The sequence below is a fragment of the Bartonella sp. AU15XJBT genome (genome assembly GCF_028618615.1).
GTDB lineage: Bacteria > Pseudomonadota > Alphaproteobacteria > Rhizobiales > Rhizobiaceae > Bartonella.
This window is the reverse complement of record NZ_JAQITG010000003.1, coordinates 57,672-115,342: the sequence shown is the minus strand read 5'-3', so window position 1 is coordinate 115,342 and position 57,671 is coordinate 57,672. Positions and strand designations below refer to the sequence as shown.

Sequence of the window (57,671 nt, the reverse complement as noted above, 5' to 3'; positions counted from 1 at the left end):
TGCGATCATATGAGCCACACGCCGCCAACGTTCTGTCGCGGTATAAAAACGCCGTCCTTTCAATTGTCGCTGTCCAAAAACATCCCATAAACGGAAATCAACCCTCAAACGTCCGTCGATTTCTCTCATGACTTGCCCCGTCACCAAACCCTGCGCTTTTATTTTCTGCCACGAAGAAAAATGCGGTTGTTTATTCGGATTAGAAATTTTTTCAAAAAAATTTTCCTTGTCAAGCGGTAAAAAAAGCCCCGACCGTTCAAGATCGGCTGTCACCACAGCCGTTATTTTAGATCCAATCGAATCATTGGAAATAAAATCTGTAATTGCAATGGGAATAGGGTTAAAATCAGCGCTTGAAATCGTGCCTTTCAACTGCGCATAAACTGATGAAAGACTTGAAAGCCACAAACCACAAGTGACTATAAACCACGTAAAAACTTTATGTCTCATTATAGTCATCATGGAATGTGTCCTTTCGTTAAGCGATTTTTCTCATTTATCATCTTATTTCTTGGAGGGGATCAACATTAAAGTCAAACCCCTGCCCCCACAGGTCATATTGATCACGGGGAAGATCTGCATAAGGTTGACATGAAAAGACAGCCGTATACACCTGCCTGATCATAATCGCTTGCTGACTCTCAAGACCGCTTATAGGATCAATGATAGGATCGCCCACAACCATCCCTTCACGGTCTAAGTAAAATCGCAACCGCACGACGGGACGGTTTTTTAAATCGCCACCAAGCGCCACAAGTTTAAGCTTCTGTTGAATACATCCCCCTGCAATATTGACCAATGTTTGTGCCATTTTTGTGGTATCATTGATATTTTTTCGTGCACCTAAAGCTTCTGGTGTATGGGAACGTTTTGCTCCCCCTCCTTGTGAGCGCGCACGATTGAGCAAATTATTTTCTTCCATGGCTAAAATATCTTCAATGGTTTGTTTCTCTTGATTTTTCTTGTTAAGCTTTGGCGCCTTTTGATTGAATGCACCCTCTTTCTTTATTGGAAATTCTTCGTCAAATTTTGGTTTAAACTGCGGAAGAAGAGGTTTTTCTGGAAGTGCAATTTTGGGCGCTTGCTGTACAACCGGCTCTGCTGGGACCTTTTGTACCGTTGGAGCCAATTCTTTTAACGATATCATCTCTTCACTTTTGTAAGCAGGCTTAAGGATAAGCTTGGAGGCATCTTCTGGTGCTTTTAAAGGCGCCTCAGGCGCAATCTTTTGCGCATCTTCCACTGCTTCCAAAGGCACCTCAGGCGCAATCTTTTGCGCATCTTCCACTGCTTCCAAAGGCGCCTCAGGCGCAATCTTCTGCGCATCTTCTGGTGCTTTCAAAGGCATCTCAGGCGCAACCTTGGGGTCGTCCTCCGCTGCTTTCAAAGGCATCTCAGGCGCAAGCTTTTGCGCATCTTCTAGCACTTTTGAAATCTCTTCTGTTTTTGCTTCTAATAATTCTGGTTCTGTAAGTTTGGATATTTCTGACGGATTGCTTGGCAGCAACGGTGTTGTCTCAACGGAGCGCGGCTTTTCCTTTGGTTGAAAAGGTGCCAGACTATCTCGTTCTCCCTCTCCAATATGGCGTGCATCTTCTTTCTCTTGGGGTTTAGTGGTTGGTTTAACAGCAGGAATTGCATGGAGTGGCGCTTTCACGGAGCCTTGTTGAGAGGAAAACTCTTCCATCAAAGGCGCAAGAGTAATGGGAATTGCTTCCAATGGTTGTGGTAAAGAAACAGAGTTCATAAACTGAACAACGCCCCAACTGAGAAAAATAACATGGACCACAAGGGATAACACCAAGCCTCGTTTCATGCTATGATAGGAGTCTTTGTTCATTCTTTATGCCTTAATTGATACCTTATATTTTTTCACTTTTAATCACGCTGCACTCTTTTAAAACATTTAAAAAACAATTGGTTATGGACAACTTTATTGTTTGTTATTTATTGTGCGAGACTTGCTAGTGCCACTTGAGAAAAACCTGCCTTTTGAATATCTGCAAGCAGTTTTAAGACTTGTTGATATTCAACAGTTTTAGCAACCCGCACAAAAATCCGTTGATCTTTTTGTGTTGCGTCTGCTTCCAGAAGAGCTTTAAGCTGTGCAATCAACGCTTGTGATGTTTCATAATAATCTTGATGAATGGCAAAGCGCCCTTGCGCGTCAAGTGAAACCGTAAGGGGCGTTTTTTGCGCGCGGACTAGCCCCGCTTGACTGCGTGGCAAATCCAAAGGAACACCGTTCACCAAAAGAGGAGCTGAGACCATAAAAATAATGAGCAACACCAGCATCACATCCACAAAAGGGGTAATATTGATCTCACTCATCAGTTGGCTTCGTGAATGATGCCGCCTACGTGTATTTTTTCGAGAAGAAGAAGCAACAGAAATTCCCATGGCTAAGCTCCTTTTTATAAAGGGGAATGTGATGTGCGTGTTTCATCAATACGCCGCGAGACAATTGTTGAAAACTCATCAGCAAAATTTTCTATTTGTGCAATGATGCGCGCACTTTCATGGGTTAACTTATTATAGGCAATAACGGCTGGAATTGCTGCAAACAAACCAATCGCCGTTGCCAAAAGTGCTTCTGCAATCCCTGGCGCGACAATGGCAAGAGACGTGTTTTGAGAAGCTGAAATAGAAAGAAAAGACTCCATAATCCCAATCACTGTTCCAAAAAGACCGATAAAGGGTCCCGCAGATCCCAGTGTCGCAAGAAAACTTAACTTTGATTCTATTTTTTCACTTTCACGTCCCAGTGTTAGATCCATTGCCTTATCAATTCTGCTCTGCAAACTGATCGAAGTATGGGTCCCTTTTTCAAGAGATTTTTTCCATTCAGCCATTGCTGCCATAAAAACAGCAGATATGCTATTGGTACGGTAACTTTTACAGGCGACATAAAGATCCTCTAGCGCTTTGCCAGACCAAAATGTCCGTTCAAATTGCTTGATTTCACGCCGTATTCTCCGGTACGTAAAAATTTTATCAAAAATAATGGCCCAACTCCAGACGGAAGCAAGCAGTAACAAAACCATAACAACTTTAACGACGAGACTTGCTTGCATAAACAAATGCAACATTCCCATTGTTTCCGGATTCGTTAGTTCTACATGCGGCATAATTCTTGTCCCTCTAAATGAAAGGTGCATTCCTTAAAATTTTATAAAACAGATTGTTTTATAGTTTCTAAATTTAAGTAAAAAACTTTAGTGTCACATAAATCCATGCGCTAAAACAAGACCTGTTTCTTAAATTTCTTTAAAAAGTGATCACGAGAAGCATCCCTCAATACACCTCACCCCTATTTCCCAACGACATAAACCCCTCCCCGTCCATAAATAATATAAAGCATGATATCAAATCTGCTATGCGTCCCCATCTTTACGTGTATGAAAAGAACGCTAAACCATCATGTGGCGTTCCAAGCTCAAAATGTTGCAATAAGTCTTGGCTCTTGAAAAGCTTTATAAAAGGCAATTTTATGCCTTTCTCAATCCTCGTTTCCCCTCATGCACCAACCCCGTCTGTGACAAGAAAAAAATGTAACAGATCAGAAAATGATTTTGATGAATTCACAAAAGAGCTTGAAAAGAGAAAATCTTACAAGCCTTCTGTGAAAATGACAACGCAATGAATGATCATGATCAATCAATAGGGGGCATCATGAAAGATGATGCATTACCTTAGGCTATTGTTTCTCTCATTTTTCCTTAAGTTTAATAAGGTTACACCCCAAGTATACACAAAAAAAACCAAAAATAAACCACCATAAAATGCCTCACCCAATGTCGCTCATTTAATGCCTCCCCAGGTAAATCTCCTATAATCTCGTATCAGTCTCCTATAATCTCATTGTGCTGTAGCCCCTTTCAATGCGCATTATGTCTCTGGCACCATGGGATAACTTCAAAGCCTCCCTAACGTGAAAAAAGCCTTTTCACTCTTTCTCCTTCATGAAAACCGCCCCATTCACTCTCTTCGCTCACTTGCAATATTGAGCCATTATAACATTGAAGAGTATCTATTTAAATTTTTACAGATTTTTCAAGTGCTTATACATTACTCTCTTATGAAAATGTAAGCGGATAGTTTTCATTATTTCAATAGGGAAAAGATTTGAAATGAGAAAATTTTACGACACGCAAAGTTTTCATTCAAGCTGAATAACGTTATATTATCTTTATAAATAAAACTGTTGTATCTTCAATGCACAACCCTTTTAACTCAGCATTTTTGCAAAAAGCTCTTTGGGTAAACGTCGTGGTTTTGCATCCTCATTAATCAGAGCAATTTCAACTTTCGCTGTTACCAGCGTGATCTCCTCATACACAATAGATTGTTCCATAAAAAAGCGTGCTCCTTGGATATGATCAACACGTGTTTTAACGACTAAAAGATTATCAATTTTGGCTGGTCGCAAAAAACTAATTTCCATATGGCGCACAACAAAAAACAGTTTTTCCCCTTCAACCCCTGCTGCTAACATCTTATTATTAAAACCGGTATCCCGTAAAAACTCTGAACGTCCCCGTTCAAAAAATTCCAGATAACGCGCATGATAAACCACACCAGAAAAATCTGTATCAGCCACATAAACACGCACCTGAAAATTATGAAAAGCATTTGTATGATTGCTCTTGAAAGGCATTACTTTTGTCATTGACTTCATGTCCCATAAAGTTATTTAAGATAGAAAATTGTTTATCAATCAAAAGATTCAACACATTTTTGTGTTGAAGTTGTGAAAAGCCAAAGCACAAAATCCTTTATCGTTCCAAATCTTTTCAGCCAAAACACACGGACAAGCAGAACACCTCTGATCCTTATAAGCGTTTGCGATAAACTATCTGCACAATTTTTTTAAAAAAATGCCTCAGTCATCTTCCCCATCCCATAAAGTTGTCTGAAATGATGCATTATCTTGAGCATCAGAAAGTTGAGTACGCTTTTGTATAGATGTTGAAGCAGGCGCAGAAAGTCCTAAATGGCTCCAAGCCTTTTCAGTGAGAATACGACCACGAGCCGTTCTCTGAATAAAGCCTTGTTGGAGAAGATAGGGCTCAACAATATCTTCAATAGCATCGCGTGGTTCTGATAAAGCAGCAGCAATGGTTTCAATTCCCACCGGTCCCCCTAAAAAAGTTTGTGCAATCAGGAGTAAATAACGACGATCCAGTGGATCAAGCCCCAGATGATCCACCTCAAGGCGTGAAAGCGCTTCGTCAGCGATTTTTTGATCAATTTGTTTTGCTTGTTTCACCAAAGCAAAATCACAAACGCGCCGTAAAAGCCGTCCGGCAATGCGCGGGGTTCCCCGTGCTCGGCGTGCAATTTCATGCGCACCATCATCACTGATCTTGACAGCAAAAAGCCGCGCATTACGCTGCACAATATATTCTAATTCTTCTATCGTATAAAAATTAAGACGAATGGGGATGCCAAAACGGTCTCTCAGCGGTGTTGTCAAAAGCCCCAACCGTGTGGTTGCCGCCACCAAAGTAAATTTAGCCAGATCAATTTTAACCGAGCGTGCAGCCGGACCTTCTCCAATGATCAAATCGAGTTGATAATCTTCCATCGCTGGATAAAGAATTTCTTCAATCGCCGGATTTAAGCGATGAATTTCATCAATAAACAAGACATCGCGTTCTTCAAGATTGGTCAAGAGAGCAGCCAAATCTCCTGCTTTAGCAATGACCGGACCTGAAGTAGAGCGAAAATTAACACCTAATTCTTTTGCCATAATCTGTGAGAGCGTTGTTTTTCCCAGTCCTGGTGGTCCTACAAACAAAACATGATCCAACGCTTCTTGCCGCCTTTTTGCGGCTTCAATAAATATTTTTAAATTCGCCCGTGCCGCCTCTTGACCAATAAAGTCATCAAGAACTTGTGGTCTTAAGGAACGATCCGGATCGTTGGGAAGAGGTGCGGGACCCAGAAGGCGTTGATCTTCATCTTTATGCATTGTTACCTTTTATTTAAGTAGGAGAAGAAAGCAATTTGAGACTATGGCGGATCAGCAGGGCAGAAGACACAGACTCCCCCTCAAGAGCGTTCATCGCAAGAGCAAGAGCACGGGCGGCTTGCTCCCGTTCAAAGCCTAGCTTCATCAATGCGGAAAGCGCATCATGGGCTGGTTGATGAGTTATCTCGCGCTGAGGAATCGAAACAGTCTTGACCGCTTGTTCAAAGGGGAGTGTTTTACTTTTCAACTCACTCACAATTCTTTCACTGACTTTTTTACCAACGCCCGGCGCGCGACTAATCATCGCCACATCGTTTAGGGCAATAGCTTGTGCAAGTTCATCTGGCGATAAAGTCCCCAAGATTGCTAAAGCAACCTTTGCTCCTACGCCTGGAACATTTTGGAGCATACAAAACCACTCCTGTTCAGCTCTTGTCGCAAAACCAAAAAGGCGGATTGCCTCTTCGCGAACATGCGTTTCAATAAAGAGACTTAAAGTCTCCCCAACAGAAGGCAAAGAAGGACGCAACCGATTTGAGATAAAAACGACATACCCCACACCATGAACATCAAGAACGATATAATCTTCAAAGATATGTTCAAGCGTGCCCTTTAACTTTCCAATCATATCGCCACCCTTGCCTGATAAGATTGATCAATTCTCTTACGATGCATGCTATGACAAAGAGCAAGAGCAAGGGCATCCGCCGCATCATTGCTATCAAATTCAGCCCGTGGGAGGAGAACCTTTACCATCATATGAATTTGTTCTTTAGCACCATGCCCGACACCAATAACCGATTTTTTCACTTTGTTGGGTGCATATTCAAAAACAGGAAGATTTGCTTGCGCAGGAACCAGCAGTGCAATCGCACGCGCCTGCCCAAGTTTTAGCGTTGCTGTAGCATCTTTGTTGACAAACACATGTTCCACCGCCGCTTCATGGGGCATAAATTGATGCACAACCTCTGAAAGACCTTTATGGATCTGATAGAGTCTAGAAGCCAGATCACACTGTACATCAGAAGAAACCGTCCCTGCAGCGACAAACTGAAGACGATTGCCCGCAAGATCGATAACGCCCCATCCAGTATACCGTAGTCCGGGATCAATGCCTATAATACGAATCGTCTCTGCCATAAGCGCTAGTTTATACACGTTTCCCCCTTTTGAATAAAGGCTTAAAGCCGCAAAGAAAGCAGCAGCAAAGGGCAAAACCAGTAAAAAGAAGGGCATATGTTATGAATTTATACAGTATAACACACGAACAAACAGCAACTTTATGAGACACAAATGCCATCAAACAAAACCATTCTCACCTTACAAGAAAGCAAAAGGAACCCATAAAAATTCCCCTTCGATATACTCACTCCCTTCTATCTGATCTTCAATGTCATAACGATTAAACCACCACAAGCAAACAAAGAGAGGGGTTGTCTTTGGATATATAAATGTAAAGATGCTCCTCTATGAACGGTATAGACTTCACGGGATCTTTTTACATTATACTCCCCATGATATGGACGTGAACAAACATTGCGAGGTATTTTTTACATACCCCTCACAACACAAGAGCATTATAGGGAGAGTATTGCATGAGCAACACGGGGCCCATAAAGCCCCCCATAATCCCCCGTAGAGCTTTTTAAGACAATTTATTTTGTGATTTTAGATGTTTTATTTTCCGTGAAGAGAGCCCCTCCTATTAAAACTGAGAGAACTCAAAAACGAAAACCCCAAAAATGAAAACAATGCATCATGATCATGAGAAAACGCATTGATTGACAAGAATACCCTAGCATTCTTTATGTTGAATGACAGCCCCAAATATCGAAAGTTTCTCTCATTCCCAACCTATTTTTATGTTGTATCTATCAAAACCATTCCCTTGCACATCATAAGCGGAAGAGCCATGTGGCATGGAACTTTACAAGAGGGCATGCTTCTTATGAACCATCTCAAATATAAAGCTCTGTCACAACATGAGAGGTTAGCAAAATGAATGATGGGGCTTTACTCTTTTATGAAGCGTAAAAATAGAAGAGCACAATAGCTTTTAGACACTTTATGGGAAATTTTATACATTTCATGGAGGAATTTACCGTTATGCCATTCACGGACGACCGTCACGAAAGGGAGGTGTGACGCGCCTTCAGAGATATTTCTTTAAAGCAAGCGCGCAGATTAGCAACACAAATATATTCCGTTTGGGGTGTTTATTATAACACACATTTTCCAGCAATTTTATGAGGAATAAATTATAGAGCTTTCCCTCCTCCCCACCTCTCAAAGGACGAAGATTCCTACCAGCGTTATCTTATAAAAAACAACGACTCTCGATAGCTTCTTACTGTTGACCACTTATGTGCCCCCCTTCATAAGCACTAAGGATAAGCCCTGCTCTCAACACATACGTACTGTAATTTTAAATACTGAATACATCACAGCTATGTGCCTTATATCTCTGCCTTAAACGAGAGTATTTTACGATAGAATAGGATAATCGATGTCCAAGAGCTTGGCTAATATCCGGCATAGCCTGATCATTCTCATAGCTAAAATAAAATCACACAATATCAAAAGAAAGCGTTCCAGCAACAATAAACTGAAGCCGACCACAGCCCATACTCCACACCATAATTCGAAATCAATGCCCCCTCTTTGTCATAAACTCAAGATATTTTTCCACACTCAAAGAGAAGCTAAACAGAAAAAACTCTCCAGATTAATTTTAGTCACGACAACGAATATACCGCTCAAAATATCACAAAAAAAAGCCAAGAAAATATCCCTAAACGCCCAAAGGCTGTTTTCAGCAATTCGATTTGTTTTCCCACTGGATTTTCATCACCCAAGATACGAGCCGCCTCTTACTTTTCAAAGCACATAAACAACAGCCGCATATCCTAAACAAAAAACATAGCGCCTCTCAAACGAAGCGAATAGGCTAAAACCCAAGGAAATATGCTCTAAGAACGCCCAAAGGCTGTTTTCAGCAATTCGATTTGTTTTCCCACTGGATTTTCATCTTCTAAAGTACAGGAAGCAGCCGTCTCCCATCCTGCGCGCATATACTTGATGCGTGCTTCCAAACGCAGTGAATGAGCAACAAATTGGCGGAAAATTTCTGGTAGGTCGTTCCAATAAGGGGTTTCAAGTTCTAAGGTTGGTGTTTGAAGGGAGACTTTTACGATTTCTTTTTTTATTTGTTCTGGTGACATTTCCCCTTCACGCTCTGCCCGAAGAAGAAGGAGTTGAGAGGCAATTTGCATAAGTCGTGTACTTAAATACATCGCCTCTTTTGCATAGATTGCAGAAATTTCTGCCGAAAGGGAACGTGCTACTAATTTCCCTTCTGAATCAATATACGCTGCGGTTTTTTCAATCAGCGCCATTGTTTCTTCATAGAGACGATTAAAAGCATTTTCAAAAGCATTATGCTCAATCATGATAATAGGTTCATCATAGGGACATTTATGTACACTCACGCTTTTATACTCCAAGTATCAGCACAAAACCACACCACTCAACGAACAGAGTAATAAAAAGTTTCTTTGTGTTGCTGTATAGAATGCTTTTTTTTAAAATTGACTACCTCTTTTAAATTTTTTGCGCAATGCGCTTTTTATACTAAGGTTAACGCCACCAAACAAACCCCATGGGAGCGTTTTTCTTATAAACGGATCAGTTTCCTTGAAAAGGCCCCCTGCAAAGACCGCCGTTTTTCACAATAATAAGCCACTCCAAATTGCAGCGCAATCCCCGTTATCATTAAGAGGCTATCGGAAAAAAACGTTCCTGTCATCACTGTTTTTACAATTTGTCCAAACATCGCAAAAATGGTTCCCGTTACAAAGACCGGTAAACTATGTTTTCCTAAGATTGCTAAAGGATGCTGCTCTGAAACATAAAACCATTTATTGACACGCGGTAAGCATAGAATGAGAAAGGATAATGCAAGAACATGGAGCAAACGTGGCAAGCTTAAAAAGGTTTTATTAAAGTTGATCAACGCACAAGACCAACCGAGCCCTCCCAAAACGCCCCACCAATTTAAGCGCACCCATAACAGCGCCAACAAGAGATACGCTGCCGCACAAACCAGCCAAAAAGACTGAAAAGCGATTGTTTTACCTTGTTTGAGTGCTAAAGTGCTGGTCAAGCCTATAACAAATAAGAACTGCCAAGAAAGAGGATTCAAAAACCATTTTCCCTCTATAGGATAAGAAGGGGGAGCAATTTTATAAAATCCGCAAGTAAGATAGAGTATAAACGAACCCCAAAGCAGCCACTTTGTCTGTTTACAACTCAAATAAAGGATAAAAGGCGCAAAAAACATCAAAACGATATAAAGCGGCAGAATATTATTATAGCCTAATTGATGCCCCAAGCTTAAAGTGCTTAAAAATGCGATAACAGGCTCTGTAAAAAAGAGCCCCACATTGTTCATTGATAACAGCTTTTCTGTTTGCCATAAGAAAAAAGCCCCTAAAAACAGGCTGAATGTGACAAAAGTGGTCAAAAGATACGCCCCATAGAGCTGAAAAGCTCTCTGCCAATATTTTCGGATAATAAAAGTAAAAGGCTTCTGCTGTAACCGCCCATGAAAACTTAACCCCAGCGAAATTCCTGAAAGCAAAACAAAAATCTCTGCAGAATCGGAAAAACCAAAATTTTTATGGGTTATATGCTCATAGAGAGTCCCGGGAATATGGTTGATGAAAATCGTCAATAAGGCTAAAGAACGAAAAACATCAATGCGTGTATCACGACGAAAAGGCTGCCTATTATGATCAACAACAGCTTGGTATTTCATAAATGGACTCCCACACGTCACAAAGCCCCTAAGTCACATAAAAAAAGTCGTTACGCTCATCACAAATAAGATAGGATGAAACTTTAACTTTTAAGAGTCAAGTTTCTTTTTAAGTGTTATTTTTTTAAGGTAAAAGGATGAAAAACACCCATACATGTATGACGACGAAAAGGTTGTATCGTATGCTTAACAACAGCTTGGTATTTCAAACATCTTGCTATTTCATCAAAGCACTCCCACACCTCTCCCCTTGAAATCATGGGAAAATAGTGGTTACCCTCATCGCAAACAAGCATCAATAGGATGAAGCTTTAATTTTTGAGCATCATTTTTTTCTAAGAAACAGGGATATAGCATGACACAACAAAAAAATAAACCGATTGAATCCCCTCTTTTTCCTCAATTGGTTTTAACCCTCAATGTTCGACGCAACACCCCGCACAGTTTTTTGCGTCCCATTTTGCAAACAAAATCCTTTGCATGCGTCATTCTTTACGATTCTGAAAAGCAAAAAGATGATGGCTCTTTTTTACAGCAACAAGCACAAATTTACGCAGAAGATATTCAAAACAATGGCGCCGCTCTTCTCATCACTGATGACAGCCGCATTGCGGGACGCATAAAGGCTGATGGTTTGCACATAGAAGATGATTTTAACGCTCTTGAAAGCTTTAAAAATCAGCAAAAGGAACAAAAAATCTTAGGCTTTGGCAATCTACGCAATCGTCATAGCGCCATGCTTGCAGCAGAAACAGGTGTTGACTATCTTCTGTTTGGCAAATTAGGAGCTGATAAAAAACCCCATGCGCACCCCCGTAATCTCCAATTGGCAGCGTGGTGGGCAGAGATTATGGAAACCCCTGCCATTATCCAAGTAGGAAGCGATTTCGCAACCTTTGATGAAGCCTTAAAAACTGGATGTGAATTTGTCGCTGTAGAAGAAGTTATTTTGGGGAACGACAATCCTTTAATATTGCTTAAAACAATGCAAGAAAAATGTGAAAACACCCCCTTGTAATGTGGGAGGGGAATTCATAAATTAAGTGTTAATAAAAATCCAAACACCCGCCACTATATTACTTATATAGAATACACAATAACAGATTAAAGGGGAGAAAAATGTGTTTTTCTTTCCGCAATTCTATCAAATGAGATGAAAAAGCTTGCGCTTTTTTTACATAATATATAGAGAAGAATCATCAAAACTTTCTAGTTCAATGTCTTATAAAAAGAAGCCATTATGATTGGGGAAACTCATCATTGTTGATATTGGTTAATGCATACCAACAACGAATGATGGAAATATGCAGGGGACATAAAAAATGAAATACAGAGGAACGTTTGAAGATCTTCAAAACATAGTTTGCAAGTGTGGATATAAAATTAAAGAAATTAAGTCTCTATCACTTAATTCTTCTGGAGGATATCAGATCAAAACCTGCGATGGAGGAATTATTAATTGGTATGAAAGTACAGGAACACTTAGCTTTCAAGGCAAAGAAAACACAAAACAAAAGTTGAGAGAAGATTTAGTTCAATATATAGAAACAAAATCAACGACTCCTTTTCCAAAAATTGCTTCCAATACCTCAAATAAAAAAATTTTTATCGTTCATGGTCATGACCACGTTGCCTTAGAGCAACTTGAACTTATTCTTCGCAGACTTGAGCTCGAACCATACATTTTACAAAATACTGGTGGTAATGGCTTTCCCATCATTGAAACTTTGAAAAAAGAAATTTGTAAAGGTTCTATAGGATTTGGCATTGTACTGCTAACTCCCGATGATATAGGCTATGCTATATCTGACGGTGAAACAAAAGCGCACCCCCGTGCACGACAAAATGTTATTCTCGAGATGGGAATGTTAATCTCCATACTTCCTTTTGATAAAATAGCTATTTTATACAAAGAAGGCGTTGAAATACCTTCAGATGTTAATGGAATTTACTACCTTTCTTTTGAAAAACACGTACAAGAGACATTTCCCAAACTTATTAATCGCTTAAAAGGAGCGGAGGTCCCTTTTAGTCAAGATGCCATTCCTTGTGCATTAAATTCTATGTGAATAACACTTAATCTTTAGTTTTTAAAACGCACGCCCCCATAAAACCATGACACTTCACCGCAGCCCATAAAGCCACCACGTTCTTTAAAGACAAAAAAGCTATTACGCACATATCCTTCTTCAATAGCCAAGCGATGGTGCAAATTTTAATAAAGAAACCGCTTGTAAATTCATTACCGTGGAAAAAATCATTTTAGACCTTTTGATAAGCACGGCTCTGATATCATGATTTTGGTTATCGTTTCAGAGAGATTAAAAGGCGGATAGACTCTCATTAAAAAACTATCTTTTATTGTAAATATCTCAAATTCCTTTATGAATCAAAAGGTCTCTTGGTCGCATATGCAACGATCAAGAGGGCTCTAAAGCCTGAAAACTCAAACATGAATTGACCAACTTTTTGGGTATCGCGGAATTCCGGGATATTTTGCTCTGTCCAGGGGCGATAAGCACTAAAAGCAAAAAGACTGATTAGGTTTCAGTATTTTTAGACTCCCAGAATACTATGCGAAGGCGCGCGCACTTGGCGAGGGAACAATGCAAAAACAAGCTTAATTAACGATATTTTCATTGGCAAAGAAAACACACTATATCATTTACCCGCGCAAATAATCTCCAGTAAGAAAAATAGTTATGCTTTATTACTTGCATCAAAATTACTTGCATCAAAACCACACTGCCTCTCATTAAAAACTATTTTTTATTGCCAACCTCCTGAAATTCCTTTATGAGTTAAAAAGTGTCTTGGTCGCATACGCAACGACCAATAGGGATTAAAAGCCTGAAACCTAAACATGAATTTACCCCGCTTTGCGGGTATCCCGGAATTCCGGGAGATTTTGCTATGTCCAGGTGCTTACCAGCACTAAAAGCAAAATGCTGATTTAGGTTCAGTACTTTTAACTCCCGGAATACTCATGCGAGGGCGCTCGCAACCGGCGGGAGGGTAAAATGCAAACCAACACTCTTAATATTGATCTTTTTGTCGGCAAGAAAATTCGCTTGAGACGACAAATGCTAAAGATGTCTCAAAAAGCCTTAGGGCATGCTTTAAGGATAAGCTTCCAACAAGTTCAAAAATATGAAAACGGCTTAAATCGTGTCAGCGCGGGGCGTTTAATGGAAATTTCCGATATCCTCAATGTTCCAGTTTCCTTTTTTTATGCAGATATCATCACGAAACAACAGCCTCCTTATCATCATGATGAAATCATCTCGAACACAGAAGAATACCAACTGCTCAAAAAATTTAGAGTTTTGACCACGATAAAAAAGAGAGCTATTCTACAGCTCATCTCTGATGAGAATACAAGCTAAAATCATGCGATAGCGCACACTAAGCTCTATTCAAAGTCACCCCTTTTGTGAACGCTTTATATTGCTTGCATCAAAAAACACGCTACCTTTTGCTTTACAAACCCTATACGTTAAGAAACGCTCTTTTTTATTACCATTCCCCTAAAAATTACTTTATGAATTGAGGGATGTTTTGATTTCATACACAACAGTAAGGAGAGCTCTAAAGCTTTAAATCTAAACATGAATTGATCCCGCTTTGCGGGTATCCCGGAATTCCGGGAGCTTTTGCTATGTCCACGTGCTTACCAGCACTAAAAGCAAAATGCTGATTCGAGTTCAGTGTTTTTAACTCCCGGAATACGCATAAGGGGGCGCTCGCAACCGGCGGGGACAATGCAAACCAACAAGCTTAATTAACGGCATTTTCATTGACAAAGAAAACACACTATATCATTTACCCGCGCAAACAATCTCCAATAAGAAAAATAGTTATGCTTTATTACTTGCATCAAAATCACACGGCCTCTCATTAAAAACTATTTTTTATTGCCAACCTCCTGAAACTACTTTATGAATTAAAAGATGTTTTGGTCGCATACGCAACGACCAAAAGGGGCCTTGAAAACCCTAAGTTCTAGCGTAAAGATGAACCCACTTTGTGGGTATCCCGGAATTCCGGGAGTTTTTGCTATGTCCAGGTGTGTTTCCGCACTAAAAGCAAAAAGGCTGACTAGAACTCAGTATTTTCAAGCTCCCGGAATACTTATGCGAGGGCGCTCGCAACCGGCGGGAGAGTAAAATGCAAACCAACAATCTTAATATTGATCTTCTGGTCGGCAAAAGAATTCGCTTGAGACGAAAAAGGCTCAAAATGTCTCAAACAACTTTAGGAAACGCTTTAGGAATAAGCTTCCAACAAGTTCAAAAATATGAAAACGGCTTAAATCGTGTCAGCGCGGGGCGTTTAATGGAAATTTCTGATATCCTCAATGTTCCGGTTTCCTTTTTTTATGCGGATATCGCCACCAAACAACATGCACCCTACCCTCACGACGAAGCCATCTCGAACACTGAAGAATACCTGCTGCTTAAAAGATTTAGAACGCTCACTTCGATAAAACAAAGAGCCATTTTACAATTACTCTCTGAACCCAATGAAAGCTTTTAATATCATGTGAATACAATAGGCTTTATTCATCAGAAGTTATCCATATTTAAGGATATCTCCCTCTTCAATATGGACGCTTTTTCATTGCACCAAACCACACACTCTTTCATAAAATAAAACAATCTTCATTTTTATTGCCAATCCTCTCAAATTACTTTATGAATGAAAGGGTATTTTTGATCGTATACGCAACGATCAACGGGGATTAAAAACCCTAAGGTCCGATACATAAAAATGAACCCACTGATGTGGGGGTCCCGGAATTCCGGGAGATTTTGCTATGTCCAGGTGCTTACCAGCACTAAAAGCAAAATGCTGATTTGGACTCAGTGTTTTTAACTCCCGGAATACTCATGCGAGGGCGCTCGCAACCGGCGGGAGGGTGAAATGCAAACCAACAATCTTAATATTGATCTTCTGGTCGGCAAAAGAATTCGCTTGAGACGAAAAAGGCTCAAAATGTCTCAAACAACTTTAGGAGATGCTTTAGGCGTCAGTTTCCAACAAATTCAAAAATATGAAAACGGCTTAAATCGTGTCAGAGCGGGGCGTTTAATGGAAATTTCTGATATCCTCAATGTTCCGATTTCCTTTTTTTATGCAGATATCATCACGAAACAACAGCCTCCTTATCATCATGATGAAATCATCTCCAGCACAGAAGAATACCAACTGCTCAAAAAATTTAGAGTTTTGACCACGATAAAAAAGAGAGCCATTTTGCAGTTACTCTCTGATGAGAATGCAAGCTAAAATCATGCAATAGAATGCAACACGCTCTCTATAATATGACACGCACTCTAGAGCCCACAGACCTCTCTTTATCAACATTCCATGTTCTTCATAACCAATTCCCCCGCTCTTCATCAACAATTCAGTTACGTATTCGTAAAAGGATAGCCTCATCATAGACGCTTTTTTATTTTAAAGTGATGGATATTTATTAAGAATAGCACTGTTTAAAATAGTCTGTTTCTTATCAACGTTGATGCTATTTTTATAAAGGTGCCTAAACCTCCCTTAACGGAAATAAAAAATAAGAGAGCAATGGGATTCGGCTTGTAATGATGAAAAAAAAATGTGAAAATTCTGTTTGGTAATGAGGAGGAGAAATCGATGATCAAAAGAAGTGTTCAACTGCTTATCCTAGGTATGATGGGACTTGCAAGTTCTGTTGTAAATTCTGCTGGAAACACTGATGAACTCTCAGATTTTGAACACTCTTTTAATACGATTCAAGAATCTTCAAACCCAGAAGAACCTTTTCAGCCCTTAAAAGCTGGAGACTATGACCAAGCTTATGACTATTACATTCAAGGCTATTATTTAAAAGCTTTTCGTGAAGCCCTCCGCCGTGCTGAAAAAAATGATCCTTTTGCGCAAACGCTTCTTGCCCGAATTTATATGGAAGGATGCGCTGTTCCTGTTGACGGGGCGCGAGCTGCTTTATGGTTTGAACGCGCAGCAAAACAAGGGGAACCCCAAGCCCAACTCCGCTATGGACTTATGTTGTTTGATGGTAATTTTGTAAAACAAAATCAAGAACTTGGTGAACAATTTATTCGAAAATCTGTCAACGCAGGTGTCAAAGAAGCCTATTTTTATTATGGACAACTTCTTCTTTATAAAGCTTCACAGGAAAAACAAACTCTCCCCGGCGTTTCTTCTCAAAGCAGTGAAAATGAAGCCATCGAGCAAGCTTTAAAATGGCACTTAAAAGGCACTGCTCTTGGGGATGCAGAAGCTGCTTTTGCAGCGGCAAAAATTCTTTCCTTAGGCACTTTAAATCGACCAAAGGATGAGCGTAATGCCCGCAAACTGCTGGAAGTTGCAGCTCAAAACAACCACTTAAAAGCGCAACTTCATTTAGCACAATGGCTTATACAGGGACGTGGAGGAGAAAAAGATTTTGACCGTGCTTTTCATTTGCTGCTTCACAATGCCACCCACATGGTCCCCCCAGCACAAATTTCCCTTGCAAGACTTTATCGAGACGGCATCGGAACAAAAGGCGATACGATCATGGCAGCAGCATGGTATCTGCTTGCAAAGGAGGCAAAAATGCAAGCCCCAGATCTTGAAATAATGCTCCAAGGTATGGACAACACACAACGAGAAAAGGCGCAAAAAGAAGCCATAAAGCTCCTTCCTGTTTTTTAAAAAGCACTTAACAAGCTTAAATTTTTCTTGGCACAAATTTCTCTCAGAAAGGCTTTATCAAAAGAATAAACAAAATGATGCTTCAAGAAATAGAAGGCAGCAGACACAAAAACAACGCCATATTCTATACCAACAACACCATGCTCTATGCCTGCTAAAGCTGGCAAAAAGCCCCTGATCTTGAAAGAATGCTCCTCCCTTTTTATTTCATGCTCCTGTCCTCTTTACTTCATGCCCCTTCTTTACTTCATAAAAATGCAAACACGCACCATCATAGGCTTTCCTAATCCTCAATATTGTAGAAGCCTTTAATCTTTTAGAAAATTCATGAAATACATTTTTATTTCTTTATCAATTATTTTGCTCCACAAAATATCGGCTTGTAACGTGTAAGAAAATGCTCTTAACTGCTTCACCGTAAGAAGTTTAAAATGGGATAGTCGTACAATATTCAAGCATACAACATTTAAAATAGTAAACTATCATTTAAATCAGTATGTTATACAGCATTTTACGGTATAGACACATACGAATGAGAAAAAGCATGCAAAAAAGCAATAAAACACATTTTTATTTTTATAAAAACGCTTGAGAGAAATGCTATTCTTTGCTTCAAAGAGATAAAGTTGATAGAAATTCCGGGAGATTTTGCTCTGTCCAGGGGCGATAAGCACTAAAAGCAAAAAGCTGATTCGAGGTCAGTATTTTTGACTCCCGGAATACGCATAAAAAGGCGCTCGCAACCGGCAAGGGAACAATGCAAAAGGGGTCTTTATAACGTCATTTTCATTGGCAAGAAAACGCATTGGCAAGAAAAATTCATAAGAATGAAAACATACTGTATCATTTGTTTTTAAAGCAAGCATTATCCAATAAACATAAAAAACGATACTATCCGCGCACCGTAAAATATGATCCTCATGCTACAGAAAAATCATAGGATCAAAATAGTTATACTTCTTTTCAATTGCATGAGAAAAACACCACTTCTCATTAAAAAAGCTGTTTTTTATTGCCAATTTGCTGAAATTCCTTTATGAGTTGAAAGGTGTTTTGGTCGCCTACGCAACGACCAAGAGGGCCTTGAAAACCCGAAACCTACGCGTAAATCTGTCCCACTTTGTGGGTATCCCGGAATTCCGGGAGTTTTTGCTATGTCCAGGTGCTTACCAGCACTAAAAGCAAAAAAGGCTGATTAGGTTTCAGTATTTTCAAGCTCCCGGAATACTCATGCGAGGGCGCTCGCAACCGGCGGGGAGCAATGCAATCTCAAAATCTTAATATTGATCTTTTGGTTGGCAAAAAAATTTGCTTGAGACGGCAAATGCTTAAAATGTCTCAAACAACTTTAGGGCACGCTTTAGGTATAAGCTTTCAACAAATTCAAAAATACGAAAAAGGCTTAAATCGTGTCAGCGCGGGGCGTTTAATGCAAATTTCCGATATCCTTAATGTCCCAGTTTCCTTTTTTATGCGGATATCATGCCAAAACAACATGCCCTCTCCCCTCACGATGAAGTCATCTCCAGCACAGAGGAATATCTGTTGCTCAAAAGATTTAGAACGCTCACTTCGATAAAACAAAGAGCCATTCTACAGCTTATCATGGATGAAAACGCAAGCTAATATCAATAGGGCGCACCATGCGCTATTCTTGACTTGCCTTACACATCTTCAACGGAAAGAAGCCCCTTCACGATCTTGTTGGCAAACAATCCGGATTCTCAGAACGCAACTCATTGCGCTTCCCATTTCATAGGGTTTATTACACACGATTGTCCGAACAAGCTCCCCCTCACATATTCATCACGCATTCTCATAAAAACATCACATATACAAAATTTTATGTCTTACAGCACGACGCCTCAACCGATAGCATTTTACAGCAAACAATGTAAGTATTCATGCATATTTTTAAAAAGTAGCCCTCAAAAAGTAATGTTTGAAAATTTATTTGGTCAACCTAAACCCGCACCTAACGCATCATTTTATAATGGCGATAGAGAACATAATCTTAACATGAAAGCGCAAAACAATATTTTTTTATCACAATCACCAAAAGCAGCCGTTTATTTAAAATAGACACCGCCAAAAGCACATGAAACAGCCTTAAATTAAAACTGGAACCATTATTCATTGATAAATTACCGCTTGATTTGAAGCCGATACGTTGTAGTATAGCTATAAGCGAAGTTGCTCTTATTTCTGGAATAGAAGCTTCGCAGGAGAGCCTATAAGGTATAGAATTACTGACAATAAGATGTAGAATTAAAAGAGGGGAATAACAATGTTAAAATATTTATTGCTGTCACCGGTTGTGGTGATGGCTGGTTGCGCGTCTGTAGGCAGTTATTCATCAAATTATGTTGATCAAAGTCTTACAAAGCGTCAGGCACAATTAGTTGCTAACAAATTTATTAGCGGTAACAAAGGGATTTTACCACCAGCTACAACCACACTTCTTATAAAGAAAAATAATACAGTAGACAGCTTTACGCCTTTATTTATCAATCTGTTGCAACGGAATGGATATAATGTGATCTATACAGATCAACCTCAAAAACAACAAAACATGGGTGTGAATTTGAGTTATAGAATAAGATTAAATAGTAGCACTATAGTATCTCTTTTTCAGTATAATGTGAACGGAGAACCACGTGCTTATATAAATACTCAGCCCAAATGAACCCGCTCTTTGAATATGGGCATTCTCTCTATTTTAAATGTAAAGACTTAAAAGTTTTTGCGAAAGGCAAAGAGATTTGCATCTCAATAAAGAACCTTGTTTTTTAGCGAGAATAGATAAATTTTATCACATCTTGTAACGATACAAGTGCTCCACACCTCAGCAAAATAAGCTATCCGCTTGTAAAATATTATTCTCAAAATATGGAAAGATCAGAGGATCAGAAGAGCGCTGCCTTCTTTTTGATTGCGTAAGAAAAACACAGCGCCTCTCGTTTAAAAAGCTGTTTTTTATTGCCAATCTGCTGAAATTACTTTATGAATAAGAAGGTGTTTTGGTCGCATACGCGGCGACCAATAGGGATCTAAAAACCCGAAACCTAAACATTAATTTGTTCCGCTTTGCGGATATCCCGGAATTCCGGGAGATTTTGCTATGTCCAAGTGCGTCTTACGCACTAAAAGCAAAATGCTGATTTAGGTTCAGTGTTTTTAGACTCCCGGAATACTCATGCGAGGGCGCTCGCAACCGGTGGGGAGCAATGCAATCTCAAAATCTTAATATTGATCTTTTGGTCGGCAAAAAAATTCGCTTGAGACGGCAAATGCTAAAAATGTCTCAAACAACTTTAGGGCATGTTTTAGGTATAAGCTTTCAACAAATTCAAAAATACGAAAAAGGCTTAAATCGTGTCAGCGCGGGGCGTTTAATGCAAATTTCCGATATTTTGAATGTTCCGATTTCCTTTTTTTATGCCGATATCATCACAAAACAACAGCCTCCATACCATCACGATGAAGTCATCTCGAACACAGAGGAATACCTGTTGCTCAAAAGATTTAGAACACTCACCACTGTAAAAAGAAAAGCTTTTTTACAGCTCATCATGGATGAGAATGCAAGCTAACCACGCACTAGCGCACCACATTCTCTATAAAGCGATACGCGCTGTTCAAAGCCATACTCCCTCGATATGAATGCTTTATATTTCTTTCATGAGAAAAACACCACTTCTTATTCAAAAAACTGTTTTTTATTGCCAATCTGCTGAAATTCCTTTATGAGTTGAAAGGTGTTTTGGTCGCATACGCAACGACCAATAGGGATTCAAAAACCCGAAAACTCGTACATTAATTTGTCCCACTTTGTGGGTATCCCGGAATTCCGGGAGTTTTTGCTATGTCCAGGTGCTTACCAGCACTAAAAGCAAAAAAGCTGATTCGAGTTCAGTATTTTTGACTCCCGGAATACTCATGCGAGGGCGCTCGCAACCGGCGGGAGGGTAAAATGCAATCTCAAAATCTTAATATTGATCTTTTTGTTGGCAAGAAAATTCGCTTGAGACGACAAATGCTAAAAATGTCTCAAACAACTTTAGGGCATGCTTTAGGTATAAGCTTTCAACAAATTCAAAAATACGAAAAAGGCTTAAATCGTGTCAGCGCGGGGCGTTTAATGCAAATTTCCGATATTTTGAATGTTCCGATTTCCTTTTTTTATGCCGATATCATCACAAAATAACAGCCTCCATACCATCACGATGAAGTCATCTCAAACACAGAGGAATACCTGTTGCTCAAAAGGTTTAGAACGCTTACCTCGATAAAACAAAGAGCCATTCTACAGCTCATCATGGATGAGAATGCAAGCTAACCTTACGTAATTGTGCACCACATTCTCTATAACGCGATACGCGCTATAAGGTGCTACACGCTCTGTTCTTAACAGACCTCATACACCTTAAGGGACACAAGTCCCTTCCCGACCCAATTTCTCAGCAATCCGGATTCTCAGAACGCAACTCATTGCGCTTCCCATTTCATGGTGTTTATTCAACAAAATTATCCGGACAAGCTCCCCCTTCTCATATTCATCACGCATTCTCATAAAAAACACCTCATGGTTTTACAGAACCTCTATCATTAATCTCAATAATATTTTACGATACAATGAAATAAAATTTCCCAAAAACCCCAAAAAAGTTTCCCAAAAGTCTCAAAAAATTTTGCACAAATTTTTAAAAAGCTTGCGTCTTGGCACTTTTTATGGTCTTGCAAAGAGTTGAGAAGCAAAAATACATCAAGGTCCTTTTGTCCTTAAGCTTTTCTCTTTGCAAAAACCATGCGCAAAGGGAGTTTGAGCGAAAATAATAAAGAGCACACAGGGAACCATGAGAAAGTCGCAAGACGAACAAAGGAATTTGAGCCCCAAAATAACAAAAGCGCTCACTGTTAAAGGCAGCAAAGAAAAGCGCCATAAAGGCAACACGAGAGCTCTTTTTGCAAAAATAGAATTGGATAGAAACGATGAAAATTAATGGCAATGAAATTCGTCCTGGTAATGTGATAGAGCATCAAGGAAGCTTGTGGGTTGCAGTGAAATGTAATGCCGTTAAACCAGGAAAAGGTGGTGCATTTAATCAAGTTGAACTAAAAAATTTACTGGATGGGACAAAACTGAATGAACGCTTTCGTGCCGCAGAGACGGTTGAGCGCGTCCGCCTTGAACAAAAGGATTTCACCTTTCTTTATCAACAAGGAGATGCTTTAGTCTTTATGGATTCAGAGTCGTATGAACAACTTGAACTTCAAAAGGATTTTGTTGGTGAACGTGCTGCTTTCTTGCAAGATGGAATGACTGTCACAGTTGAACTTTATCAAGAAAAGCCTATCGGCATCTCACTTCCTGATCAAGTTGCTGTCACGATTTTGGAAGCTGATCCGGCTCTCAAAGGACAAACGGTCACCGCTTCTTATAAACCTGCCATTCTTGAAAACGGGATTCGTATTCTTGTTCCTCCTTTTATGAATGCCGGTGAGCGTATCATTGTCGACACCAACGAATTGATTTATTTGCGTCGTGCAAATGAAAAAGATAAATAAAGGAATAAAAAATGGCCCATTCTGCAATCATGAATGTCATGGTGCAAGCTGCCATGAAAGCAGGACGCTCGTTGGTGCGTGATTACGGTGAAGTGCAAAATTTGCAAGTGTCCCTAAAAGGGCCAGCCGATTACGTCAGCCAAGCCGATCGCAAAGCGGAAAAAATTATTTTCAACGAATTAAGCAAAGCACGCCCCAAATTTGGTTTTCTGATGGAAGAGTCTGAGGAAATCATTGGAGAAGATTCGCAACATCGTTTTATTGTTGACCCTTTAGATGGCACCACAAATTTTCTCCATGGCATTCCTTTTTTTGCTATTTCCATTGCTTTAGAAAGCCAAGGTAAAATTGTTGCGGGTGTCATTTACAACCCCGTGAATGATGAACTTTTTACCGCAGAACGGGGCAGTGGTGCTTTTTTCAATGACCGGCGCTGTCGCGTTTCTGCGCGGAAAAGATTAGAAGATTGTGTCATTGCCACAGGCATGCCTCATTTTGGACGCCCAGGTCATGGAACCTATCTTATTGAATTGCGCAATGTGATGATGGAAGTTGCTGGACTTCGCCGTTTTGGTGCTGCGGCTCTTGATTTAGCCTATGTTGCTGCTGGAAGAATTGATGGCTATTGGGAAGACAACCTGCAAATTTGGGATATGGCTGCTGGAATATTGATGGTTCGCGAAGCCGGAGGTTTTGTCACCGATAAAGAAGGCGGTGATGATATCTTCCGCAAAAAAAACATCATCGCCGGCAATGAACACATCCGCACCAAGTTAGAAAAAACCCTCAAAAAAGGCATTTAGTCCTCACATTAAGCTCTCAAAAGGACGTCTTTTCAAAAGGCAATACGAGCCCCCTCTGAATACTCTCATCACGCAACCTATCTCATCAAATTACACAATATGATGAAAATGATGAAAAAATTCGGAAAATTGTGATGAGAAAGCCTACAGAACTTCGCTTGTCTTGACACTGCTGCTCTTGATTGAGCTTATCCGCTAGTCGAGCCGAGAACTTTTGGAAAGACAACCCGCAAATTTGCAATAGAACACCCCGCATACAAATAGTTCACAAAACCATCACCAACGATCAAGCCCTTATACCCCCTTAAAGATATAATGACAGCTTAGCCAATATTATTGACGCTGCTGTTCTCCTCAGTTCCCCTGCAAACAAACCAGAAAACAAAAATCACCATCACAACAAAACGCTCTCAAAAACAATAAATACACCTGCTGCAAAAACCTACCCTACCCTTCTTAAGAGGTCACCTTACACTGCCGAAAAAAGATTGCCTCCAAAAGCCTACCTCTGCTCTCCCATAAGAACTGTCACATATACCTCTCATTTTTTTACCCTCATTCCAAATACTGTATCAAATACGCATGAGACTTATGAAAATGCACATTTTTGTTCTCGAGAATTGCTTCCTGTATTTCATTCTCGAATTGTTTTTGATCTTTTTCGATAGCCTCTTCCAATTTCTTTACCCTCTCCTCACCGAAGATAGCTTTTAATTTTGTTTGTCTGGTAAGCTGCTCCCAAAAAATCAATCGGTTATCGCATTTCTCATTTGATGATTTCATCCATTCTTTAATGCCTAATTTATAAGCTTCTTCAAATGTCGGTATCTTTTCATTAAGGACTACTAGGTCTTTTTTCTCTTCTTTATCTCTCTTTCTACAAGCCTTCATTGCCTTTTCAACCGTGGAGTAACGACAATCCTTATCAAAGGCCATATATCCTTCTTTCACCGTATCAATAAGCATCTTATAGTAAATAAAAGTCTCTCTCGCCGCCTTATAATCACTGGAAATATCATACAATAATGATAAAAGTTCTCTTTTACAAACGCATAGTACATCACAGTCACCAGGCATGGTCCCAAATCCTTGCAGTATCTTTTTTAGCGTTTCATATTCTGTATATTTAGGTATATCTTCAAACCAAATTTCCATAGATGCTAAGTCACGATAGAGCCCTGAAGCCTTATCTTGTAGTTGTTGTTCATATTCAGCTTTAAGCATATCATCAACCACATATAAACACCAATGAAGCGACAGCATTGTATGTTTATATCGTTTTTTTTCGTGAGTGGATCTAAAAACTTTTGCAAAATGATCCCATTCTTTCTCATCAATCGCACAACTTTAGGATAAGTTTCCTTAAAAATTGGACGCTTCATTAATTCATTTATTCTTTCGATGTGCTCAGCAGTAAATTCCACTTCCATCGCCTTTTCATAGAGAAAAAACGTATCTGCATATCCTTGAGCACAAATATCTCGTATCATTGGATGCTGCTGTTCTTTAGATTCAGAAATGTGCCCAGGATTTTTTATCTCCAGTATATCCCTTTCCCAATGTCTTACTTCTTCATCCCATTGCTTAATCCATTCTTTCGGTATTCTTCGAGTTTTTTGAAAAAGCCTTTGTTCCCATTGTGTAATAATATTTTCATATATCGCGCACTCTCGATCTTTCAGCTGCAGTAATTTCTCACATTGCTCAAGCTGTTCACTTAATTGCTTTTTTTGATAATTTGCTAACCAAAGACTACAGATTATGCCCCCTGCTATGATTATTCCTACTATAACTATGAAAGTATCGTGATCACCCATCCTCGCTCCTTTTTCTCCTCACCGACATTTCACACAGCTCTCTCACCGACTTCCCGATATTATATCATTATGTGTAAATGTGATTCACGGGCTGCTACATATTCTATTTTAATAAAATTAGCATACAAAATATAGATACTCACATTGATAAATACAAACAATTCGTATTTTAATTATACTGCTCTTGTGCTTTATACGCTTTAAAGAAAAGCCTTTTAAAACCTCACAATACATGATCTATGAAATATGGGAAAAAATACTAAAAATCTTAACACAAAAAACATGGCTGCGTGCTCTCTTAGCTCTGTTTTGTAAAATCGATAAAAAGCATCTCTCAGCCCATTTATCGGCTCTTTTTCCATAAGCCAGCATCATCACACACTTTGCCACCCTCCAATGTTGCTACAGCCCTTAAAACTTGAGAGGATTCATAAGAAGCATTGTTCTTTCTCAAGTGTTTTACGCCATACAGACTTCCCCGCTTGATATATGTAAGAGACATGATTTTGATTGGTTCACCATACATAGGTTTGAAATAAGAAAATCCTATGATTTTAGAAGCTCTCATCCAACGAATAAAACAATGAATTATCATTATAAATCAACGTGAAAGTGCTGTTATAAAGAGAGCTCTCCCCTTTAATTCATAGAGATTAAGTGGGCATCATTTTATATTCTACATAAAGAAAGCGTTTTTTATAAAAAATGCTCCATCTCAAGCAGAGAAAAAAATAGCTAAAATTCAAGAAGGAAACGCCTCAATTTTTGCCCCTCTTTTTTATCTTAACGCTTGCCTCTCATTTTCCCCATGAGCTCTTAATTTGATAATCCTCTGCTTGTAAAGCATGGTATTCACCCCCCATGGGCTACTCTTTCATCAAGAGCCCTTATTCGGGTGAAAATTGCAATTTTGCCAGATAAGCATAAACGCCATTTTTCGCCACAAGTTCGGCATGGGTTCCCTCTTCCACAAGAGCGCCTTTATCCATCACGAGAATACGATCCGCTTTTAAAATTGTTGCCAAACGGTGCGCAATCACCAATGTCGTACGGTTTTGCATCAAGCCTTCTAAAGCATCTTGCACAAGTTTTTCACTGTTTGCATCTAAGGCAGATGTTGCTTCATCCAGCAGCAAGAGCGGTGCATTTCTTAAAATCGCCCGTGCAATACCGATACGCTGCTTTTGCCCCCCAGAAAGCATGGTCCCACGTTCTCCAACTTGTGTATCCAAGCCATCAGGAAAAGTTTCAATAAATTCAAAGGCATTGGCTGCTTTAGCGGCCGCAATAATTTCCTCTTCCATAGCATTTTCAGACCCAAAAACAATATTATCGCGCAATGTACCATCAAAAATAGCAATATCTTGCGGAACATAAGAGATTGCACCACGTAAATCTTGCAGAGAAAGGCGATCAATTTCCAGACCATCTAGCCGAATTTTTCCACTTGTTGGGTCATAAAAACGCAGGATTAAAGAAAAAAGTGTGCTTTTCCCCGCCCCTGAAGCACCGACAAAAGCAACTGTTTCACCGGCTTTGATAGAAAAGGAAAGCGAGCGTAAAATCTTCTCTTGTGGTCGAGAAGGATAGGTAAAATCAACATGATCAAAAACAAGTTCACCTCGAACCGGTTTTGCCAAAGAGACAGGATCTTTTGGCGCTAAAATCATAGGCTGTTCTTGCAACAATTCAGCCAATCGTTCAGCTGCGCCTGCGGCTTGAATGAGTTCTGCCCCCAGTTCTGATAATTGCGCAAAGGTTGAGGCTCCAAAAACGGCATAAAGGACAAATTGCCCTAATGTCCCCCCTGTCATCGTTCCATTCAAAACATCCCGCGATCCAATCCACAAAACAGCAACCACACTGCTAAAAACCAAAAAAATTGCAAAACCAGTAAAAAAGGAACGCAAAATTACAGAAGCCCGTGCTGTCTGAAAAGCGCGTTCTATCAACTGTGAAAAACGTGTCGCAACAAGTTTTTCAGCAGTAAAAGCTTGCACCGTGCGAATAGCACTGACCTGTTCTGTTGCAACAGCATTAGCATCGGCGACACGATCTTGCGCCGCGCGTGTGCGTGTACGAACCTTGCGTCCAAAAGCCACCAATGGAAGTGCAACAAAGGGGATAGCAAGCAGCACCAATGCGGATAATTTGGCATTGGTGATCACCATCATCACAATTGCGCCGATCACCACAATCAGATGACGCAAAGCCGTAGAGGCGGTTGAGCCAACGGCTAATTTTATTTGTGTTGTATCAGTAAGGAGCCTTGAGACAAGTTCACCAGAATGAGATTTATCAAAAAAAGCAGGCGAAAGTTTCATAATATGAACAAACACATCACGGCGTAAATCGGCAACAATCCGTTCTCCTAAAGTGATGACACAATAATAACGGCAAGCCGAAGCAAGTGCCAACAGTAAAGCTAAAGCGAATAAAATAAAGAAATAAAAATTGATATAACCATGGCTTGAAGTGGAAAAACCATGATCAAACATTTTGCCGATGGCAACAGGTAACGCCAGTGTGACAAGGGCCGCAACAGACAAAGCAACAAAGGCAAAGATAAACAACCACCGATAACGCACAAGATAAGGGACGAAAGTTGCAAGCGAAGACAATGAAGATTTTTTTGCTGAAGAATTTGCAGATTTTTCTGAATGATTGAGGAGATTCATAAGGTTTCGCTCACTATATTGAATGATTTATAACACGTGACACAATGATGTATCTTGAACACTTGTTTTTTAATGCGTGCTCAGCTATAGGAATAAATACTTTAATCAATGTATCAAAAAGACAAAGGAAGCGCACTTAAAAAAATAGAGTAAGTGTTCTTTCATTCTATAAACGCAAAAGGTTTGACGCATGAAAGCGAATATTCATCCTAACTATCACAAAATTACCGTTGTTATGACGGATGGAACTCAATATACAACGCGCTCCACTTGGGGAAAAGAGGGGGATACCCTTAATCTAGATATTGATCCAAGAACGCATCCAGCATGGACAGGTGGGTCCCAAACACTTGTAGACCGTGGCGGTCGCCTTTCTAAGTTCAAAAATCGTTTTGGTAATATTGGTATGTAAAAACCTCATCTTCGTGAGGTACAAAGATTTTAAACAAAACGATTGCCTCATTAAGCGATGAGGCTTTTTGTGCTGTAATAGAGTGCACTTTAAAGAGTGATTTAAAAACGCATCCAACAGAAATAGATAGATCTGAAGCACTTATAAAGTGTGATGGTTGCGTTTTTGAATTCAAAGGTCATTTTGAAATGATCAGCATAAGCCCCTTTCTCATGGGGCACAAAAATTTCAAATAAAATGATTGCAGACCATTCATCTTTTTTGAACTGAAAATGCTATGGAAGAAGAAATTCTTGCCGCTGCTAAAGCGGCAAATGCACTTGAATGTATTCAAGCTTTATCCCATGGTTTGGAAACACAAGTAGCAGAACGTGGGACCATGCTTTCTGGGGGAACAAAAGCAGCGCATTGGTATGGCTCGGGTGATTGTAAGAAAGGCACAGAGCTTTCCTCTTATATCGTGATTTCAAAGCCACGTGAAAAAGACAAAACAAGCTGTTTTTGTATCTTAGGGTAAAAACGCTGTTAAGCGTCCCGTAAGGATTGTCTTGATCTTAAGAATAAAAGCTTATTAATTCCTTCATTAAATGCAAATCTGATGTCATGTTTTGGAGAGCGATTATTAAGAATTTCAGAAGCTGTCCGCCTCCCATTTTAATTTGTGTGCAAACAAAGTGCGCTCTATTTATTCAAAGAGAGTAAGTTCATACCCTTCAGGTGCCAAACGTAATAAGAGAGCGTCGTACCCCACATAGCATACAGAGAGCAAACAGAAAAAACCCCTTCACCAATTGCTAAGAGTAATGTGAGCGATATCCCAGCTTCATCGGCTGTTGCTTCGTGGCGTTGTAAGAGGTATCCGAAAAAAAAGAAAAAGCACGCGAGTCCACTCGCACCCGCAATGAAGCTTAGTGCGATATGAACCAGTCCACGCATTTGGAACATGATAAGAAAAATTGTAAAAATAAACAGTCTAAATATCCCAGCTAATATTATACGTATTATATTGAATACTTTACGTATTATAATTGAAGGAATACTCTTTTTTGCATCTGGATTTTTCTCTTGGATATTGTCCTTGTTAGCAGATATGCCGTTCACGACTCCCCCCTCTATTCTTCAGCCGCGCTACTGTAAGTCTTATAAGAATGCGTCATTTTCCATTATAGCATCACAAATACAAGAAAAATTTATTCATTTTAACAAAAAAACATGCATTTTATTGAGATGCCAATCCATTTTTGTTAGCAAAAGCAACTAAATCCGCTCGTTAATAAAAAGACACCCCATTGATAGAGAAAGCTATCCTGATGCAAAAAAGCTTCATAAGCTGTATGTCTAATCCAATCAGAAATCACAGCTCTTCAATCGACCCGCTTACCCAACTTTTGAGATTGCACTCAAATGGATTGTGCTGATGACAAGCAATAATAACATGAAAAAGAAGGAATATCACAATATCAAACTCTTCTTAAGATAGTACCAACTTTATGATTTTCACTTCAAAAAACAAGACTCCACCTCACGAACCATAACACAACGAAGATACTGCGCATTCATAAATTTCCTTTAAAGCACTATCTCCCCTTCCTACAATCACACCTCTCCCGCAATATTATCTCTCGATGGCAACCTATAAAGACTTTTAAAATATCCAAAAAGAAAACGCTCTGAGAAACCTTTCAAGCCTAAAGGGTCCTCGCCATTTTTATCACAATGAGAACATCCCAAATCACCCAGAAACATGCAAAATCTCCCCGCATTGAGGCATAGCTTGTGCTTCAAGCGCTCATTTTCTCCTGCTCTTTTGTCCATTGTCCTAAAGCCGCAAGATGGTTCATCCGCGCACGATGACAAAATGCCTTTTGTGCAACAGCAATATTTTCATCTTTTCCAGCCCATACTTTTAAAGCAGCCGCTTGCAAAGCACGTCGATTAAGAAAAGGTCAATTTCCAAGGCAATGCGCCCAAAGAATTCATGGCTGATAAATGCGCCGTTGCTTCCTGATCTGACTGCCCGTAAGACAAGAAAAGCAATTCCTGGAACAGCAGAAGGGACAGTTTGTTTAAGCATATGGACAGTCTTTTCAGCCACCTCTTCAACACCAGCCTTGCGCGCATCCTTGCCATCAATCACCATATTGGGTTTTAAAATCATCCCCTCTAAAACAACACGGGCTTCAAATAATTCTTTAAAGACAGTCTGTAAAACAGCGCCTGTCACCTCAAAGCAACGTGCAATGGAATGCCCGCACGACGGTCCATCCATTAGCACTATCCATTCAGAAGTCAGCATACCCCAATCCCGAAATTGCAAAAAAATCTGTATTCTTTATCAAGGAGCATGGGCCATGCAAAAACTTGTGCATTTTGATTGCCCTTCCTGCCAAGCAAAGCGTTTGCATCAAGGACAATCACCGGCCCCCTTATGGGAATTCAAGTCTATGGCAATTCAAGCGCTCACCTTTTCTTGGCTCTTTGTCCATTGTCCTAAAGCCGCAAGATGGTTCATCTGCGCACGGTGATGAAATGCTTTTTGTGCAACAGCAATATTTTCATCTTTTCCAGCCCATGCTTTTAAAGCAGCCGCTTGCAAAGCACGTCCATAGGAAAAGGTCAATTTCCAAGGCAATGCGCCCAAAGAATTCATGGCTGATAAATGCGCCGTTGCTTCCTGATCTGACTGCCCACCAGAGAGAAAAGCAATTCCTGGAACAGCAGAAGGGACAGTTTGTTTAAGCACATGGACAGTCTTTTCAGCCACCTCTTCAACACCAGCCTTGCGCGCATCCTTGCCATCAATCACCATATTGGGTTTTAAAATCATCCCCTCTAAAACAACACGGGCTTCAAATAATTCTTTAAAGACAGTTGTCAAAACAGCGCCTGTCACCTCAAAGCAACGTGCAATGGAATGCCCGCACGACGGTCCATCCATTAGCACCTCCGGCTCCACAATCGGCACAATATTGAGTTCCTGACATAAAGCAGCATAACGTGCGAGGGCTTGTGCATTTTGATTAATGGCGCCTCTTGTTGGCAAAGTATCTGCATTAATGGCAATCACCGCCCGCCACTTAGCAAAACGCGCGCCCAAAGCATAATAGTCTTTTAACCGTTCACGAAGACCATCCAATCCTTCGGTAATTGTCTCTTGGGGAAAAGCAGCTAAGGGTTTTGCACCCGTATCAACTTTAATTCCTGGTAATGCGCCTGCATCACGAATAAGATCCGTCAACATTTGCCCTGTTGATGCTTTTTGTCGAATGGTTTCATCAAATAAAATGACTCCAGAGATAGCTTTTTGCATAGCTTCTTTTGCACTAAAAAGCATTTCACGATAAGCACGGCGCCTATCTTCATTGGATTCAACACCAATGCTTGTAAAACGCTTTCCAATGGTCGCCGTACTTTCATCTGCCGCCAAAATACCTTTACCCGCCTGCACGAGAGAAAGTGCAATATCTTCAAGCCGTTCAGTCATAAAAAATTCCTCTTTATTTTCTCTATTTCGTCTTAAAATTTTCCAAAAGTGTGCAATACGCTTAAACTCACCTTATAGGAACGACACACAGCTTTAAAGCTGCTTTTCAAATAATCCCTCTAAGGCTGCATAAGGGGAAGAATTCCAGGCAGAACCTTCCCTTCCATCCATTCCAAAAAAGCCCCTCCAGCAGTTGAGAGATAAGTAAAATCATTGGCAACACCAGCATGATTAAGGGCAAAAACCGTATCGCCTCCTCCCGCAATTGAAACCAATTTGCCCATCAGACTGCGTTCTGCGGCATGGCGTGCAACGGCAATTGTCCCTTTATCAAAAGGAGACATCTCAAAAACACCAAGGGGCCCATTCCACACAAGGGTAGCAGCCTTATCTATCACGCTATTGATATGCGCAATAGAGCGCGTCCCAATATCCAATATCATACCATCTTCAGGAATATCGCCAATATCATAAAGACGATGTGGAGCATCTTTTTCAAAGCGAAATCCAACGACAGCATCCACAGGAAGCAGAAGTGTACAGTGACACTCTTGCGCTTTTTTAATGATTTTTTTGACCGTTTCCATCAATGTGTGTTCACACAGTGACTTTCCCACATGGATACCTTGCGCAGCTAAAAAACTGTTGGCCATCCCCCCTCCAATCACCAAGGTGTCAACTTTTTCCACCAAATGATTAAGAACAAAAAGCTTACTGGAAACTTTTGCCCCTCCCACAATGGCAACGACAGGATGCATTGGATTTCCAAGTCCTTTTTCTAAGGCCTGCAACTCGCCTTGCAGCGATCGCCCCGCATAAGAGGGCAACAAATGCGTTATTCCCTCCACCGAAGCATGGGCACGATGAGAAACCGAAAAAGCATCATTGACATAAAGATCCCCATTATGGGCCAAAGCTTCGGCAAAAGAACAATCATTCTTTTCCTCACCGGCATAAAAACGAACATTTTCGAGTAGTAAAACACCCCCGTTTTGCAATGCCTCCACCGCCACCTGCACCACCGAGCCAATACAGTCCGGAGCAAAAGCAACCAGCTGATTGATAATCTTTTCCAGCACTGGTACAACAGGGCGGAGTGAAAATTCCGGCTCTACCTTTCCTTTGGGGCGACCACAATGAGAAAGCAGAATAAGCTTAGCACCACGCTTTTGCAGCTCAACGAGTGTCTCTTTATGGCGTACAAGACGCGTCTCGTCACAAACTTTTCCCAGTGCCATAGGAACATTAAAATCCACGCGCACAAGAACACGTTTGCCCAAAACATCAACATCATCAAGCGTACGAAACACCATCACTGTTTCCTCTTCACTTTCCATTGTTTCAAATAAAAACGCATCAAACAAACCTGCTTAATTTTCTTTCCTCTAAAATCTCTTCTTTGCTTTTGTATGCCCCTACTTTACTTGTGTATGCCATACCTTTACTTTTTCATAAAAGAAATTCACGACAAATCACTCTTCTCTCACTCTCAGCCTGAAAATCCAAAGCTTCCATCATCAAGTGTACAAAAGCCTCTCATTGTTCTTCATCTTCATATTCCATTGTTGCGAACAAATGCATTGGCTCAATTTTATTTCTACTAAAACGCCCCTTTACTTTTATGCAAAAGAGTTTACGTCTTTTATTTTCTGACGTTTTTTCAAACGTTGTCTCGTTCAGATGTTCCTTATTTCAAAGTTTACTCTTTCAAGCGGCTTTTAAAAGCATATATTGCCTTGCACTTTAAAAAATACCATCAATCTTTCAACAGCATCTTCTCTCTAGCGCATAAAAACAACAACTTCTCTCTATTTTTCTCAAAAGAATGCGCCTTAATTTGTACAAAAACGAGGCTTTTTCCTATAAAAAGAGGACCCGAAGGTCCTTCTTATAGTATTTATATTGTCTTGGCAAAAGCCACCGCCGTATCACTCATACGGTTAGAAAAGCCCCATTCATTATCATACCAAACCAGAACACGACAGAGTTTACCATCAATCACTTTGGTTTGATCATTGTGAAAAATCGCTGAATGCGGATTATGATTAAAATCACAACTCACTAGCTTTTCTTGCGTAGTATCTAAAATGCCCTTGAGTGAACCTCGTGCAGCAGTTGCAATAGCCGTATTAATTTCTTCAATTGTTGTGGAACGCTTAGCAGTAAATGTCAAATCTACCACAGAAACATTAGGGGTTGGAACACGAATCGATACCCCATCAAGCAATCCCTTTAATTCTGGCAAAACCAATCCCACAGCTTTTGCTGCCCCGGTTGAGGTAGGAATCATCGAAAGAGCGGCCGCACGCGCCCGATAAAGATCACGATGCATGGTATCCAACACAGGTTGATCACCGGTATAAGAATGGATTGTTGTCATAAATCCATTTTCAATGCCCACCGTGTTGTGCAAAACTTGTGCAACAGGCGCCAAACAATTGGTTGTACAAGAAGCATTTGAAACAACGCGATGTTCTCCGCTTAAAGACTGATGATTAACCCCATAGACAACCGTCAGATCTGCGCCTTCTGAAGGTGCGGAAACCAGAACACGCCTTGCCCCTGCATCCAAATGAGCCTTTGCTTTATCCCGCGCCGTAAAAATGCCCGTACACTCCAACGCGATATCGATATCCAGATCTTTCCAAGGCAATTGTGCAGGATCACGCTCTGCGCATACCTTTATTAAACCACCCCCCACATCAATGGCGTCCCCCACCACTTTAACGTCTCCAGGAAAACGCCCATGAACTGAATCATAGCGCAACAAATGGGCATTTGTTTCCACCGATCCCAAATCATTAATTGCGACGACTTCAATATCTTTTCGTCCACTTTCTACCAGCGCCCGTAAAATATTGCGTCCAATACGACCAAACCCATTAATTGCAACACGAACTGTCATTTCACATGTTTCCTCATTTAATTTTTTAAAGCACAACATTTAAAACACAACAAATGGGCATTTTCCAATCCCAAACCATGAATTCCCAAGACGTTAAGACCTTGATCAATCAAACACTTATCCACAATAATACACAACACTATCCACAACAGTGCACAAAATATGATGCCCTATAAGCACCTCCACTGATGACAACGCAAGCTGTCATTTTGTTTTTTCTTCTTTGATCTTTTCCAGCTCTCCTTCAGCGGTAGCAACGACATTTTCCCAAGTAATACCAAAATGTTCATAAAGGGCATCAATTGTCCCACTTGCCCCAAAGCCCTCCATACCAATAAACACACCATCACAGCCAATAAAACGGTCCCATCCTTGGGCAATGGCCGCTTCAATGGCGATTTTAATCGGAGCATCTCCAATAAGAGCCCGTTGATAGGAACAAGACTGTTGAGAAAAGAGCTCAAAACAAGGCACAGAAACCACACGTGTTGGGATGCCTTTTTCTTCTAAGACTTCATGTGCTTTGACCGCAATTTGCAATTCCGAACCGGAAGCAAACAGTGTCACTTGCGCCTCATCACTGGCCGTTAACAATTCATAAGCCCCAAGCATACAGAGATTTTCTTCTTCATATTCTTGACGCAGCAGTGGCAAATTTTGTCGGCTCAAAGCCAAGGTGGAAGGCGTCCCGCGTGCTTTCAAAGCCAATTGCCAACACTCGACTGTCTCCATAGCATCAGCAGGGCGGAACACAAGATGATTAGGCATAGCGCGTAAGCAAGCTAAATGTTCTACGGGTTGATGGGTCGGACCATCTTCTCCAAGCCCGATAGAATCATGGGTCATGACATAAATCACCCGCAATCCCATAAGAGAAGACAAACGCATCGCAGGACGCATATAGTCAGAAAAGCATAAAAACGTTCCCCCATAAGGAATAAAGCCCCCATGAAGAGCAAGCCCATTCATTATAGCACCCATGGCATGTTCACGAATGCCATAATGGACATAGCGTCCTGAAAAATCATTCGCAGAGATACTTTTCATCTGACTGCTTTTTGTATTATTAGAACCCGTTAAATCAGCAGACCCACCAATAGTCTCACCAACAACTTCATTGATCACTTCAAGAGCCATTTCCGAAGCTTTACGCGTAGCAACAACAGGAGACTCTTCAACAAGTTTCTGTTTATAAGCATCGACAGCTCCATCAAATCCACCCACGAGATCACCACGCATCAATCGTTCAAATTCCACCCGTTCTGAGACAGGAAGATTGCTCAATTTTTCTTCCCACTTTTGTCGCCTTTTAGCAGCATTAAGGCCTGCTAAGCGCCAATTATCGAGAATATCGGCTGGAATAACGAAAGGCTCCGCCTCCCACCCCAAGGCGATACGGGTCTCAGCAATTTCTCGCACACCTAAAGGTGATCCATGAACTTTATTGGTTCCAGCTTTACTAGGTGCTCCAAAACCTATCATTGTTTTACAAGCGATTAAAGTTGGTTTATCAGAATTTTTCGCCTCCTCAATGGCATGTGCAATTGCTGTTTGGCTATGTCCATCGACTTTGAGTGTATTCCAACCAGATGCCTTAAAACGCGCACTCTGATCTGTGCTATCGGCAAGAGAAATTTCTCCATCGATAGAGATATTATTATCATCCCACAACACGATAAGCTTGTGGAGTTTTAAATGCCCTGCCAAGGAAATTGCTTCTTGCGAAATCCCTTCCATCAGGCATCCATCCCCTACCAACGCGTAAGTATAATGGTTGACAAGATCACCAAAACGGGCATTTTGCAGACGTTCTGCAAGAGCCATCCCCACAGCATTAGCCAACCCTTGTCCGAGAGGTCCCGTCGTTGTTTCAATTCCTGCCGCATGCCCATATTCTGGATGCCCCGCAAGCTTTGCCCCTAATTGGCGAAAATTTTTAAGATCCTCAATACCGATATCTTCATAACCAGAAAGATACAGCAGAGCATAAAGCAACATAGATCCATGTCCTGCTGATAAGACGAAACGATCACGGTTAGGCCAACGAGGATTTTTAGGATCATGAGCAAGGAATTGTGTATAAAGAACCGTAGCAATATCGGCTGCTCCCATTGGCAAACCGGGATGACCAGAATTCGCTTTTTCAATCGCATCAATAGCAAGAAAACGGATAGCATTGGCCATCTGATTCTGTTGGAGGGTATTTGTCATGAATAATCGACCATTTCGTTAAATACGTTATTTTGTTGCTTTTTCCGTATTCTCTTAAAATTCCTTAAGAAAACTATTTTTTAACCATCAGCGTGAGACTTTTTGTCACCACTTCAATAACATTAATAATACATTCCCCTCACGCATCCTGTATATCCATGTCATTTATGCCAACACGCGCAAAAAATCCAGCTTTTAATTTATATCTCACCCCTGCTTTGCTTGCTAAAATATCCTACATACTTAAAAATAAAACACACACAATATAAGAATGTAAGTGATTCGTTTTTGCATAACGCATTGATAAAGGATACAATTACCCAAAGGACAAAAGCATGAACCAAGAGACTACGGTTCTACAAGATGCTCTAGAACACCTAGAAAAAGCACTTAGGACCTTAGAGATCACTATAATAAACCGCAACGCCGTTATTGATAAAAATAACGAATGGGAAGAAGAAATTCAACGAATGAATGCTGACCGCAGCCATCTTGCCCAAGCGCTTGACAAAGCTGAAGCCCAAATTGAACGCTTAGAATCTGTTAACAAAGAAGTTTCCAAACGTCTTATTAAAGCAATGGAAACGATTCGTGTCGTCATTGATAGATAAAGGTTTGAATGTATGGAAACAGTTTCCGTTACCATTGATGGTAAAAATTATCGCATGGCTTGTAATAAAGGACAAGAGCGTCATCTTATTGCGCTTGCCGCTCAATTGGATCAATATATCACCCATTTAAAGAAAAATTTTGGTGAAATTGGTGATCATCGTTTATCGGTAATGGCGGGCATCATGATTATTGATGAAATGGAAGAAATAAAACGAGAAAATAAAAAGTTACAAGAAGACTACGATGCTCTTTTAAGACTTCACCATGAAAAGGAGCACACCATGGGAAAAATCATGCGTGATACCACACAACGCATTGAAAAGCTCACCAATCAATTACTCAAAGATGATCAAAACAGCACGAACATTCAAGAACAAGAACAGGAAGACTTCTAAACACACATCAGCTCCATGAATAAACTTGCGATTTGACTTGCCTTCTACGCCTCATAGGATAAAAATTCTTAAATCACCCCCATAAACAGTCTGATTTCTTATCGAACGAGGATTCCAATGACTGATCACGCATAGCACGCATGAAATTGACTTAAAGCCCGATCAAAAAGCCCATCCTTGAATATTTTGCTGACACACAAACACGTCATATATCAAAGAGGTCGCCTTATATCATCATGCTTCCAATAAGGGATCTCGCACAACAAACGACCAAAACCAACATCCATCATTCTCAAAAAAAATCACAGTGATGATCAATCCAACAAAGCATAAAGCAAACGGCTTTTACATAAAAACGACGCACGAAAAGCATATTTTTAAAAACACATTCACCCATCACTTTATTCTCATGCCTGACCTTCATGACTTTTTGAGACACATAATTTGATTCAATTCTATTTGCAAAAATTTCACCCACGCATAAAAGCTTAAAAGTGAGAAAAATTTTAAAGCTCTCATTCAAACAGCAAAAGAATGAATTGTCATGATCAATGAATATCCCGCTCGGAAGCGGGCCCAATAAAGTAATCCCATGCCTCAATGAGATTAAAGAATTTCTCGCATTAAATGCCCCATAAGCACAACATCTTCAAAACGAAAGACAAATTCAATAGATAAAACGACAACATCACCGCATCCCGCGCCAGAATCTTATGCTCAAACACCGTGCTGTTTCCACAAGGGAAGATCAAAGCAATGAATGAAGTCTATTGGGACGCTCACGAGAGGCGCGCACACCCGTTGTTCCTAAAACCTGTTTAAAAGACACATGAAAAAACACTAGGCGTAAACGGATCAAATCCCTTTCGTTCCATCTTGAGAGACAGAGGCAATACGCAAAAGGTTTGTTGCACCAGGCGTTCCAAGGGGAACACCGGCTGTCACAAGGAAGCGATCTCCTCCTTGGCAAAAACCTTCCTGAAAGGCAATGGTAGCTGCACGATCAACCATATCCTCTAAATTCTTTGCATCCGCAGTAACCACACAATGAAGCCCCCAAACGAGTGCCAAACGCCGTGCTGTTTCCACAATGGGAGATAAAGCAATAATCGGTCTATTGGGACGCTCACGAGAGGCGCGCACACCCGTTGTTCCTGAAGCCGTATAGGCAACGATAGCGGCAAGTGAAAGTGTTTCAGCAATCTGACGTGCTGCAAGAGAAATCGCATCCGTTCCTGTTGATTCTGGTGCTGGATGTTGTGCGCCAACTTGAGCAGCATAAGTATGATCTTGTTCAATTTGCCGTGCGATTTTGTCCATCATAAGAACCGCTTCTTCCGGATAACGACCAGAAGCCGATTCAGCCGACAACATCACCGCATCTGTTCCAGCATAAACCGCTGTAGCAACATCGGATACTTCTGCACGCGTTGGCACAGGAGATGTGATCATTGATTCGAGCATTTGTGTCGCCACCACAACAGGTTTTCCAGCTAAACGACAAGCTTTTATCAGCTCTATCTGAAGTGCTGGAACCCTTTCCAAAGGCATTTCCACACCGAGATCTCCGCGTGCAATCATAATACCATCACAGACTTCAATAATCTTTTCTATATGTTCCAAGGCTTGAGGCTTTTCGATTTTAGCCATCAAAGACACCTTGTTTTTCGTTAGCCTGCGCACCGCTATAATATCTTCTGGACGCTGGATAAAAGAAAGGGCAACCCAATCAACAGGCAGCTGTAACAGAGCCTGAAGATCAGCCTTATCTTTTGAGGTCATCGAATCAAAAGGCAAAATTGTATCCGGAAAACTCACACCTTTTCGATCAGAAATACGGGTTCCAGAAACCACACGACACTGAACAAAATGATCATCACACACTTCAGCACGCAGTTCCACCCTTCCATCATCAATTAACAAGCGATCCCCTGGTTTAAGTGCCGAAAAGACTTCCTCATGAGGGAAAAAAACACGCTGCGCATCACCAGCGACATCGCGATTATCTAACGTAAAACTTTGCCCAACACGCAAATCCTCTTGACCTTTTGCAAAACGACCAACACGCAGTTTCGGTCCCTGAAGATCCACCAAAATACCGATGGGCCGTTGAACAACTTTTTCAACCTCCCGTATAGACTTGACCAAATCCTCCATTGTGTCACGATCCGTATGACTCATATTAAGTCGAAAAACATCTGCTCCTGCCCTAAAAAGCTTCTCAATCATTAAACGAGAAAAAGAAGAAGGACCAAGAGTCGCAATAATTTTTACTTTACGGGCACGTTTCACGGTGGAGGATTTCCTGAAAAAGAAGGAACAACTGAATTGTTGAACAAGGAATCATCTGTCAACTGTACCATCCAACTGGTTTGATTACCGGTATCGATTTCCTTAAACTCAGCCTTTTGATATCCTCGAGGAAAACAATCATGAACCCCTTGAATGGTAAATTGGCTATCTTGCACACACATGGTTACGGAGCCAGCCCAGCTTCCTTTTTTTTGTGCTCCTTCCGCATAAAAATAATAAAACCGTGAGACAAGAGGTCCTTCGATTAAGGTTTTACATTCTGTCACGGGAACCACCCACCAGCCTTCGCTCACCCACCCTGAAAACGTACGATATCCAAGAGCAACCCCTACAGACTGTTGGGTTGTATTACACACCCTAAAATCAGCTTTTGCACAAACAACAAGGGGAAACAAGAGCAAAATGCTCAAGAAAAAAACCTTTAATTTTGTCTCAAACACCCAATATTGTCTTTTTAAAATCACAAAACTTCCTCTATAATGCCAATTCTCAAAACAAATCATACATCTTTTTTCAAAAGCCTTTCAAAGTCTAAAATATATATTTTTCTTTTTATAGCCCTTTTATCAATGCATATATTTTAAAAATTTTATCTTAAAAATTTTACAAAATATTTAAAGTCAATTTGTAAAAAAATTGTGGTGCTTGATTGATTTTTTGTTTTTCAAGCTTTTCCAATATGAATTTGTCGTCGAAAAAACAACTTAAAACATATAACCTGGAGAAAAATACAATGAATGATACAGTAACCGACCAAACACACGCTATATCCGTCAACCAATTACGCTCCTTTATCGAACGGATTGAACGACTAGAAGAAGAAAAAAAAACCATTTCTGATGATATTAAAGACGTATACACGGAACTTAAAGGCTCTGGTTTTGATAGTAAAGCTGTTCGAAGCATTATACGGTTGCGTAAAAAAGAAGAGCATGAACGAATGGAAGAAGAAGCCATTATTGAGCTTTATAAAAATGCGCTTGGGATGAGTTAACACCAATAGAAATTTTCTTAAGAAAATGAAAAATGGAAAAAAATGCGTGAATGCACAAAAATTCTGCTAACCGTGAGCAGTTTGTGCAAAATAACGAACAATTCATGTAACTTGTGACGAGACATCTGGTCACAGGATGCGTAAAATTGCAACAGCCCTCACATTTTAAAGGATTCATGAAAAGCGCATTTTTATTCTTATTCTCCAATCATTTTTATCCATACGGGCATTTTTATCCATACGGGTCCTCCCTTGTAAGCCAACCCCACTTGTGCGTACAAGCAAAAGCGTTTTGAGTACTTTAAACTAAAAACATATTTAAAATGAGAAAATCTCACGATACTCTGAAAAGACACCCAACATGAAAAATATAAATTATCTTTATAAATCAATATGATCAATAATTTAAGTATAGATAACTGGAAATGACATGATATCTTGTCGCCTCCAGAATTATTTTTATAGCGCAACCCGTTATTAAGACATCCAGTGAAACAGAAACATGAAAGTACCAGATCGCTTTGAAATATAATAGATTTTACACAAATCACATGGCAAGAGAGCTGCTGCAGATTAAACCGTAAATTCCCTTTAAAATAAGATAACCAGCTTCTTATGAAACGATTGCATCATTGCAACCAAATTAAAAACATTAAAAAAAATGCTGATGCTAAAAAGAGCAGAAGTGTTACACTTTTACGCAAAGACAATGCCCCCTTAAGATTTCTCCCCCTCTTAATATCTAAAATATTGTAAGAAATATCATCGCTTTTTCGCGCTCTTCACACTGAGCGTTTTGGCACACTTCTTGATAAAAAGAGAATCATCGCTGCATAACGTGTTATCAAATCTTCAAGCCATGCCATCAACAAATCGCAACGATAGGACAAAAGGAAACAATACGAGGAAAATTGTCTTAGGAAGCAGTTTGATGCACTGGACAATTTTCATAAAGAAATGGCTTCTTTGCAAAAAACAAAAAGCCATTTGAAAAATTGTATGAAAAAAGGCAGTTTCGGTGTACAGAGCGCTATTATTACAGAGTGCTATTGTATTGCAGGTGTTTATTTTAACAAGGCATCTCTTAACGTCCCTCGCCCCCATTCCGCGGTGGTCTCCATCAATGATATTAATTCCCCGTAAATAATATTAATGGTGTGAAGGATATAATGGTAAATCCCCTATGAAGGGTATAAAATCCCTTAAGCAGCCCCATCTTGACGCTTCATAAAAGAGCAAATCGGGCACCATTACACACATCCCTAAAATGTTGCGACAGCCCTTGCTATTTGAACTTCATAAGAAGCATTCCTTTACACCCCCCCCAATCCACCAACCCCTTTGTGACAGAAAAGAAAATATTCCGCATTGATTTTAAAGTGAGAGATGCTCTGATGAGAAAAGTTTACTGTATTCGATGTTATGATTTAAGTTGAAAATGATGATTTGGAACGATAAATCAACGTGTTATTGTAACGTTTCTAGGAGGAGAAAACGATGGCAATTAAAACAAAACGAACAATTTCCACATTAATCGGTGTAAAAGATGCCGCTGAACTGTCTGCTTATTACCTGCGTAATGCGAATCATCTTTATCCTTGGGAACCATTAAGATCTGATGATGACCACAGCCTAACAGCTTGGGAAGCACGAGCCAATGCTTATTCTTGTGAAAGCGCAAAAGGACAAGCCTACCGATACGCCGTACGATTAAAAAATGAAAACACAATCATTGGTGTTGTAAACTTTACAAATGTAATTCGTGGTGTTTTCCAAGCCTGTCATCTTGGTTTTTCTCTTGATGAAAAACAGTAAGGCAAAGGACTCATGTTTGAGAGTTTATCGGCTCTGATACACCATATCTTTGACGTTTATCACCTACATAGAGTGATGGCAAATTATAGACCTGAGAACATAAAAAGCGAACTCTTATTAAAACGCCTTCATTTTGAAAAAGAAGGCTATGCCAAAGACTATCTCATGATTTCTGGCAAATGGCGAGATCACATTCTCACCTCCCGAATGAATGGTTTATCCTAAACAAACGATAAAACACTATCGTAAAACGCTATAGAGTGTTTTCACAAAATATTTAAATATACCAACTGGTTCCCCTCCCTCAAGGATACTCTTCTCCTCGCGCTATTTTGCCAATAATGGTTTATCCAGTTTTTCTTAAAATCTCTTGCCCCTCCTAACCATTTCATGGAATTCACATGACAACATTTCAAAGGACTCTGTTTTACGCAACGCAAAAGATCATGGATAAATCCATGCCTCCCCTCAATGATGGCATTTTATAGAGACAATAAGGATAAACAGCAATGAAGCAGAACAACACGAAAACCTTGCGAAAAGGTGCAATCTTCGCACTCCCTGTTTTTACATTCCATTTCTTCACGTAAGAATTCTCGCCATTCTTTTTGTGTACAAGTGTTTTTATTTTTTTCCAACGCTGTTGATGAACACTCAAAACGCTCTTTATCACTGTGATAAAGGACTGGATCAGAGAGCTCTTGTTCAATTTTTTTTATTTCATTTTGCAAAACAGTGATTTCTTCAGACAATTTTTCCAATGCCTACATCTGCTTATAGAACAATTTTCCCCGTGTTCCTTTCTCCCGCCCCCGTAAAACGACCCTCTGTTGATAAATCATTCACTCATTATAATATATTTATTCATAGTGATAATTTACCGTTATCCTTCTTAAATAAGAACTTCGACAATCGTAGGATTTCCTCATTTCAAATCTTCTTATTTTAAATCATAAAATTACATCTCTTGCACATCACAAGCTAGGTTGGCTTACAAGCGAGAAACGACGTAGAGATAAAAACTAAGAAAGACTAAAATACCTCCTATGAATCCAATCTTCTTAAACGCAAGAATTATCGCACATTAGAAGCTAAATAAAGTGCGTGATGGTGCCAGCATCCTTGCATACAGAACATTTTGACAAAACGACCGCACCAATAATTTTTTTTATCAAGAATTGTGCAAAAAAACCAAACATAAACAGTAAAGTTCGCTTCAAAAACCCCAAGAACCAGCGCCATAACTTTTAGTTGCAGTCAAAAGTGTGTCGCCAAAATCTGTTCTTTATAAATTTAATAACACTATAAATTTATGATACTGGCGTCGTCCTTCAATACACTTAAACACTCGACCTAAAGTGATGAGATAATACGAATCTCTTAAAATGCTTAGATGAATATTAAGACATTAACATGAACGCGCTTCTATTTCTTCGCGTAAAATTTCAAGTTCTAGCCATTCTTCTTGCTTTTGTGTGCAAGTATTTTTCTTTTTTTCCAACGTTGTTGATAAACGCTCAAAACGCTCTTTATCACGGCGATAAAGGGTTGGATCAGAGAGCTCTTGTTCAATTTTTTTTATTTCATTTTGCAAAACAGCGATTTCTTCAGGCAATTTTTGCAATGCATAAACCTGCTTATAGGACAATTTGCCTCGTGTTCTTTTTTCTCCCGCACTATCCAAACTGAGATCTGTTGATGGGACACGTTTTCCGTCCTCCCTTGCACGAGATTTTGAAGATGCTTTACGGTGCGATAATTCTATTTCTTTGCGTTGTAAACGGAGAGCCTGCTTATTTTGCGCCACCATATCACTATAGCCGCCTGCATACAAAACCCAATGACCATCGCCCTCCGGTGCCAACATATGCGTTACAGTACGATCTAAAAAGTCTCTGTCATGGCTTACCAACAACACTGTTCCCGCAAAATCAGCAATAAATTCTTGCAACAAATCCAAAGTTTCCATATCCAAATCATTGGTCGGTTCATCAAGAATTAAAAAGTTTGCAGGACGCGAAAGAAGACGCGCAAGCATGAGACGCGCTCTTTCTCCCCCTGAAAATTCTTTAAGGGGGGTGCGCGCTTGTTCCGGCAAAAATAAAAAGTCTTTCATATAAGAAACCACATGCCGTTCCTGCCCATTGATCACAAGAGTATCACCCCGCCCCCCTGTGAGATAATGCGCCAAAGTTTCTTCTTCATTGATAATGCGTTGCTGATCAAGCAATGCCATGGAGAGGTTATAGCCATGCCTCACCGTTCCACTATCCACAGCTTCTTGCCCAATCAATACGGAAAGGAGCGTTGTCTTTCCGATACCATTAGGCCCTACCAAACCGATTCGATCACCCCGCTGAATGCGTAAAGAGAAATCTTTCACAATAACGCGCTCACCATAAGATTTTGAAATTTTCTTTGCTTCGAGCACCAATTGACCAGAGTCATGACTTTTAACCGCGCTCAACAGTGCACTTCCCGGCTGCCCTTTATAAGTTTGATGACGCTGTCTTAAGTTTTTTAATTCGCTCAAGCGCCGTACATTACGTTTACGCCGTGCGCTCACACCATAACGCAACCATTGCTCTTCACGGGCAATTTGGCGCCCCAATTTATGCTGCTCGATGGCTTCTTCTTCCAGTGCTTTATCACGCCAACTCTCAAATTCTGAAAAACGCTTTTCCAGTCTTTTGGTTGTGCCACGATCAAGCCATACCGTTGAACGTGTAACATTTTCTAAAAATCGCCGATCATGGGAAATCACCACAATCGCTGAAGGCAAAGAAGACAAAACTCCTTCCAACCATTCAATGGTTGGTAAATCAAGATGATTGGTTGGTTCATCTAAGAACAAAATATCAGGCTTGGCTGCAATAGCCCGTAATAATGAAACACGCCTCTTTTCACCCCCCGAAAGCGTTTCTAATTTTTCCGACCCCGAAAACCCTAAATTTGTGCGAAGTGTATTGATCCACTGGACATCAGATGTCTCATTCAACCCCGCTTCCATATAAGCGTTAATATTTTCAAAACCTGAACAATCCGGATTTTGAGCGACATAACGAAGTGTTACCCGAGGGTGGCGAAAAATTTCGCCACCATGAGGCTCTAATATTCCTGCGGCAATTTTTAACAGAGTCGATTTTCCACAACCATTACGGCCCACCAAGGCGATACGTGCTCTCTGCTCAACCGATAAACATGCCTGGTTGAGCAAAGGCGTTGTCCCCACGTTTAAGAAAATGCGGACAAGCCGCAGCAATGGCACCGCCATTAACGAACGCGGCGCGGACAAGGTGCTTTATACATCACCCCTCTTGCATCACGGTAAGTACATAATTGTTGTACTGGGACTCTTTGCGCACAAGGTGCTTGGTAAACATGTCCTCTACGACCACGATACGTGCACAATTGTGATGCCTGTTTTTGTTGTCTTTTTTGATTTGCAGCCGCCCCTGTTACTGTTCCAGCCAAAGCACCAAATGCTGCACCAGTAAGCGCTGCTCCAGCAGTACTTCCACCAATAGCAGTCCCAGCCAACGCACCGATTGCTGCTCCCCCAACACCGTAACGTGCAACGCGTTCATCATTTGTCGTACAAGCCACCGAACTGAAACCAATCGCTGAAACGACGGCCACTTTTAAAATTGATTTTAACATATCAAAACCTTTCCTTCTCAAGATAAATACATAATATATCGTTTATGTCGGCACTTAATCACTAAGCCCCCCCCTGCCTTATTCAAAATATATCGGAAGAGCTTTACGGAATAGGCACAGACGCTAACAATATAGCTTTTCCAGAACCTAAATGGCAAGAAAAGGTTCCACAAATACGGTTAGAAAGTGTTAAAGAAGAGCCAAATGACACATTTTTATCACAAATTGGCCATTTTACTCCTTCAAGTGTTAAGCCTTGTAAGTCAGAAAAACCAATAAGACTAAACAAACACCCCTTAGGCAAATCATATGACACAAGTTTTGGCAAAACCGGCCACCCTTCTTCCAAACCGCTTGTCAACAACACTGAAATGCCTTTCTCAGCCATCATCAACGCTTGCGTCATATGAGAAAGGCTATGATCACTTCGCTCCCCTCCCAAAGCTCCACATAAAATAAGCTTTTTAGCACCATTTTGTAGCGCTCTTTCACAAGCCAAAGCACTATCTGTCATATCTTTATCAGAGGGAAAAACATCACGCGGAATATGGTTATATTTGTCTATCAAAGTCTGATCAGACGAATCAAAATCTCCCAGCCACAACTCAGGCTTCACATTAAGCGCGGCAGCATGACGCATACCACCATCCGCAGCAATCACTCGACTGTTTTGAATTTGATTAAGCAAACGATCAGTGATAAAAAGAGCGCCATTTAACAATATCGTAAATGTTGTCATACATATTTTGCCTTTCACAATTTTTTTTCTAGCATCCTTTTATCAATGAGAGCTATTTTTTATAAACGATAACCGTGATATAGCCAAACGAATCCTTATCTTTAAAGCTTCTCTAAAAAAACACACACGATACAAAGATACTCATGAAATTTGCCAAATTACACCACAGAACGAACCTACACCGCTATCTAACACACACCGCCTTTCAACGAAATTTTCTTTTTCGCTCTCCCCTGTATAAAGCAACTTTCATCAGTTTTATGCTTCTCCTTTCTGCTTGTCACACGCCCCTTTCCCAAAATGATAAGCCCTCTTCCAGTTCTTCTGAAACAATCAAACGTACCAACAATCACAATATCTATGTCACATTAAGTGCTCTGCAACACCCCCGTATTTTGCAAATGTATGGTGGCGTCTATCATAATGCGAAACTTGAACGCTTTTTAGCAAAAATTATCCGTAAACTAACAATTGCATCCCACCATTCTCATCAAAGCTATTCTGTAACAATTTTAAACTCAGAAAGTGTCAATGCATTTGCACTCCCCAATGGTTCGATCTACATCACCCGTGGTATGCTGTCCCTCGCCAATGATTCTTCAGAAGTTGCAGCAATTTTAGCCCATGAGATGGCACATATCAGAGCCAATCATGGTATTTTACGCCTGCAAAAAAAAGCCCAATTGAAGATGGCAAATCATACATCTCCACGTCTTCTTTCTTCTATGGGCAAAAAACTCCCCAATTCCATACACAACAAGCAACAACTCGCGCAATTTTCCCGCAATCAAGAGCTAGAAGCTGATTCCCTTGCCCTTGAAATGCTCCAACAAGCAGGATATGATCCATTTGCTTCACCGCGCTTTCTTCAAACAATGGAAGCCTATAGTGCTTTTCAGAATATTTCTGGCACCCAAAATGCTCCCTTAGACTTTCTAACCTCTCACCCAACCACCCCTCAACGTATTCGGCTTGCAATAGAAAAAGCACGTAAAATCAGTAAACAAAATAGTGGAAATACTGATCGTGATTCTTTTCTCACAAGCATTGATGGCATGACTTTTGGAGGAAGCTTTGATACAGGGTTTGTACGAGGCAACCAATTTATTCACCCACAATGGCGCATTGCTTTTTCTGTTCCCAACAATTTTACAATAGAACATTCAGCACAAACAGTTTGGGCCAGCGGACCAAATAAAATTGCGATTCGTTTTGATGCTGTTCCCTGCCTCACCGGAATGTCTGCAAGTGATTATTTGCAAAGCGGTTGGATTATCGGTCTAGACCCATCATCGATCCGCCTCCTCACAATTCAAGGGCGCCCCAATCAAGAATTTACGCGTCCAGGATTCACTCATCAAGGATACCTAGGCCAAAGTTTACTTGGAGCGCAAGCTCGTGCAACCCATGAACAATGGCAATTTGATGTTGTTGTCATTCTGTTCAATAATTATATTTTTCGTTTTCTGACAGCCGCCCCCTATAATTCTCAAAATTTTGCAGAGATTGCCAAAAAAACAGTCCAAAGCTTTCACCCTCTTTCAACTTCACAGTTAAAAAAATTAAAACCCTTAAAAATCAGTGTTGTCCGCGTTAAACAAGGAGAAAATGTTGCAAACCTTGCCAATAAAATGCAACACACACCAGACAAAGAAAAACTCTTTCGTATTCTCAACGCCCTCTCACCAACTCAAACTTTACGCGCCGGTACAAAAGTAAAAATTATCACCGAATAAGTTTCCTTTTTCATCTGCTACAGCCTTGATTCTTTTCTGTCCTTAATCACGCCCTCCTCCATATATTCGCAAATGAAGCTGGCTAACCCTCAACCAGCTCCATCATGCGCCCCACCGCCCGCATCTATATCCCCTAAAAAGTCTTTCACGGCTTATATATCGTAACGATCTTCTAAAATGAATCATAAGGAGAAGAGAGCGTATTTCTGCACAGACCTTCTCAAACCAAACTCACCCTGCAATCTCCCTCTGCTCATAAATACTGCTCACTGCCACCAGCAAGGGAGGCGTCTTACTTGATAAAGCTCGCAAACCCTTAACCAGAAGCTTCATCATGCCTTACGCCGCCCCGCGCCTATCCCCCCTAAAAAACCTTTCACAGCTTATATGTCATAAGCATCTTCTGAATGAACGGTCAGGAGAGCAGCACGCAATTTCTGCAAAGCCCGTGCTTCAATTTGGCGCACACGCTCTTTTGAAATTCCTAATTTTTCACCCAAAACTTCCAAAGTAGCCCCCTCTTCATTGAGGCGACGAAAGCGTATAATTTCCAACTCCCGTTCATTGAGAATTTGCAACGCATCGTAAAGCCATTGCGTGCGCCGTTGACCATCAATCATTTGCTCAATTAAAGCATCAGGAAGAGGACTCTCATCGACCAAAACATCCATCTTCGCAATAGGATTATCACTGTTCTCAGAAACAGAAACGCTCAAGGAATTATCCGAACTGGAAAAACGAAAATCCATTGTTTCAACATCGCGTACGGAAACACCGAGTTTTTCAGCGATTGTGCGAAAAATATCCTGTTTTGATAAAGCACTATCATCTTGCACCAGTTTTGCGCGCAAACGCCGCAGATTAAAGAAAAGTGCTTTTTGCGAAGAACTGGTCCCCCCTCGAACAATTGACCAATTTCGCAAAATGTAATCTTGGATAGAAGCCCGTATCCACCATGTTGCATAGGTTGAAAAACGCACTTCCCGATCAGGTTCAAAACGTGCAGCGGCTTCCAACAGTCCTACATATCCTTCTTGTACCAAATCCCCTAAGGGCATTTTAAAACGTTTAAAGCGGTTTGCAATAGCAATCACCAAACGCATATGAGCCGCCGCAATTTGATGCATGGCATCATCATCGCGTTTATCTTTCCATCGCAGAGCCAAATCATGCTCTTTTTGTCGTTCAAGATAAGGTGCTTGCATAGCAGAACGCATCATATTACGTCCTAAGCTTTTGTCTGCATCGCTATAATTTTTGCTGCTTTTATAAACAGCATTTGAAAGATTACCCATAATAACCCCTTGCGATTAAAATTATCAAAATTGATTTGGCAACGACATCATTGTTCTTTCTCAAAAAGAACGCAAAAGTTGTCTACTTCTGCGCTCACTACTTTAGCGTGTAATTTTATAATCGCAATTGTTTTTTTCATTATCAGGGTAAAACTTCTTCTCATAAGACACAATTTCACTTGCAAAACGCCCCTGCAATATGCCTTTTAGCCTATGAAATATTTGAAAAAAACTTTCTCTTCACTTTTCATGACAAAACAGCAAAAAAAAATAAAATGATCAGACAAAACACATGCTGTTTTTTTGATGACCGATTCCGTTTCCTTGTAAGTTTAAAAAATCTATTTATGCTTTCAGCTTTTTATGCTTTCAGCTTTACAATACAACTAATAAGTGTAATCTACAAACATAAAATATCCCAACTGAATGAAAACTGAATAAAAAAGAAGCATTTAAGTTTTAAAGGCGCAAAAAGAAACATCAAAAAGCGACAAGAGTGATTGAAGCAAGCGCAACAAACGTGTTAAAGAGCAGCATTATGGAGTTGTCGCAAAAGGCTTTTTACCAGTGTCGCACTGAGAAAGAAAATGATCATGGATAGCAAGATTGTTCAACAGAATGAGATTCTTCAGGATGATATTCTCATTGAAAAATACGGAAGAGGTAAATTTGAAGGTTTTCGTTTTTATGCGAAAAAAAACAATAGCGATCAAACAGCTGAGCAGCAATGTTCAATAGAGAATGAAAATTTGATTCTTGCGTTTTCCAAACGTGCAACACGTTTTTGTACTTGTGCAAATGGCGATTTTACCCTCAGTTCTGATGGCATTGTGCGCTGGATTGGTCAACCTGTGGGGCAACTTGTTGCCACAGAAGATTTTTTCAACCCCAAACTGATTGTTTTAGCAGACACACAACTCATCGGAGAAGCCCGCGACAACGTCGTAAAACGATTAGAGCGTTTTGTAACCTTTCATTTTGAAACGGCTTTAAAGCCCCTATTTGATTTGCGCAATGCTGATAATTTAACAGATTCAACCAACAGTCTTGCCTTACAACTGGTTAACTCTTTAGGGATTATACCCCGCCGTGAAGTTTTAGACCTTGTCAAAAACCTTGCGCAAGAATCACGTGCCGTGCTTCGGCGTCTAGGTGTGCGTTTTGGCGCTTTTCATATCTATGTTGCAGGAATGCTTAAACCCGCTCCGGTCCAAGCCATTACCCTTTTGTGGAATCTTCAAAATGCAGGACAAGACAAAAGGGGTTTGGTTGAAATTTTTACAGCGTTATCTGCTGGTCGAACCTCTTTGGTTGTTGACCCTACCTATAACCGCCAATTTTATCAATTAGCCGGTTACCGAATCTTAGGACAACGTGCTGTACGGATTGATATTTTAGAACGTCTTGCCAATCTTATCCGCCCCGCCCTTCATTGGAAACAAGGAAATGATCCCAAACCCGATGGTGCCTATGACGGCAAAAGTTTTTTTGTGACCCCTGCCATGATGTCCATTCTTGGAGCCAATGGAAATGATATGGAAGAAATTCTCAAAGGGCTTGGCTATCAATCATACAGCATAAGCAATACTGTGTTTGAACAAAATCTTCTTGCACACCAAGGCTCTTTTTCTGTCCATGCAACAACACAAGCAGTTCGACCAGCAGAATGCGTTGGCAGTCTATGGCAAACAATCAATATTTCAGAAACAACACAAGAAGAAAAGAATACCTCATCCTTGAATACTTTCTCCTCTTGTATTGAAAAACACGCCCATAACACCAATGCTTTACCAGCTGCTGAACCTGTTGGAAATTTTGCCAAGCCCACGCCTCCTACAGCAGAAGATAAAGTTATTTTATTATGGCATTATAGGCCCCCATTTCACCACCACACACAAAAAAAACGTGACAAATCTAGACATCAATGGAAAAATAAACCGGAGGGCGCTGTAAAAAAAGGGAACAATGCGCATGGAAATTCCCCTCAAGAAGCACCATCACAAACCAAACGTTCTCATAAGTTCCATAAATCCCAAGACAAGCGTGCGAATTATAAACCTTTCCAAAAAGAAAAGCGTCTTAACCCTGATTCACCTTTTGCAAAATTAGCTGTACTACGCGATCAACTCACCAACCATAAAAACACGCAAACACTTTCCTCTAAAGAGCATTAAAATAACAAATGGAGTTTGATCGTGACCCACGTAGTAACCGACAACTGCATTCATTGCAAATATACGGATTGCGTTGAAGTTTGTCCTGTTGATTGTTTTTATGAAGGTGAAAATATGTTGGTCATTCATCCTGATGAATGCATCGATTGTGGTGTTTGTGTGCCAGAATGCCCAGCAGAAGCCATTATACCTGATACAGAACCAGGACTAGAAAAGTGGTTAGAACTTAATCTTCTTTATGCAAACAAATGGCCCAATTTAACCACAAAAAAAGATCCTCTTCCTCAAGCAAAAGAAATGGATGGTGTTCCAAACAAACTAGAAAAGTATTTTTCAGAAAATCCAGGAAGTGGAGAAGAGTAATGATACAGTGTACAGCTTCCTCCTTCAACAATTGAAAGACTTCTTTTGTAAAAATAAAAAATCCTCAAGCGAAATGATTGATTCTTTTGAAGTTTGATGTTAGTGTTATTCTAACATGATCATCTTTCTAAGTATTTTTCTTTGCTTTTTTTAGTAAAGCAATGTATTTTTTTTGGATTTAAAAGTACTCGGCTTTTATGCTCACTTAATTGGTACAATATACTTGGTTAAAGAAAACTCAACCCTCAGGTTTATAACCTGTTTTCCGATGCATTTATTGATCATAAGGGAGTAAACTAAGATTATGGCATCCCAACATGGAACGTCCTCCAAGACTAAAGAATTTGCAACCTCTGAATATATCGTCTACCCTACACATGGAGTAGGGCAAATTATAGCGATTGAAGATCAAGAAGTTGCAGGACATAAATTAAAACTTTTTGTCATTCATTTTGCGAAAGATAAAATGGATGTCAAAGTTCCCATTGCAAAAGCCCTTTCCGTTGGAATGCGTAAATTATCTGCTGGTGATTCCGTCGAACGCGCTTTAAAAGTCTTACGCGGAAAAGCACGTGTTAAACGGACCATGTGGTCACGCCGTGCTCAAGAATATGATGCTAAAATCAACTCAGGAGATCTTATTTGTATTGCTGAGGTGGTCCGTGATCTTTTTCGCTCTAACCTACAACCTGAACAATCCTACTCTGAGCGTCAACTTTATACCGCTGCTCTTGAAAGAATGGCCCGCGAAATTGCGGTTATTAATAGCCTTTCTGAAACAGAAGCGATTAATCTCATAGAGATGCATCTCTCCAACAAGCCGAAACGCGAATTTAAAACGGAGAGAGAAGAAACCGTTGAAAACAGCAAAGCTGTCTACGCTGCATAATACATTCTTTCATAAAAACAGAATATTTTGATAAAACCAGCTCTTTGCTGGTTTTATTTTTTTATCATCCTCTACACTCTCAAGGATAAAGTTTCTTAAAGCACCCATAAACAATCTAACTTTTTGATAAATTCGACCCCGCCGCCGCCTCATGCGCTTTACTTCACAGCCAGCGCATTGATGAATCATCATCATGCATCATTTTTTATCTTTAATCATAAGGCTGAATACAGGAAGACTCTCTCACATGAAACCATTGAATGACTTCCTTACACGTCCCATATAATTCAAGATATTGATTTATAAAAAGATCGTTTTTTATATTCAATTAAAATCCCGAAGATCGCAAAATTCTTTCACTCCAAATCTATTCCATGTTGAATCAATAAAAAACACTCGCTTACCCACGACAAGCGGAAAAATCATGTGAGTAAAAGCTTTACAAAAAAGGCATGCCTCTTACGAACCATTCAACAGCTCTTGGCTTTTGAAACATTGAGAGATGGCAAAGTGTATAATAATTGCTGGCTTACACTTTTATGAAGCCTAAAGAGAGGGGCAATAAATTTCATAGTATTCCCTAGGGCTTTATCGTTATACCCTTCAAGAAGTACCGTCGCAAAATGGGCTGAAAAGCACATTGAGAGAGGTTTAAAAAAAAACACGTGGATGTACAACACAAGTATATTTATATTTCTATATTCCGTTTGGGGCGTTTTATTTTTTATAATGCTCATGATCCCATAAAAGAACGATAAAAAAGTATGAAACAAGCCATAATCTCCAATTTTTTAAAAGACATTGCCATAGATGTTTTAGCCGTAAAACTGAATTAAAAATGAAAGTTGGTTTGCACTTTTACAGCTTTTATATTCTTTCCAAATGAGGCCGCCTTCTTATTTTAGAAATGACACAAAACAGAAATACACCAATACCCCGCCCCGATTTAGCATACAAAAGTTAATACAGCAGCCCTTATCCGTTTCAATCTTTATCTCACACATAACTACAGCATTAGGACTAGATGCTGATTTACCAGCAATAGAAAAAGTACATGCTCTCTGAAGGAAAATAACGTCATAAGGTTACAACCATACCAGCGATAAATGAGAAAGATATTCCAGCTTTTGATCAAACTCTCTGTTAAAAAACAATGATACAATTGGCTTTGCGTGTGCTTAGCATGATAGGCGTTCGTTCATATTCTTTGTATCACTATGCATAAGATCAAATTGATCGTGATATCTGAAAAGTTATGAGCTCAAAAATATGAAAAGAAAGCGTGATGCTCATAAAAAAATCTCATGCGCCTTTATCATCAAAAGCACGAAAGATTATTGAATAAGTCCCCTTCTGTCTTACAATAGTTTTTTCTGCTTATAAGATCCCAACAGCCATTGAGTCCTCAATGCTTCAACACCCTTCCATTTGAGCGTGTCCATTATAGGTATTTTTCTTTCTTATACAATTTTTACCCATAGGCCAAAGCCCCGCTTATAATGTGTAAGCAAATAATTGTTATTGATTCAGCGTAGAACAGATTTGAAATGAAAAAATCGAGGCCTTTCATTTAAGACGCAAAACAATGAATGATTTTTATAAATCAATGTTGTGTGGATATAAATCACCATTCTTTTACTGAGAAACGTGTGTTACACTATAAACTCTATGGATAAACCATTGGCTATTCATCACAAATTCTTAACAAACACACCTCATGCTTAAAGTATTGAATCAATTATCCTCAATGACGATATTTTACGGTCTCATAGAGCAAGAAATAGGTGCTCCCTTAAAGTATAGAATGAAGTGAGATACAAGTAGGATATACGGTTTTACACCTTCTGGCAGCATTAATTATTTTTATACTTTCCTTTTACCTTCCCTAGAAAGTAGCTCTTTAAGAATATTTTTAAGAAAAATGATTCTATGATTGAACAAGCTTATATCGATACCCACGCTCTTAACGAAGTCATCATAAAAGACACTGCACACCAACAATTCTTTATCTTCTCTCAAGAAAACAAGAAAATCATCCCCCACAATAGAATCACTTTGTCTACGGGAAAGCCTTACCCCCCATACCCTTCAAGGAACACAAAACACACACGACCATGCGCATTCACAAATGAAGCAAAAGAAACCTACCACTGGTAGAGAGATAAAATGCTAAAGTCTTAATCCCTAAAACGGAACGACCACACTACATTCCAGTTTTCAGATCAATGTGATGAGAGCGACGCAATTCAGCAGAATTCTTATCATCGATATAAGCCAGCGCCCTCAGAGCACCAGTCAAACGGCGCATACCTCTCTTTTGTGAAGAGAGGTAAAACGCTAAAGCCTTAACCACGAGAACAAAACGTCCACGGTACATTCTTGTTTTCAGATCAATATGATGAGAGCGACGCAATTCACCAGAATTTTTATCCTCGATATAAGCCAGCACCCTCAGAGCATCAGCCAAACGGCGCATGCCCCGCTTCTCAAAAGAGATAAAATGCTAAAGTCTTAATCCCTAAAACGGAACGACCACACTACATTCTTGTTTTCAGATCAATATGATGAGAGCGACGCAATTCACCAGAATTTTTATCCTCGATATAAGCCAGCACCCTCAGAGCATCAGCCAAACGGCGCATGCCCCGCTTCTCAAAAGAGATAAAATGCTAAAGTCTTAATCCCTAAAACGGAACGACCACACTACATTCTTGTTTTCAGATCAATGTGATGAGGACGACGCAATTCAGCAGAATTCTTATCATCGATATAAGCCAGCGTCCTCAGAGCACCAGCCAAACGGCACATACCCCGATTCTCAAAAGAGATAAAATGCTCAATCCTTAACCACTAAAACGGAACGACCACGATACATTCCGGTTTTCAGATCAATGTGATGAGGGCGACGCAATTCACCAGAATTTTTATCCTCGATATAAGTCGGCGCCTTCAGAGCATCAGCCGAACGGCGCATGCCCCTCTTCGCTGGAGAGGTTTTTCGTTTAGGTACAGCCATAAAAAGACACTCCAAATCCATTAAAACAGAAAAAGCAATGCCAAAGATGACAATGCTTTATTTAAAAACACCATAAAATTTGAAAGTGTTATACACTGATAAAGAAGAAGAGGCAATGTCAAAATGATCCTTCTCTTCCCAAAAATAACCTTCCTTTTATCAAAAATGGTCTCACAATACCTAAGTAAATATCACAAGCACCGAAAAATTTATGAGTTTTATACCCCAATGAAAACATTTTCATAGGACGAATATTTAATTTTTTATTTGGCATTAAAAGGGATTTTCGCATACAGTAGAGATACG

General features: G+C 40.1%; 48 protein-coding genes and 6 pseudogenes (1 of these 54 only partly in view). 22 read left to right on the top strand and 32 right to left on the bottom strand.

Translation table 11 applies throughout. The features are described 5' to 3' along the window. From tolB to PVV57_RS02580, 10 genes are all read right to left on the bottom strand, one after another. Positions 1-462, bottom strand: the start of a protein-coding gene (gene tolB / locus PVV57_RS02625; RefSeq protein WP_273718779.1) for a Tol-Pal system beta propeller repeat protein TolB. The gene continues 864 nt to the left of window position 1, outside the view; only the first 462 of its 1,326 coding nucleotides appear in the window; its start codon is at positions 460-462; its stop codon lies off the left edge, out of view. Positions 463-499: 37 nt separating this feature from the next. Continuing rightward, entirely contained in the window at positions 500-1,840 is a 1,341-nt protein-coding gene (locus PVV57_RS02620) for a cell envelope integrity protein TolA (RefSeq protein ID WP_273783382.1), read from the bottom strand. Positions 1,841-1,947: 107 nt separating this feature from the next. After that, the gene (gene tolR / locus PVV57_RS02615; protein ID WP_273783381.1) at positions 1,948-2,400 is read right to left on the bottom strand and encodes a protein TolR; all 453 of its coding nucleotides are present in this window, start codon (positions 2,398-2,400) and stop codon (positions 1,948-1,950) included. Positions 2,401-2,414: 14 nt separating this feature from the next. Next, positions 2,415-3,128: a protein TolQ gene (gene tolQ / locus PVV57_RS02610; RefSeq protein WP_273783380.1), complete on the bottom strand. Its 714-nt coding sequence runs from the start codon at positions 3,126-3,128 to the stop codon at positions 2,415-2,417. Positions 3,129-4,228: 1,100 nt separating this feature from the next. Then, positions 4,229-4,669, bottom strand: a complete 441-nt coding sequence (ybgC, locus tag PVV57_RS02605) for a tol-pal system-associated acyl-CoA thioesterase (RefSeq protein ID WP_273718770.1) — start codon at positions 4,667-4,669, stop codon at positions 4,229-4,231. Between the two features lie 213 nt (positions 4,670-4,882). Next, entirely contained in the window at positions 4,883-5,974 is a 1,092-nt protein-coding gene (gene ruvB, locus PVV57_RS02600) for a Holliday junction branch migration DNA helicase RuvB (RefSeq protein ID WP_273718769.1), read from the bottom strand. Between the two features lie 13 nt (positions 5,975-5,987). After that, positions 5,988-6,602: a Holliday junction branch migration protein RuvA gene (gene ruvA / locus PVV57_RS02595; protein WP_273718768.1), complete on the bottom strand. Its 615-nt coding sequence runs from the start codon at positions 6,600-6,602 to the stop codon at positions 5,988-5,990. Then, complete coding sequence (gene ruvC, locus PVV57_RS02590) at positions 6,599-7,114, bottom strand: crossover junction endodeoxyribonuclease RuvC (protein ID WP_273718793.1); 516 nt, start codon at positions 7,112-7,114, stop codon at positions 6,599-6,601. Before ruvC ends, ruvA begins: the two co-directional genes overlap by 4 nt. A 1,829-nt stretch (positions 7,115-8,943) precedes the next feature. Continuing rightward, entirely contained in the window at positions 8,944-9,462 is a 519-nt protein-coding gene (locus tag PVV57_RS02585; RefSeq protein WP_273718766.1) for a DUF1465 family protein, read from the bottom strand. 185 nt (positions 9,463-9,647) lie between these two features. Then, the gene (locus PVV57_RS02580; RefSeq protein ID WP_273718765.1) at positions 9,648-10,790 is read right to left on the bottom strand and encodes an OpgC family protein; all 1,143 of its coding nucleotides are present in this window, start codon (positions 10,788-10,790) and stop codon (positions 9,648-9,650) included. A gap of 355 nt (positions 10,791-11,145) precedes the next feature. Between PVV57_RS02580 and PVV57_RS02575 the strand changes: the two genes are divergently transcribed. From PVV57_RS02575 to PVV57_RS02520, 12 genes and pseudogenes are all read left to right on the top strand, one after another. After that, positions 11,146-11,808, top strand: a complete 663-nt coding sequence (locus PVV57_RS02575; protein ID WP_273718764.1) for a thiamine phosphate synthase — start codon at positions 11,146-11,148, stop codon at positions 11,806-11,808. Positions 11,809-12,112: 304 nt separating this feature from the next. Next, the gene (locus tag PVV57_RS02570; RefSeq protein ID WP_273718763.1) at positions 12,113-12,859 is read left to right on the top strand and encodes a TIR domain-containing protein; all 747 of its coding nucleotides are present in this window, start codon (positions 12,113-12,115) and stop codon (positions 12,857-12,859) included. Positions 12,860-13,810: 951 nt separating this feature from the next. Continuing rightward, entirely contained in the window at positions 13,811-14,176 is a 366-nt protein-coding gene (locus PVV57_RS02565; protein WP_273718761.1) for a helix-turn-helix domain-containing protein, read from the top strand. 781 nt (positions 14,177-14,957) lie between these two features. After that, on the top strand, positions 14,958-15,326 hold the full coding sequence (locus PVV57_RS02560; protein ID WP_273783379.1) for a helix-turn-helix transcriptional regulator: 369 nt from the start codon (positions 14,958-14,960) through the stop codon (positions 15,324-15,326). A gap of 387 nt (positions 15,327-15,713) precedes the next feature. Next, positions 15,714-16,079 carry a helix-turn-helix transcriptional regulator gene (locus tag PVV57_RS02555; protein ID WP_273718759.1) on the top strand — a complete coding sequence of 122 codons (366 nt, stop codon included), beginning with the start codon at positions 15,714-15,716 and terminating at the stop codon, positions 16,077-16,079. A 363-nt stretch (positions 16,080-16,442) separates the two neighbouring features. Next, the gene (locus tag PVV57_RS02550) at positions 16,443-17,486 is read left to right on the top strand and encodes a tetratricopeptide repeat protein (protein WP_273718757.1); all 1,044 of its coding nucleotides are present in this window, start codon (positions 16,443-16,445) and stop codon (positions 17,484-17,486) included. Positions 17,487-18,747: 1,261 nt separating this feature from the next. After that, positions 18,748-19,112: pseudogene (locus tag PVV57_RS02545) on the top strand (helix-turn-helix domain-containing protein). Positions 19,113-19,773: 661 nt separating this feature from the next. After that, positions 19,774-20,172, top strand: coding sequence for a hypothetical protein (locus PVV57_RS02540; protein WP_273718755.1), 399 nt, complete (start codon positions 19,774-19,776; stop codon positions 20,170-20,172). A 541-nt stretch (positions 20,173-20,713) separates the two neighbouring features. Further along, a complete protein-coding gene (locus tag PVV57_RS02535) occupies positions 20,714-21,079 on the top strand; it encodes a helix-turn-helix domain-containing protein (protein WP_273783377.1) in 366 nt (121 codons plus the stop codon). A gap of 380 nt (positions 21,080-21,459) precedes the next feature. Further along, a pseudogene (locus PVV57_RS02530) lies at positions 21,460-21,825 on the top strand (helix-turn-helix domain-containing protein). A 653-nt stretch (positions 21,826-22,478) separates the two neighbouring features. Next, positions 22,479-23,054 carry an elongation factor P gene (gene efp / locus PVV57_RS02525; protein WP_273718754.1) on the top strand — a complete coding sequence of 192 codons (576 nt, stop codon included), beginning with the start codon at positions 22,479-22,481 and terminating at the stop codon, positions 23,052-23,054. 11 nt (positions 23,055-23,065) lie between these two features. After that, positions 23,066-23,857 (top strand): inositol monophosphatase family protein, encoded by a 792-nt coding sequence (locus PVV57_RS02520; protein ID WP_273718753.1) that lies wholly within the window; start codon positions 23,066-23,068, stop codon positions 23,855-23,857. 555 nt (positions 23,858-24,412) lie between these two features. Here the strand turns inward: PVV57_RS02520 and PVV57_RS02515 are convergent. From PVV57_RS02515 to PVV57_RS02500, 4 genes are all read right to left on the bottom strand, one after another. After that, entirely contained in the window at positions 24,413-25,093 is a 681-nt protein-coding gene (locus tag PVV57_RS02515) for a hypothetical protein (protein WP_273783375.1), read from the bottom strand. Beyond that, positions 25,018-25,674: a hypothetical protein gene (locus tag PVV57_RS02510; RefSeq protein ID WP_273718749.1), complete on the bottom strand. Its 657-nt coding sequence runs from the start codon at positions 25,672-25,674 to the stop codon at positions 25,018-25,020. The genes PVV57_RS02515 and PVV57_RS02510 overlap by 76 nt, the downstream gene beginning before the upstream one ends. A 343-nt stretch (positions 25,675-26,017) precedes the next feature. Next, positions 26,018-26,176 carry a hypothetical protein gene (locus PVV57_RS02505; protein WP_273718746.1) on the bottom strand — a complete coding sequence of 53 codons (159 nt, stop codon included), beginning with the start codon at positions 26,174-26,176 and terminating at the stop codon, positions 26,018-26,020. Positions 26,177-26,561: 385 nt separating this feature from the next. Then, positions 26,562-28,352: an ABC transporter transmembrane domain-containing protein gene (locus PVV57_RS02500; protein WP_273718745.1), complete on the bottom strand. Its 1,791-nt coding sequence runs from the start codon at positions 28,350-28,352 to the stop codon at positions 26,562-26,564. A gap of 190 nt (positions 28,353-28,542) precedes the next feature. On the opposite strand from PVV57_RS02500, the gene rpmE reads away from it, so the two are divergent. Together rpmE and PVV57_RS02490 are read left to right on the top strand one after the other, a co-directional pair. Continuing rightward, entirely contained in the window at positions 28,543-28,764 is a 222-nt protein-coding gene (gene rpmE, locus PVV57_RS02495) for a 50S ribosomal protein L31 (protein ID WP_005774581.1), read from the top strand. 277 nt (positions 28,765-29,041) lie between these two features. Continuing rightward, complete coding sequence (locus PVV57_RS02490) at positions 29,042-29,281, top strand: hypothetical protein (RefSeq protein ID WP_404977235.1); 240 nt, start codon at positions 29,042-29,044, stop codon at positions 29,279-29,281. 164 nt (positions 29,282-29,445) lie between these two features. Here PVV57_RS02490 and PVV57_RS02485 read toward each other — a convergent pair whose 3' ends face one another. The 6 genes and pseudogenes from PVV57_RS02485 to tkt all read right to left on the bottom strand — a co-directional run bounded on the left by PVV57_RS02485 (position 29,446) and on the right by tkt (position 37,364). Further along, positions 29,446-29,865, bottom strand: a complete 420-nt coding sequence (locus PVV57_RS02485; RefSeq protein WP_273718742.1) for a hypothetical protein — start codon at positions 29,863-29,865, stop codon at positions 29,446-29,448. Positions 29,866-30,545: 680 nt separating this feature from the next. After that, positions 30,546-31,039 (bottom strand): annotated as a pseudogene (locus PVV57_RS02480) (class I fructose-bisphosphate aldolase); the annotation flags it as partial. 177 nt (positions 31,040-31,216) lie between these two features. Beyond that, complete coding sequence (locus tag PVV57_RS02475) at positions 31,217-32,248, bottom strand: class I fructose-bisphosphate aldolase (RefSeq protein WP_273783374.1); 1,032 nt, start codon at positions 32,246-32,248, stop codon at positions 31,217-31,219. A gap of 119 nt (positions 32,249-32,367) precedes the next feature. Then, positions 32,368-33,561 carry a phosphoglycerate kinase gene (locus PVV57_RS02470; protein WP_273783407.1) on the bottom strand — a complete coding sequence of 398 codons (1,194 nt, stop codon included), beginning with the start codon at positions 33,559-33,561 and terminating at the stop codon, positions 32,368-32,370. A 584-nt stretch (positions 33,562-34,145) separates the two neighbouring features. Then, positions 34,146-35,153 carry a type I glyceraldehyde-3-phosphate dehydrogenase gene (gap, locus tag PVV57_RS02465; RefSeq protein ID WP_273783372.1) on the bottom strand — a complete coding sequence of 336 codons (1,008 nt, stop codon included), beginning with the start codon at positions 35,151-35,153 and terminating at the stop codon, positions 34,146-34,148. A gap of 204 nt (positions 35,154-35,357) precedes the next feature. Next, positions 35,358-37,364, bottom strand: a complete 2,007-nt coding sequence (gene tkt, locus PVV57_RS02460) for a transketolase (protein WP_273718735.1) — start codon at positions 37,362-37,364, stop codon at positions 35,358-35,360. Between the two features lie 335 nt (positions 37,365-37,699). Here tkt and PVV57_RS02455 point away from each other — a divergent pair, with 335 nt between their 5' ends. Both PVV57_RS02455 and PVV57_RS02450 read left to right on the top strand, forming a co-directional pair. After that, positions 37,700-37,975: a DUF4164 domain-containing protein gene (locus PVV57_RS02455; RefSeq protein WP_005774573.1), complete on the top strand. Its 276-nt coding sequence runs from the start codon at positions 37,700-37,702 to the stop codon at positions 37,973-37,975. Between the two features lie 12 nt (positions 37,976-37,987). Then, a complete protein-coding gene (locus PVV57_RS02450; protein WP_273718731.1) occupies positions 37,988-38,371 on the top strand; it encodes a cell division protein ZapA in 384 nt (127 codons plus the stop codon). Between the two features lie 855 nt (positions 38,372-39,226). Here the strand turns inward: PVV57_RS02450 and pyk are convergent. Both pyk and PVV57_RS02440 read right to left on the bottom strand, forming a co-directional pair. Continuing rightward, positions 39,227-40,663: a pyruvate kinase gene (gene pyk, locus PVV57_RS02445; RefSeq protein ID WP_273718730.1), complete on the bottom strand. Its 1,437-nt coding sequence runs from the start codon at positions 40,661-40,663 to the stop codon at positions 39,227-39,229. Beyond that, complete coding sequence (locus tag PVV57_RS02440; RefSeq protein ID WP_273783370.1) at positions 40,660-41,187, bottom strand: DUF1036 domain-containing protein; 528 nt, start codon at positions 41,185-41,187, stop codon at positions 40,660-40,662. The genes pyk and PVV57_RS02440 overlap by 4 nt, the downstream gene beginning before the upstream one ends. Positions 41,188-41,417: 230 nt before the next feature. Here PVV57_RS02440 and PVV57_RS02435 point away from each other — a divergent pair, with 230 nt between their 5' ends. Together PVV57_RS02435 and PVV57_RS02430 are read left to right on the top strand one after the other, a co-directional pair. Further along, on the top strand, positions 41,418-41,678 hold the full coding sequence (locus PVV57_RS02435) for a DUF2312 domain-containing protein (RefSeq protein ID WP_039760779.1): 261 nt from the start codon (positions 41,418-41,420) through the stop codon (positions 41,676-41,678). 1,497 nt (positions 41,679-43,175) lie between these two features. After that, a pseudogene (locus PVV57_RS02430) lies at positions 43,176-43,718 on the top strand (GNAT family N-acetyltransferase). A gap of 344 nt (positions 43,719-44,062) precedes the next feature. Here the strand turns inward: PVV57_RS02430 and PVV57_RS02425 are convergent. From PVV57_RS02425 to PVV57_RS02410, 4 genes and pseudogenes are all read right to left on the bottom strand, one after another. Then, positions 44,063-44,302, bottom strand: a pseudogene (locus PVV57_RS02425) (ABC transporter ATP-binding protein); the annotation flags it as partial. Between the two features lie 599 nt (positions 44,303-44,901). Continuing rightward, positions 44,902-46,767 carry an ABC-F family ATP-binding cassette domain-containing protein gene (locus PVV57_RS02420; protein WP_273783406.1) on the bottom strand — a complete coding sequence of 622 codons (1,866 nt, stop codon included), beginning with the start codon at positions 46,765-46,767 and terminating at the stop codon, positions 44,902-44,904. Then, on the bottom strand, positions 46,767-47,153 hold the full coding sequence (locus PVV57_RS02415) for a hypothetical protein (RefSeq protein ID WP_273718727.1): 387 nt from the start codon (positions 47,151-47,153) through the stop codon (positions 46,767-46,769). The genes PVV57_RS02420 and PVV57_RS02415 overlap by 1 nt, the downstream gene beginning before the upstream one ends. Positions 47,154-47,256: 103 nt before the next feature. Beyond that, on the bottom strand, positions 47,257-47,892 hold the full coding sequence (locus PVV57_RS02410) for a thiamine diphosphokinase (protein WP_273718725.1): 636 nt from the start codon (positions 47,890-47,892) through the stop codon (positions 47,257-47,259). Between the two features lie 143 nt (positions 47,893-48,035). Between PVV57_RS02410 and PVV57_RS02405 the strand changes: the two genes are divergently transcribed. Further along, positions 48,036-49,628, top strand: coding sequence for a M48 family metalloprotease (locus PVV57_RS02405; protein WP_273718723.1), 1,593 nt, complete (start codon positions 48,036-48,038; stop codon positions 49,626-49,628). Between the two features lie 383 nt (positions 49,629-50,011). On the opposite strand, the gene PVV57_RS02400 is transcribed toward PVV57_RS02405, so the two are convergent. After that, the gene (locus PVV57_RS02400) at positions 50,012-50,923 is read right to left on the bottom strand and encodes an RNA polymerase factor sigma-32 (RefSeq protein ID WP_273718722.1); all 912 of its coding nucleotides are present in this window, start codon (positions 50,921-50,923) and stop codon (positions 50,012-50,014) included. A gap of 593 nt (positions 50,924-51,516) precedes the next feature. Between PVV57_RS02400 and PVV57_RS02395 the strand changes: the two genes are divergently transcribed. The 3 genes from PVV57_RS02395 (at position 51,517) to PVV57_RS02385 (ending at position 54,349) form a co-directional block, all read left to right on the top strand. Then, positions 51,517-53,097: a hypothetical protein gene (locus PVV57_RS02395; RefSeq protein WP_273783368.1), complete on the top strand. Its 1,581-nt coding sequence runs from the start codon at positions 51,517-51,519 to the stop codon at positions 53,095-53,097. A 21-nt stretch (positions 53,098-53,118) separates the two neighbouring features. Beyond that, the gene (gene fdxA / locus PVV57_RS02390) at positions 53,119-53,460 is read left to right on the top strand and encodes a ferredoxin FdxA (protein WP_273718718.1); all 342 of its coding nucleotides are present in this window, start codon (positions 53,119-53,121) and stop codon (positions 53,458-53,460) included. A 304-nt stretch (positions 53,461-53,764) separates the two neighbouring features. Then, positions 53,765-54,349 (top strand): CarD family transcriptional regulator, encoded by a 585-nt coding sequence (locus PVV57_RS02385; RefSeq protein WP_012232472.1) that lies wholly within the window; start codon positions 53,765-53,767, stop codon positions 54,347-54,349. 2,203 nt (positions 54,350-56,552) lie between these two features. Here the strand turns inward: PVV57_RS02385 and rpmF (PVV57_RS02380) are convergent. The 5 genes and pseudogenes from rpmF (PVV57_RS02380) to rpmF (PVV57_RS02360) form a co-directional block, all read right to left on the bottom strand. Next, a complete protein-coding gene (gene rpmF / locus PVV57_RS02380; RefSeq protein ID WP_338070260.1) occupies positions 56,553-56,702 on the bottom strand; it encodes a 50S ribosomal protein L32 in 150 nt (49 codons plus the stop codon). Further along, positions 56,694-56,846 (bottom strand): annotated as a pseudogene (gene rpmF, locus PVV57_RS02375) (50S ribosomal protein L32); the annotation flags it as partial. The pseudogene rpmF (PVV57_RS02375) and the gene rpmF (PVV57_RS02380), both read right to left, overlap by 9 nt. Positions 56,847-56,886: 40 nt before the next feature. After that, positions 56,887-57,012 (bottom strand): 50S ribosomal protein L32, encoded by a 126-nt coding sequence (gene rpmF, locus PVV57_RS02370; RefSeq protein ID WP_273783405.1) that lies wholly within the window; start codon positions 57,010-57,012, stop codon positions 56,887-56,889. A gap of 40 nt (positions 57,013-57,052) precedes the next feature. Continuing rightward, positions 57,053-57,157: a 50S ribosomal protein L32 gene (locus PVV57_RS02365; protein WP_273718715.1), complete on the bottom strand. Its 105-nt coding sequence runs from the start codon at positions 57,155-57,157 to the stop codon at positions 57,053-57,055. Positions 57,158-57,185: 28 nt separating this feature from the next. Next, on the bottom strand, positions 57,186-57,365 hold the full coding sequence (rpmF, locus tag PVV57_RS02360; protein WP_005774555.1) for a 50S ribosomal protein L32: 180 nt from the start codon (positions 57,363-57,365) through the stop codon (positions 57,186-57,188). Between the last annotated feature and the right edge of the window lie 306 nt (positions 57,366-57,671).

What these genes read in the sequence shown, in the direction of transcription:
- PVV57_RS02620 (WP_273783382.1), bottom strand. Translation starts at nt 1,840, where the DNA reads ATGAACAAAGACTCCTATCATAGCATGAAACGAGGCTTGGTGTTATCC.
- tolR (WP_273783381.1), bottom strand. Translation starts at nt 2,400, where the DNA reads ATGGGAATTTCTGTTGCTTCTTCTTCTCGAAAAAATACACGTAGGCGG.
- tolQ (WP_273783380.1), bottom strand. Translation starts at nt 3,128, where the DNA reads ATGCCGCATGTAGAACTAACGAATCCGGAAACAATGGGAATGTTGCAT.
- ybgC (WP_273718770.1), bottom strand. Translation starts at nt 4,669, where the DNA reads ATGACAAAAGTAATGCCTTTCAAGAGCAATCATACAAATGCTTTTCAT.
- ruvB (WP_273718769.1), bottom strand. Translation starts at nt 5,974, where the DNA reads ATGCATAAAGATGAAGATCAACGCCTTCTGGGTCCCGCACCTCTTCCC.
- ruvA (WP_273718768.1), bottom strand. Translation starts at nt 6,602, where the DNA reads ATGATTGGAAAGTTAAAGGGCACGCTTGAACATATCTTTGAAGATTAT.
- ruvC (WP_273718793.1), bottom strand. Translation starts at nt 7,114, where the DNA reads ATGGCAGAGACGATTCGTATTATAGGCATTGATCCCGGACTACGGTAT.
- PVV57_RS02580 (WP_273718765.1), bottom strand. Translation starts at nt 10,790, where the DNA reads ATGAAATACCAAGCTGTTGTTGATCATAATAGGCAGCCTTTTCGTCGT.
- PVV57_RS02575 (WP_273718764.1), top strand. Translation starts at nt 11,146, where the DNA reads ATGACACAACAAAAAAATAAACCGATTGAATCCCCTCTTTTTCCTCAA.
- PVV57_RS02570 (WP_273718763.1), top strand. Translation starts at nt 12,113, where the DNA reads ATGAAATACAGAGGAACGTTTGAAGATCTTCAAAACATAGTTTGCAAG.
- PVV57_RS02565 (WP_273718761.1), top strand. Translation starts at nt 13,811, where the DNA reads ATGCAAACCAACACTCTTAATATTGATCTTTTTGTCGGCAAGAAAATT.
- PVV57_RS02560 (WP_273783379.1), top strand. Translation starts at nt 14,958, where the DNA reads ATGCAAACCAACAATCTTAATATTGATCTTCTGGTCGGCAAAAGAATT.
- PVV57_RS02555 (WP_273718759.1), top strand. Translation starts at nt 15,714, where the DNA reads ATGCAAACCAACAATCTTAATATTGATCTTCTGGTCGGCAAAAGAATT.
- PVV57_RS02550 (WP_273718757.1), top strand. Translation starts at nt 16,443, where the DNA reads ATGATCAAAAGAAGTGTTCAACTGCTTATCCTAGGTATGATGGGACTT.
- PVV57_RS02540 (WP_273718755.1), top strand. Translation starts at nt 19,774, where the DNA reads ATGTTAAAATATTTATTGCTGTCACCGGTTGTGGTGATGGCTGGTTGC.
- PVV57_RS02535 (WP_273783377.1), top strand. Translation starts at nt 20,714, where the DNA reads ATGCAATCTCAAAATCTTAATATTGATCTTTTGGTCGGCAAAAAAATT.
- efp (WP_273718754.1), top strand. Translation starts at nt 22,479, where the DNA reads ATGAAAATTAATGGCAATGAAATTCGTCCTGGTAATGTGATAGAGCAT.
- PVV57_RS02520 (WP_273718753.1), top strand. Translation starts at nt 23,066, where the DNA reads ATGGCCCATTCTGCAATCATGAATGTCATGGTGCAAGCTGCCATGAAA.
- PVV57_RS02510 (WP_273718749.1), bottom strand. Translation starts at nt 25,674, where the DNA reads ATGGGTGATCACGATACTTTCATAGTTATAGTAGGAATAATCATAGCA.
- PVV57_RS02505 (WP_273718746.1), bottom strand. Translation starts at nt 26,176, where the DNA reads ATGTCTCTTACATATATCAAGCGGGGAAGTCTGTATGGCGTAAAACAC.
- PVV57_RS02500 (WP_273718745.1), bottom strand. Translation starts at nt 28,352, where the DNA reads ATGAATCTCCTCAATCATTCAGAAAAATCTGCAAATTCTTCAGCAAAA.
- rpmE (WP_005774581.1), top strand. Translation starts at nt 28,543, where the DNA reads ATGAAAGCGAATATTCATCCTAACTATCACAAAATTACCGTTGTTATG.
- PVV57_RS02490 (WP_404977235.1), top strand. Translation starts at nt 29,042, where the DNA reads ATGGAAGAAGAAATTCTTGCCGCTGCTAAAGCGGCAAATGCACTTGAA.
- PVV57_RS02475 (WP_273783374.1), bottom strand. Translation starts at nt 32,248, where the DNA reads ATGACTGAACGGCTTGAAGATATTGCACTTTCTCTCGTGCAGGCGGGT.
- PVV57_RS02470 (WP_273783407.1), bottom strand. Translation starts at nt 33,561, where the DNA reads ATGGTGTTTCGTACGCTTGATGATGTTGATGTTTTGGGCAAACGTGTT.
- gap (WP_273783372.1), bottom strand. Translation starts at nt 35,153, where the DNA reads ATGACAGTTCGTGTTGCAATTAATGGGTTTGGTCGTATTGGACGCAAT.
- tkt (WP_273718735.1), bottom strand. Translation starts at nt 37,364, where the DNA reads ATGACAAATACCCTCCAACAGAATCAGATGGCCAATGCTATCCGTTTT.
- PVV57_RS02455 (WP_005774573.1), top strand. Translation starts at nt 37,700, where the DNA reads ATGAACCAAGAGACTACGGTTCTACAAGATGCTCTAGAACACCTAGAA.
- PVV57_RS02450 (WP_273718731.1), top strand. Translation starts at nt 37,988, where the DNA reads ATGGAAACAGTTTCCGTTACCATTGATGGTAAAAATTATCGCATGGCT.
- PVV57_RS02440 (WP_273783370.1), bottom strand. Translation starts at nt 41,187, where the DNA reads ATGATTTGTTTTGAGAATTGGCATTATAGAGGAAGTTTTGTGATTTTA.
- PVV57_RS02435 (WP_039760779.1), top strand. Translation starts at nt 41,418, where the DNA reads ATGAATGATACAGTAACCGACCAAACACACGCTATATCCGTCAACCAA.
- PVV57_RS02420 (WP_273783406.1), bottom strand. Translation starts at nt 46,767, where the DNA reads ATGGCGGTGCCATTGCTGCGGCTTGTCCGCATTTTCTTAAACGTGGGG.
- PVV57_RS02415 (WP_273718727.1), bottom strand. Translation starts at nt 47,153, where the DNA reads ATGTTAAAATCAATTTTAAAAGTGGCCGTCGTTTCAGCGATTGGTTTC.
- PVV57_RS02410 (WP_273718725.1), bottom strand. Translation starts at nt 47,892, where the DNA reads ATGACAACATTTACGATATTGTTAAATGGCGCTCTTTTTATCACTGAT.
- PVV57_RS02405 (WP_273718723.1), top strand. Translation starts at nt 48,036, where the DNA reads ATGAAATTTGCCAAATTACACCACAGAACGAACCTACACCGCTATCTA.
- PVV57_RS02400 (WP_273718722.1), bottom strand. Translation starts at nt 50,923, where the DNA reads ATGGGTAATCTTTCAAATGCTGTTTATAAAAGCAGCAAAAATTATAGC.
- PVV57_RS02395 (WP_273783368.1), top strand. Translation starts at nt 51,517, where the DNA reads ATGGATAGCAAGATTGTTCAACAGAATGAGATTCTTCAGGATGATATT.
- PVV57_RS02385 (WP_012232472.1), top strand. Translation starts at nt 53,765, where the DNA reads ATGGCATCCCAACATGGAACGTCCTCCAAGACTAAAGAATTTGCAACC.
- PVV57_RS02365 (WP_273718715.1), bottom strand. Translation starts at nt 57,157, where the DNA reads ATGTGCCGTTTGGCTGGTGCTCTGAGGACGCTGGCTTATATCGATGAT.
- rpmF (WP_005774555.1), bottom strand. Translation starts at nt 57,365, where the DNA reads ATGGCTGTACCTAAACGAAAAACCTCTCCAGCGAAGAGGGGCATGCGC.